The organism is Diplocloster modestus (assembly GCF_019042245.1).
In the GTDB taxonomy this organism is placed as follows: domain Bacteria; phylum Bacillota; class Clostridia; order Lachnospirales; family Lachnospiraceae; genus Diplocloster; species Diplocloster modestus.
On record NZ_JAHQCX010000011.1, the window covers coordinates 1 to 57,671 of the forward strand.

Annotated in this window: 54 protein-coding genes (1 of these 54 running past the window's edge); 40 read left to right on the top strand and 14 right to left on the bottom strand. The window is 48.0% G+C overall.

The annotated features are described in order from the left end of the window. Positions 1 to 814 precede the first annotated feature (814 nt). The 8 genes from modA (at position 815) to KTH90_RS15390 (ending at position 9,526) form a co-directional block, all read left to right on the top strand. Positions 815 to 1,699 (top strand): molybdate ABC transporter substrate-binding protein, encoded by an 885-nt coding sequence (gene modA, locus KTH90_RS15355; protein ID WP_158352246.1) that lies wholly within the window; start codon positions 815 to 817, stop codon positions 1,697 to 1,699. A gap of 137 nt (positions 1,700 to 1,836) precedes the next feature. Continuing rightward, a complete protein-coding gene (gene modB / locus KTH90_RS15360) occupies positions 1,837 to 2,523 on the top strand; it encodes a molybdate ABC transporter permease subunit (RefSeq protein WP_158352245.1) in 687 nt (228 codons plus the stop codon). Continuing rightward, on the top strand, positions 2,520 to 3,251 hold the full coding sequence (locus tag KTH90_RS15365; RefSeq protein ID WP_158352244.1) for a sulfate/molybdate ABC transporter ATP-binding protein: 732 nt from the start codon (positions 2,520 to 2,522) through the stop codon (positions 3,249 to 3,251). The genes modB and KTH90_RS15365 overlap by 4 nt, the downstream gene beginning before the upstream one ends. A gap of 17 nt (positions 3,252 to 3,268) precedes the next feature. After that, a complete protein-coding gene (locus KTH90_RS15370) occupies positions 3,269 to 4,108 on the top strand; it encodes an Mrp/NBP35 family ATP-binding protein (RefSeq protein WP_158346346.1) in 840 nt (279 codons plus the stop codon). A gap of 317 nt (positions 4,109 to 4,425) precedes the next feature. Further along, a complete protein-coding gene (locus KTH90_RS15375) occupies positions 4,426 to 5,127 on the top strand; it encodes a response regulator transcription factor (protein ID WP_158352243.1) in 702 nt (233 codons plus the stop codon). Beyond that, on the top strand, positions 5,120 to 6,148 hold the full coding sequence (locus KTH90_RS15380) for a sensor histidine kinase (RefSeq protein ID WP_238727017.1): 1,029 nt from the start codon (positions 5,120 to 5,122) through the stop codon (positions 6,146 to 6,148). The genes KTH90_RS15375 and KTH90_RS15380 overlap by 8 nt, the downstream gene beginning before the upstream one ends. Before the next feature lie 256 nt (positions 6,149 to 6,404). Beyond that, positions 6,405 to 7,079 carry an ABC transporter ATP-binding protein gene (locus tag KTH90_RS15385; RefSeq protein ID WP_158352241.1) on the top strand — a complete coding sequence of 225 codons (675 nt, stop codon included), beginning with the start codon at positions 6,405 to 6,407 and terminating at the stop codon, positions 7,077 to 7,079. Between the two features lie 2 nt (positions 7,080 to 7,081). Beyond that, entirely contained in the window at positions 7,082 to 9,526 is a 2,445-nt protein-coding gene (locus KTH90_RS15390) for an ABC transporter permease (RefSeq protein WP_158352240.1), read from the top strand. 682 nt (positions 9,527 to 10,208) lie between these two features. Here KTH90_RS15390 and KTH90_RS15395 read toward each other — a convergent pair. Next, positions 10,209 to 10,610 carry a hypothetical protein gene (locus tag KTH90_RS15395; RefSeq protein ID WP_158352239.1) on the bottom strand — a complete coding sequence of 134 codons (402 nt, stop codon included), beginning with the start codon at positions 10,608 to 10,610 and terminating at the stop codon, positions 10,209 to 10,211. Positions 10,611 to 10,772: 162 nt separating this feature from the next. Further along, positions 10,773 to 11,084 (bottom strand): ATP-binding protein, encoded by a 312-nt coding sequence (locus KTH90_RS15400; protein WP_158352238.1) that lies wholly within the window; start codon positions 11,082 to 11,084, stop codon positions 10,773 to 10,775. A 264-nt stretch (positions 11,085 to 11,348) separates the two neighbouring features. Here KTH90_RS15400 and ylxM point away from each other — a divergent pair, with 264 nt between their 5' ends. The 24 genes from ylxM to KTH90_RS15520 all read left to right on the top strand — a co-directional run bounded on the left by ylxM (position 11,349) and on the right by KTH90_RS15520 (position 38,137). Then, the gene (gene ylxM / locus KTH90_RS15405; RefSeq protein WP_158352237.1) at positions 11,349 to 11,693 is read left to right on the top strand and encodes a YlxM family DNA-binding protein; all 345 of its coding nucleotides are present in this window, start codon (positions 11,349 to 11,351) and stop codon (positions 11,691 to 11,693) included. 3 nt (positions 11,694 to 11,696) lie between these two features. Continuing rightward, the gene (gene ffh, locus KTH90_RS15410; RefSeq protein WP_158352236.1) at positions 11,697 to 13,046 is read left to right on the top strand and encodes a signal recognition particle protein; all 1,350 of its coding nucleotides are present in this window, start codon (positions 11,697 to 11,699) and stop codon (positions 13,044 to 13,046) included. Positions 13,047 to 13,081: 35 nt separating this feature from the next. Beyond that, positions 13,082 to 13,327 (top strand): 30S ribosomal protein S16, encoded by a 246-nt coding sequence (rpsP, locus tag KTH90_RS15415; protein ID WP_158346371.1) that lies wholly within the window; start codon positions 13,082 to 13,084, stop codon positions 13,325 to 13,327. Positions 13,328 to 13,355: 28 nt separating this feature from the next. Next, entirely contained in the window at positions 13,356 to 13,583 is a 228-nt protein-coding gene (locus KTH90_RS15420) for a KH domain-containing protein (RefSeq protein ID WP_158346373.1), read from the top strand. Between the two features lie 226 nt (positions 13,584 to 13,809). Continuing rightward, positions 13,810 to 14,316 (top strand): ribosome maturation factor RimM, encoded by a 507-nt coding sequence (gene rimM, locus KTH90_RS15425; protein ID WP_158352235.1) that lies wholly within the window; start codon positions 13,810 to 13,812, stop codon positions 14,314 to 14,316. A gap of 160 nt (positions 14,317 to 14,476) precedes the next feature. Further along, positions 14,477 to 15,253, top strand: a complete 777-nt coding sequence (gene trmD, locus KTH90_RS15430) for a tRNA (guanosine(37)-N1)-methyltransferase TrmD (protein ID WP_158352234.1) — start codon at positions 14,477 to 14,479, stop codon at positions 15,251 to 15,253. Positions 15,254 to 15,466: 213 nt separating this feature from the next. Continuing rightward, complete coding sequence (locus KTH90_RS15435) at positions 15,467 to 16,651, top strand: trans-sulfuration enzyme family protein (RefSeq protein WP_158352233.1); 1,185 nt, start codon at positions 15,467 to 15,469, stop codon at positions 16,649 to 16,651. Then, positions 16,648 to 17,502 carry a diaminopimelate epimerase gene (gene dapF, locus KTH90_RS15440; protein ID WP_238727018.1) on the top strand — a complete coding sequence of 285 codons (855 nt, stop codon included), beginning with the start codon at positions 16,648 to 16,650 and terminating at the stop codon, positions 17,500 to 17,502. The genes KTH90_RS15435 and dapF overlap by 4 nt, the downstream gene beginning before the upstream one ends. A 434-nt stretch (positions 17,503 to 17,936) precedes the next feature. Further along, positions 17,937 to 19,394, top strand: coding sequence for a UDP-N-acetylmuramoyl-L-alanyl-D-glutamate--2,6-diaminopimelate ligase (locus KTH90_RS15445; RefSeq protein WP_158352232.1), 1,458 nt, complete (start codon positions 17,937 to 17,939; stop codon positions 19,392 to 19,394). Positions 19,395 to 19,523: 129 nt separating this feature from the next. Continuing rightward, positions 19,524 to 19,871, top strand: coding sequence for a 50S ribosomal protein L19 (rplS, locus tag KTH90_RS15450; protein WP_158352231.1), 348 nt, complete (start codon positions 19,524 to 19,526; stop codon positions 19,869 to 19,871). 266 nt (positions 19,872 to 20,137) lie between these two features. Continuing rightward, positions 20,138 to 20,668 (top strand): signal peptidase I, encoded by a 531-nt coding sequence (gene lepB / locus KTH90_RS15455; protein ID WP_238727019.1) that lies wholly within the window; start codon positions 20,138 to 20,140, stop codon positions 20,666 to 20,668. Positions 20,669 to 20,694: 26 nt separating this feature from the next. Beyond that, positions 20,695 to 21,561, top strand: coding sequence for a ribosome biogenesis GTPase YlqF (gene ylqF / locus KTH90_RS15460; protein ID WP_158352229.1), 867 nt, complete (start codon positions 20,695 to 20,697; stop codon positions 21,559 to 21,561). A 58-nt stretch (positions 21,562 to 21,619) separates the two neighbouring features. Beyond that, positions 21,620 to 22,558, top strand: a complete 939-nt coding sequence (lepB, locus tag KTH90_RS25135; protein WP_330656039.1) for a signal peptidase I — start codon at positions 21,620 to 21,622, stop codon at positions 22,556 to 22,558. Between the two features lie 12 nt (positions 22,559 to 22,570). Beyond that, positions 22,571 to 23,227 (top strand): ribonuclease HII, encoded by a 657-nt coding sequence (locus tag KTH90_RS15470; protein WP_158352228.1) that lies wholly within the window; start codon positions 22,571 to 22,573, stop codon positions 23,225 to 23,227. Positions 23,228 to 23,346: 119 nt separating this feature from the next. Further along, positions 23,347 to 26,268 (top strand): insulinase family protein, encoded by a 2,922-nt coding sequence (locus KTH90_RS15475; protein WP_158352227.1) that lies wholly within the window; start codon positions 23,347 to 23,349, stop codon positions 26,266 to 26,268. A gap of 105 nt (positions 26,269 to 26,373) precedes the next feature. Next, complete coding sequence (locus KTH90_RS15480; RefSeq protein WP_158352226.1) at positions 26,374 to 27,468, top strand: DUF4349 domain-containing protein; 1,095 nt, start codon at positions 26,374 to 26,376, stop codon at positions 27,466 to 27,468. Beyond that, positions 27,446 to 28,357, top strand: a complete 912-nt coding sequence (gene era / locus KTH90_RS15485; protein WP_238727020.1) for a GTPase Era — start codon at positions 27,446 to 27,448, stop codon at positions 28,355 to 28,357. The genes KTH90_RS15480 and era overlap by 23 nt, the downstream gene beginning before the upstream one ends. 170 nt (positions 28,358 to 28,527) lie before the next feature. Beyond that, positions 28,528 to 28,779, top strand: coding sequence for a hypothetical protein (locus tag KTH90_RS15490; RefSeq protein WP_158352225.1), 252 nt, complete (start codon positions 28,528 to 28,530; stop codon positions 28,777 to 28,779). Continuing rightward, positions 28,718 to 29,398, top strand: a complete 681-nt coding sequence (recO, locus tag KTH90_RS15495; RefSeq protein WP_158352224.1) for a DNA repair protein RecO — start codon at positions 28,718 to 28,720, stop codon at positions 29,396 to 29,398. The genes KTH90_RS15490 and recO overlap by 62 nt, the downstream gene beginning before the upstream one ends. 523 nt (positions 29,399 to 29,921) lie before the next feature. Next, on the top strand, positions 29,922 to 30,536 hold the full coding sequence (locus KTH90_RS15500) for a hypothetical protein (RefSeq protein WP_158352223.1): 615 nt from the start codon (positions 29,922 to 29,924) through the stop codon (positions 30,534 to 30,536). A 17-nt stretch (positions 30,537 to 30,553) separates the two neighbouring features. Beyond that, complete coding sequence (locus KTH90_RS15505) at positions 30,554 to 31,942, top strand: glycine--tRNA ligase (RefSeq protein WP_158352222.1); 1,389 nt, start codon at positions 30,554 to 30,556, stop codon at positions 31,940 to 31,942. Between the two features lie 313 nt (positions 31,943 to 32,255). Next, positions 32,256 to 33,029: a transposase gene (locus tag KTH90_RS15510; protein ID WP_158352221.1), complete on the top strand. Its 774-nt coding sequence runs from the start codon at positions 32,256 to 32,258 to the stop codon at positions 33,027 to 33,029. 407 nt (positions 33,030 to 33,436) lie between these two features. Then, positions 33,437 to 36,058, top strand: a complete 2,622-nt coding sequence (gene ppdK / locus KTH90_RS15515; protein WP_158352220.1) for a pyruvate, phosphate dikinase — start codon at positions 33,437 to 33,439, stop codon at positions 36,056 to 36,058. Positions 36,059 to 36,202: 144 nt separating this feature from the next. Then, positions 36,203 to 38,137: a hypothetical protein gene (locus KTH90_RS15520; protein ID WP_238727021.1), complete on the top strand. Its 1,935-nt coding sequence runs from the start codon at positions 36,203 to 36,205 to the stop codon at positions 38,135 to 38,137. On the opposite strand, the gene KTH90_RS15525 is transcribed toward KTH90_RS15520, so the two are convergent. Beyond that, positions 38,091 to 39,689 (bottom strand): ABC1 kinase family protein, encoded by a 1,599-nt coding sequence (locus KTH90_RS15525; RefSeq protein ID WP_158352217.1) that lies wholly within the window; start codon positions 39,687 to 39,689, stop codon positions 38,091 to 38,093. The two genes, KTH90_RS15520 and KTH90_RS15525, sit on opposite strands and share 47 nt — an antisense overlap. Before the next feature lie 282 nt (positions 39,690 to 39,971). On the opposite strand from KTH90_RS15525, the gene KTH90_RS15530 reads away from it, so the two are divergent. Then, positions 39,972 to 40,733, top strand: a complete 762-nt coding sequence (locus tag KTH90_RS15530) for an EFR1 family ferrodoxin (protein WP_238727022.1) — start codon at positions 39,972 to 39,974, stop codon at positions 40,731 to 40,733. 50 nt (positions 40,734 to 40,783) lie between these two features. Here the strand turns inward: KTH90_RS15530 and KTH90_RS25140 are convergent, their stop codons facing one another. The 6 genes from KTH90_RS25140 to KTH90_RS15560 form a co-directional block, all read right to left on the bottom strand. Continuing rightward, positions 40,784 to 41,392, bottom strand: coding sequence for a DUF454 family protein (locus KTH90_RS25140; RefSeq protein WP_330656041.1), 609 nt, complete (start codon positions 41,390 to 41,392; stop codon positions 40,784 to 40,786). Then, a complete protein-coding gene (locus KTH90_RS15540) occupies positions 41,389 to 41,778 on the bottom strand; it encodes a nitrous oxide-stimulated promoter family protein (protein WP_238727023.1) in 390 nt (129 codons plus the stop codon). Before KTH90_RS15540 ends, KTH90_RS25140 begins: the two co-directional genes overlap by 4 nt. A 34-nt stretch (positions 41,779 to 41,812) precedes the next feature. Then, the gene (locus KTH90_RS15545) at positions 41,813 to 43,471 is read right to left on the bottom strand and encodes an amino acid ABC transporter ATP-binding/permease protein (protein ID WP_238727024.1); all 1,659 of its coding nucleotides are present in this window, start codon (positions 43,469 to 43,471) and stop codon (positions 41,813 to 41,815) included. Next, positions 43,455 to 45,203 (bottom strand): ABC transporter ATP-binding protein/permease, encoded by a 1,749-nt coding sequence (locus tag KTH90_RS15550; protein ID WP_334300917.1) that lies wholly within the window; start codon positions 45,201 to 45,203, stop codon positions 43,455 to 43,457. The genes KTH90_RS15545 and KTH90_RS15550 overlap by 17 nt, the downstream gene beginning before the upstream one ends. A gap of 442 nt (positions 45,204 to 45,645) precedes the next feature. Beyond that, on the bottom strand, positions 45,646 to 46,479 hold the full coding sequence (locus tag KTH90_RS15555) for a hypothetical protein (RefSeq protein WP_158352213.1): 834 nt from the start codon (positions 46,477 to 46,479) through the stop codon (positions 45,646 to 45,648). 195 nt (positions 46,480 to 46,674) lie between these two features. Further along, positions 46,675 to 47,115 carry a phasin family protein gene (locus KTH90_RS15560; RefSeq protein WP_238727026.1) on the bottom strand — a complete coding sequence of 147 codons (441 nt, stop codon included), beginning with the start codon at positions 47,113 to 47,115 and terminating at the stop codon, positions 46,675 to 46,677. A 776-nt stretch (positions 47,116 to 47,891) separates the two neighbouring features. Between KTH90_RS15560 and KTH90_RS15565 the strand changes: the two genes are divergently transcribed. The 3 genes from KTH90_RS15565 (at position 47,892) to KTH90_RS15575 (ending at position 50,945) form a co-directional block, all read left to right on the top strand. Next, a complete protein-coding gene (locus tag KTH90_RS15565; RefSeq protein WP_238727027.1) occupies positions 47,892 to 49,118 on the top strand; it encodes a hypothetical protein in 1,227 nt (408 codons plus the stop codon). 139 nt (positions 49,119 to 49,257) lie between these two features. After that, positions 49,258 to 50,136, top strand: a complete 879-nt coding sequence (locus tag KTH90_RS15570) for an NAD(P)-dependent oxidoreductase (RefSeq protein WP_158352211.1) — start codon at positions 49,258 to 49,260, stop codon at positions 50,134 to 50,136. Further along, positions 50,133 to 50,945 carry an MBL fold metallo-hydrolase gene (locus KTH90_RS15575; protein ID WP_158352210.1) on the top strand — a complete coding sequence of 271 codons (813 nt, stop codon included), beginning with the start codon at positions 50,133 to 50,135 and terminating at the stop codon, positions 50,943 to 50,945. The genes KTH90_RS15570 and KTH90_RS15575 overlap by 4 nt, the downstream gene beginning before the upstream one ends. Positions 50,946 to 51,007: 62 nt before the next feature. Here KTH90_RS15575 and KTH90_RS15580 read toward each other — a convergent pair whose 3' ends face one another. Continuing rightward, positions 51,008 to 51,154 (bottom strand): hypothetical protein, encoded by a 147-nt coding sequence (locus KTH90_RS15580; protein ID WP_238727028.1) that lies wholly within the window; start codon positions 51,152 to 51,154, stop codon positions 51,008 to 51,010. A 312-nt stretch (positions 51,155 to 51,466) separates the two neighbouring features. Here KTH90_RS15580 and KTH90_RS15585 point away from each other — a divergent pair, with 312 nt between their 5' ends. Together KTH90_RS15585 and KTH90_RS15590 are read left to right on the top strand one after the other, a co-directional pair. Further along, a complete protein-coding gene (locus KTH90_RS15585) occupies positions 51,467 to 51,829 on the top strand; it encodes a BlaI/MecI/CopY family transcriptional regulator (protein ID WP_158352209.1) in 363 nt (120 codons plus the stop codon). Between the two features lie 3 nt (positions 51,830 to 51,832). After that, complete coding sequence (locus KTH90_RS15590; protein ID WP_158352208.1) at positions 51,833 to 53,503, top strand: M56 family metallopeptidase; 1,671 nt, start codon at positions 51,833 to 51,835, stop codon at positions 53,501 to 53,503. A 128-nt stretch (positions 53,504 to 53,631) separates the two neighbouring features. On the opposite strand, the gene KTH90_RS15595 is transcribed toward KTH90_RS15590, so the two are convergent. The 4 genes from KTH90_RS15595 to KTH90_RS15610 form a co-directional block, all read right to left on the bottom strand. Then, entirely contained in the window at positions 53,632 to 54,498 is an 867-nt protein-coding gene (locus KTH90_RS15595) for a MerR family transcriptional regulator (protein ID WP_158352207.1), read from the bottom strand. Between the two features lie 446 nt (positions 54,499 to 54,944). Next, positions 54,945 to 55,283 carry a sigma-70 RNA polymerase sigma factor region 4 domain-containing protein gene (locus tag KTH90_RS15600; RefSeq protein WP_238727029.1) on the bottom strand — a complete coding sequence of 113 codons (339 nt, stop codon included), beginning with the start codon at positions 55,281 to 55,283 and terminating at the stop codon, positions 54,945 to 54,947. Positions 55,284 to 55,628: 345 nt separating this feature from the next. Next, complete coding sequence (locus tag KTH90_RS15605) at positions 55,629 to 55,991, bottom strand: carbohydrate kinase family protein (RefSeq protein ID WP_238727030.1); 363 nt, start codon at positions 55,989 to 55,991, stop codon at positions 55,629 to 55,631. Next, positions 55,922 to 56,314 (bottom strand): carbohydrate kinase family protein, encoded by a 393-nt coding sequence (locus tag KTH90_RS15610; protein WP_238727031.1) that lies wholly within the window; start codon positions 56,312 to 56,314, stop codon positions 55,922 to 55,924. Before KTH90_RS15610 ends, KTH90_RS15605 begins: the two co-directional genes overlap by 70 nt. 163 nt (positions 56,315 to 56,477) lie before the next feature. Here KTH90_RS15610 and KTH90_RS15615 point away from each other — a divergent pair, with 163 nt between their 5' ends. Next, the gene (locus KTH90_RS15615) at positions 56,478 to 57,509 is read left to right on the top strand and encodes a zinc-dependent alcohol dehydrogenase (protein WP_158352206.1); all 1,032 of its coding nucleotides are present in this window, start codon (positions 56,478 to 56,480) and stop codon (positions 57,507 to 57,509) included. Positions 57,510 to 57,615: 106 nt separating this feature from the next. After that, positions 57,616 to 57,671, top strand: the beginning of a protein-coding gene (locus KTH90_RS15620) for an ATP-binding protein (protein ID WP_158352205.1). The gene runs 1,156 nt beyond the window's last position; 56 of the gene's 1,212 nt are visible here — the first part of the coding sequence; it begins with the start codon at positions 57,616 to 57,618; its stop codon lies beyond the right edge, outside the window.

Sequence of the window (57,671 nt, forward strand, 5' to 3'; positions counted from 1 at the left end):
TCAGAGGCTCTTGCCCGTCGGACGTGAAGTCCGCCGTGCATCCTGAACCCGGCTTTCCGATTTCACTAAGCTGCTGCACAGCCGCCCTATGCTCTCCCAGGCAGACACCATAGGCCCCGGTGATTTGGTCCCCCGCTGCTTTTCGCCTGCCCAAACGAACCAACCGCCCTGCGGCCTCCACGCCCCCTTGCATAATTCATGCGGAGCGCCAGGTACACAAAGCTGTCTGTGCTGCTGCAGAAGGCAGCCCTATGTCTTTAGGTGGTATTTATCGCAAATGCAAATATTTCTAATAGGATATAGTAAAATGATATAGTAAAATATAGATAAAGTAAAATATAGATAAAGTATAGACAAAAGGCCTTCGCTCTTGGAACTTATCGTTGAACCAGGGTAGGAGCGGGCAGGGGCAGAGGCTGGGGACCGGGGCACAAAGAAACCGGAGGCAAATCGCTTGAGGCCGGGCCTTAGAATGGGTTACGCAGATGGTGGGAGAACCTCGCAGGGCTTGGAACACTGTCCGAGCCGTAGTTTGGCGATTCCAGGCCCTGCTAATAAGAGGTTCTCCCGCCATCGGAGTTACCCGTTCTTAGGTCCGGCCGAAGCGATTTGCCTCCGGTTTCTTTGTGCCCCGGTCCCCAGCCTCTGCCCCTGCCCGCTCCGGCCCTAAGTCAAATCCCCAATATCTGGAAAAATGTATTGATCTTTTTCACGGCATAGGATAAAATAAAAAGAGCGTTATTTTCAAGTGAGAATAACGGCGGCCGGTGAGGGTTGGCATTCGGCCGGATGAATGTGAAAAAGGAGGATAAAAATGAAGAAAAAGTGGTTGGGTTTGGTGATGGCGCTTGTACTTGTGGCGGCAGCGTCGGGTTGTGGTGAAGCGAAGGAAAGTGAGGCTGCAGACGCGGCGGGCGGGAAGACAGATGCAGTGGCGGAAGGCAGCGAGGTGCCGGCTGAGCCGGAAGCACCTGCGCAGACGGAGGCGCCGGCGGCTCAGGAAAAGGTGACGATAATGCTGGCGGCTGCGGCCAGTCTGGAAAACTGTATGGTGGATGAACTGATTCCTATGTTTGAGGCGGCAAATCCTAATATTACCGTGCAGGGCACTTATGACAGCTCGGGAAAATTACAGACACAGATCGAAGAGGGAGCTGATGTGGACGTATTCTTTTCCGCGGCTATGAAACAGATGAACGCGCTGGATGAAAAAGGGCTGATGAATAAAGAGTCCATCGTTCCTCTGTTGGAAAATAAAATTGTTATGATTATTCCAGCTGCATCAGAGGATACACCGGATAAATTCGAGGATATGCTGGATATGGAGTCTGTGGCGATTGGGGATCCGGACAGTGTACCGGCGGGCCAGTATGCCAAAGAGGCTTTTGAGTCCATGGGAATCTGGGACAAGATTAACGCGAAGGCCAGCCTGGGAACCAATGTGACCGAAGTCCTGAACTGGGTTGCGGAAGGCAGTGCCCAGGGTGGAGTGGTATATGCTACGGACGCGGCTTCCACCGATAAGGTAAAGGTAGTGGCGGAAGCGCCGGAGGGAAGCGTTTCACCGGTTATCTATCCGGTTGGAATAGTGGAAGCTTCCAAAAATAAAGATGCGGCTCAGAGTTTCGTGGAGTTTTTGCAGGGTGCGGATGCGATGAAAGTGTTCGAAAAATACGGTTTCTCTCAGCCGGTGAAATAAAAAAATAGCAGCGCTCGAAAAAAGCCTCGCTGGCTATTTTTCATGCATCGCACGTAAGCGGCTATAAAAACAGCCGCTAAGTGCTCATAGCGAAAAAAATAGCAGCGATTGCGCGGCTGCGGATTGGAAGGTAGAAAATGGACTGGTCACCAATATTGATATCCATTCGGACGGCGTGCGTATCTATCTTGTTAACGTTTTTTCTGGGATTGTTTGCCGCCTGGTGGGTGGCTCAGATGCGGTCGAATAAGTGGAAAATGATAATGGATGGGCTGTTTACTTTGCCGTTGGTGCTGCCTCCCACGGTACTGGGCTTTTTTCTACTGTACATATTTGGAGTGCAGAGGCCTGTGGGGAAGTTTCTACTGGATTTTTTCAGTGTGAAAGTGGTTTTTTCCTGGAGCGCTACGGTAATCGCTGCGGTGACGGCTTCCTTTCCCCTGATGTACCGGTCTGCCAGAGGAGCCCTGGAGCAGGTGGAGGATACTTATCTGCAGGCGGCCCGGACGCTGGGCTATTCGGAGTGGAAGGTATTCTGGAGGATCTGGATGCCGTTGGCACTTCCAGGCGTTGCCAGCGGAGCGGTGCTCGCATTTGCAAGAGGCCTGGGAGAATTCGGGGCCACGGCCATGATTGCGGGAAATATCGCAGGGAAGACCAGGACGCTGCCGCTTAAGATCTATTCCGAGGTGGCGGCGGGAAATATGAGCGGTGCCTATACCTATGTGATTATCGTGGTTGTGATCTCCTTTGTGGCAATATTGGCAATGAACTACTTTACCCTCCGGGGACAACGATATGCAAAGCGTGGTGGAAGAACATGAGTTTATCGGCAGCAGTGAAAAAGAAATTCAAAAATTTTTCCATGGATGTCACCCTGCACACGGATGGAGAACCATTGGGTGTGCTGGGCGCTTCCGGCTGCGGGAAAAGTATGACTTTAAAATGTATCGCCGGGATTGAACATCCGGACAGCGGAGTGATCGCCCTCAATAACCAGCTGCTGTATGATTCGGAGCAGAAGATCTGCATCTCCCCCCAGAAGCGCAGAATCGGTTATCTGTTTCAGAATTATGCCCTGTTTCCCCACATGACGGTAAAAAATAATATAGCTGCCGGCGTCAGGGGAACCAGGGAAGAGATCGCTGGCAGAGTGGCGGACATGATGAAGCTGCTGCATCTGGAAGGCCTGGAAGAGCGCTATCCGGCGCAGCTGTCCGGCGGGCAGCAGCAGCGGGTGGCGCTGGCCAGGATACTGGCCTATGATCCGGAGGTGCTGCTGTTGGATGAGCCGTTTTCCGCCCTGGATACGTATCTGCGGGAAAAACTGCTGGATCAGATCGATGAGCTGCTGGACATTTACCATGGGGAAGTGATCCTGGTCACTCACAATCCCCGGGAGATCTATAAGCTGTGCAGCCGGATCCTGGTGATGGGGAATGGCGGGGTGCTTATGGAGGGACCTGTTTCCGAAATTTCTGAAAGTTCTGCGCTGGGAGTGCTTGAAAAAGTATATGAGAACGCTTATACTGTTAAAAGCAATGAAAGTTAAGGAGATGAATGAACAGTATGGCAGAGAATCAAGAATGCAGCAGCAGCGCGAGCTGCTCCAGAGAAAGCTGTGAGGGGTGCCCCAGCAAACAGCAGCCTCAGAGTTTTCAGGTAGAACCGAATCCATTTACGGTTGTGAAGAAAGTAATCGGTGTTGTCAGCGGAAAAGGCGGTGTGGGCAAATCCCTCGTAACCGCATCCCTTGCCAACGCGATGCGTGAAAAAGGATATGAAGTCGGTATCCTGGACGCGGATATAACCGGCCCTTCCATTCCCAAAATGTATGGTCTGCACGGTCCTTTAAGCGCTACCGACGAGGGGATCTTCCCTGCGGAAGCGGAAAATGGAGTAAAGGTCATGTCTGTAAACCTGATCATGCCCAACGAGGAAGATCCGGTGATCTGGCGCGGCCCTATTATCGCCAATACGGTAAAACAGTTCTGGCAGGAGGTTATGTGGGGTGACCTGGATTTCCTGTTCGTGGACATGCCTCCCGGAACCGGCGATGTTCCGCTGACCGTTTTTCAATCATTGCCCGTAGACGGTATCGTGATCGTGACCAGTCCGCAGGATCTGGTACAGCTGATCGTGAAGAAAGCATATAATATGGCCAATGCCATGAACATTCCGGTGCTGGGTATCGTGGAGAATTACAGTTATCTGAAATGTCCGGACTGCGGCAAAGAGATACGGGTATTTGGTGAAAGCCATATCGATGAGGCGGCAAAAGAGCTGAATTTAAGCGTCTTGGGAAAAATGCCGATCGAGCCGGCCTTTGCTGAGTTATCCGATCAGGGAAAATTTGCCGAAGCCAAAAATGAGTATCTGTCTGCCGCCGCCTTTAAGCTGGAAGAATAGGAAAGGCAAACAGAATCACCATTGGGCAGGGAAGAATATAATGTAATCTAATAGGACTACAGCCGGAAAGAGGAGCTGCCGCATTTAACTGAAATATTCAGTGCGGCAGCTTTTTTGCTTTAAGCAGGGGTCTGTTCTGTGCAGCTTTGCTTCTATCATGTTTGTTCCATACAGTAAGCACATTGACAGAAGTCAGCCGCCGCATTAAACTAGTGAGTGTTGCCAGACACTACTTGAGGATAACGAGACTGAAAAATAATCTGCGATGACATGATAAGCAGTCAGGAGAGGAAAACAGGCCGGAAAGGGAACGAATCATGGAACAGATCTTAATTATAGAAGATGATGAAATGTTAAACGCGGGCCTCTGTTATAATCTGCAGGCGGCAGGATATACCCCGGCCCCGGCTTATGACCTGAAGACGGCCCGGGGCCTTTTGCATAGCCGTAAGTGGGATCTTATATTACTGGATGTAAACCTGCCGGATGGGGACGGCTATGCGTTTGCCGGGCAGATCCGCAGGGACAGCGATGTACCGGTTATATTTTTAACTGCGCAGGATTTGGATGAGGATATGGTAAGAGGATTTGAGGCCGGCGCGGATGATTATATTACGAAACCATTTAATATTAAAGTAGTACTCCAGAGAATCAGGGCGGTACTGAACCGCTGTGGTAAAGCTAAGTCATCGGGCGATCTGCTGTGCGGCAATCTGAGGATCAACCTGGCGGAAATGTCAGTACAAAAAGGAAATTCCCCTCTTGCGCTGACGCCGACGGAATATAAGCTTTTGAAAACCTTTCTCCAAAACCAGGGACAGGTACTGACCCGTGAAATCATATTGGAAAAATTGTGGGACAGTGAGGGAAACTTTGTAGACGAGCATACCCTGACGATCAACGTGAGCAGGCTCAGATCCAAAATATCTGATTCCCAATATACATACATAAAGACCGTATATGGGGTCGGTTATCAGTGGATTGGGGACAGGGAGCAGACCGGAGGTAAAAATGAATAGCCGGAAAAGTATCCGGGAGGTCCTTTTGGCCGCAGCGGCAGTTATCATCACTTTTGTCTATCTACTGGTCAGTATGTATCTGACGCGTGAGAATCCACAAAGAGCCATGATATGGGGACTAGCGGCAATATTTGCGCTGCTGCTGGCAGGGATTATAGGAGTGGGATATTATCTGTGCCGGCGCCGTATGGAGCGGATAACGGAGCAGATCTGTGACAGTATCGACCAGCTGATCGATGGTAAAAGAATAGAAGGAAGCAAGGACAGGGAAACCCTTACTTCCAAAATAACAATGAAGCTGGATAAACTTTCCGATGTCACCGCATCAGCAGTTGCCCAAAGCCTCAGCCAGAAGCAGGAGGTACAGCAGATGGTCTCGGATATATCCCACCAGCTGAAAACGCCTATCGCCAACATCCGGATGTACAGCGATACGATTGCCAACAATGAATTGCCAAAACAGCAGGAGCAGAAATTTCTGGAAGTTCTGAACGGACAGGTAAAAAAACTGGAATTTCTGGTAAACGCGCTGATCAAAATGTCCAGACTGGAAAGCCGGCTGATCCGTCTGCAAAAATCAGATACCCAGGTACCTGCCTTGCTGGAAGAAGTGACAGATTCCGTCATTCCCAGGGCGGATGGGAAAAATATCAGTATCCAGGTAAACTGCCCTGAAAATCTGGTACTCTCCTGTGATCCCAAATGGACTGCGGAAGCGCTGTTTAATATCCTGGAAAATGCAGTAAAGTACACCGGAGAAAACGGGCAGATCCTTATCCGGGCAGAGCAGCTTGAAATGTACAGCAAGATAGAGATAACGGATAATGGCATCGGCATCTCTCCTGAGAGGGTAAACGACATCTTTAAAAGATTCTACAGAGACAGCCAGGTAAAGCGGATCGAAGGCCTCGGTATCGGCCTTTACCTGTCCCGTCATATTATCAGCCAGCAGGGCGGCTATATCCGTGTACACTCAAGGCCAGGGCTTGGCTCCACGTTTTCCGTGTTTTTACCGAATTGAAGATGAAAAGGGCTGGTGTAACTGTCCGAAGAAGCAGAGGTCCTGGACAGCCGGAGCAAAATACGGCTGGCCGGGGCCTCCGCTTCTTTATTTAGTCGCGATGTCTGTGAAATCCGATATCGGATTTGCTTTCAAAGCTGGAGGATAGTTCGGTCGAGGAATGTTACAATATTGAGAGGATTCATTGGGAATTTGAGAGGGTTTTGAAACGTTCGGGTGTTATGATGGATTTATCAAAGGAAAGGGTGAGAAAAATATGAGCATTTTAGAGACGAAGGACTTGAAAAAATATTATGGGAGCGGCAGTCAGATGGTTAGGGCATTGGACGGAGTGTCTCTGGAGATAGAAAAGGGCAGTTTTACGGCAGTGGTCGGTACCTCGGGCAGCGGGAAATCTACGCTGCTGCATATGATCGGCGGGCTGGATACCCCTACTTCCGGCAGCGTTATGGTGGGCGGGAAGGAGCTTTCCAGGATAAGTGACGAGGAGCTGACGATCTTCCGGCGCCGTCAGATCGGGTTCGTGTTTCAGAATTATAATCTGGTGCCGATCCTGAATGTGTATGAAAATATTGTGCTGCCGATCGAGCTGGATGGCAGCAAGCCGGATCCGGAATATATCAAGGAGATTGTTCAGCTGATCGGGCTGAAGGACCGGCTGAACAGTATGCCAAACCAGCTGTCCGGGGGACAGCAGCAGAGAGTGGCCATCGCCCGGGCTCTGGCGACCAAACCGGCGATCCTGCTGGCGGATGAACCCACCGGTAATCTGGACAGCCGTACCAGTCAGGATGTGTTAAGCCTGCTGAAAACTACAGGGGAGAAGTTCCATCAGACCATGGTGATTATTACGCACAACGAAGAGATTGCCCAGATGGCGGATGAGACGATCCGTGTCGAGGATGGAAAAATCGCGGGAAGCAGGTGGTGAGCATGGGACTGGACATAAATAATAACAGGAATGTCATAAAAAATATAACGAAAAAGGATCTGCATAAAAACAGAAGCCTGAATCTGTTTACCTGTATGACGGTAGCCTTAAGCGTGGCGCTGGTACTGACCTTTTTACTGTATGGATTCGGAAGCGCAAAAGAAAAATTAAGAAGGTTGGAAGAGCGGCCCCAGGTTACTTATGAACAGATTACGCAGGAACAGCTGGAACAGATCAGAAAGCGTCCGGATATTCGGTGGGCCGGCGGCAGTTTGAGCGCCGGCAGCGCGAAGGTAGGAACGGCCCGGTTGGTAGTATTCTATCAGGACGCAGTGATGGCGGAAATAAATGATTTAAAATATAAAGGAGAACTGCCCGATGAGGGAATGGAACTGATGCTGCCCCAGGATTACCTGGATCGTCTTAATATGGAAGCGGCGGCAGGGGATACCGTATCTCTGGATCTGGGAGACGGACAGATCAGGGATTATGTTTTGAGCGGAATCAGCGAAGCTCCCTCCAAGGGCGGCGGTATCTATCGGATCGTGGCGTCTCAGGATGTGATAGGGATGCTGACCGGTCAGTCTTCAGAGAAAGTCGATGCGGCAGTGGATATGAAAAATGCGGCGGATATGTCTCTTGCCGAAGCCACGGAGAAGGCAGCGCGGATCGGGGCGGAATATGGGATTCAGGAAGATCAGATTCAGATGGCGGAATCCTTTTTTAACCAGGCATCGGTTTCCAGAATCGGTATCTTCACTATCGTAATGCTGGCTGCGGTTGCTGTTCTGATTCTTTTATCCGCGGGCATTGTCATAAAGAATATCTTCTATATTTCTGTAGCGGGAAAAGTGCGGGAATATGGCCAGTTGCGTACGATCGGAGCTACACAAAGACAGGTTCATCGTCTGGTTACCAGGGAAGGGATGGTTCTGGCAGCCAGGGGAATTCCTTTTGGCCTGGTGCTGGGGGGACTGATGGGATACATTCTGGTACCCAAGGGGTGGGAATGGAAGACAGCGCTGCTCTGCGGTATCGTGTGTGTGCTGTTCGGATTCGCAGGGGTCAGGCTGGCGGTCAGAAAACCGGCCCGGATCGCCGCGAAGACTTCACCGATCGAGGCTGCCCACTACACCGGTTATACCGATAGGAATACCGGGACTAAGAATCTGATGCGCAGCCTGAATCCCTCCCATCTGGGAGTTCTGAACCTGAAGCGCAGTAAAAAGAAAACAGCCATGACTATGTGTTCTCTGGTTCTGGCGGGGATTCTTCTGGGAACCATCTGCACCTTTGTCGTATCCTACAAGCCGGAACAGGTGGCGTTATCCCAGTTCCCCAATGGGGAATTACAGGTTAGCCTGACTGTGGATCAGGGATATGGAGCTGATACCAGCCAGAGCAGCCGGATGAAGAATATGGCGGAGCTTCAAAAAAGCGGTCTGATGACCGAGGTGAAAGAGCAGGTCCAAAAGATCGATGGCGTCATGCAGATCCGCCCATGGTATCTGGTAGAGATCAAGCAGGATATCTTTCAGGAAGAAAAAGAAGGTTCCATTAACGGTCTGGAAGAACAGGACTTCGAACTGCTCAAACAGATGAATTACGAAGGACCGCAGACTTACGAAGAGCTGAACGAACAGATGGGAGTGATCCTTGAAGTGGGAAGCAATAGCAGACTCAAAGAGCATCCGATTCATATAGGGGATACCTTCCACATGACCTACTGTGATCCGTCGGGGCAGGAAGTAGTTGTGGAAATGCCGGTTATCGCTACCTATAATCAGATCTTATGGCAGCAGGCGAACAAAGTGGATTATGGGGAGATCCCCCTGTCTATCATGGGCAGTATGCTGCTGATGCCTGTGTCCCGGCTGGAGCAGCTCACCGGTACCGACAGTACCTATGGGATAGAGATTGCCGCAGATCCCGCCAAAACACAGACCGTAGAAAAGACCCTAACAGAATTATATGCGGAAAGCGGTAACCTGAATGTCATGTCCAAACAGGAGAGTATGGACGCGTACAGGGAGACGATGGAGCCCATGAAGATCGTTCTCAATGTATTAGCTGCATTCCTTATCATATTCGGGATCATCAACCTGATCAATACAAAGCTTACGAACCTATACAGCCGCCGCCGGGAGATCGCCGTTCTCCAGTCGGTGGGTATGACAAAGCGGCAGGTCAGCAAGATGCTGAGCCGGGAGAGCACCGTGTATACCGCAGTGACCATCGCGTTTACCGTGATCGTCGGAAGCCTTATGGGGTATGGACTGCAGTATGCGATGGAAAATGCCCTTATGGTACCTATGGATTATATGTTTCCTGTGATACCGGTACTGCTGTATGTTGCTGCGCTGCTGGGGGTACAATTTACGCTGAGTGCTTATGGGACACGAATGCTGGCACGTCAGCCGCTGGTAGAGCGGATTAGGCAGGAATAGAGAGGAACTTTTTTTGGGGGACGGGGCGGCCTGACGCGATGGCGGTTTGGGCGGTTTCCGGGGATACTCCCGGGGGACAGAGGGGGCTTTTGTGTCTCCTTGGGAACGCTTAGGGCTTGCGCTGGCATACGCTAAGTGGAATCGGAATGCCGGGTTCAGGAACCGAGCCTATTCACCAGGAACACAGGATGTGTTCCCGGTTCAGAGGCTCTTGCCCGTCGGACGTGAAGTCCGCCGGGCATCCTGAACCCGGCATTCCGATTCCACTAAGCGTATGCACAGCCGCCCTATGCGCTCCCAAGGAGACACAAAAGCCCCCTCTGTCCCCCGGGAGTATCCCCGGAAACCGCCCAGACCGCCATCGCGTCAGGCCGCCCCTGCTTTATTGATGGGTAAGTTGCATGTTCAAAGGTGTTGATGAATTAGTTTTGTGTTTAAAGGTCTGGTTGGTATGATTTGGGTGTGGTGGGGATTGTTTTTAGTTCAGTAACGATTGTAAGTGATGCGGGCAGGCAGGAGCGGTAGTACAAAGAGCAGCGTCATGGCGGGTGTTTCGTTTGGTGATCTGCTTACTGGACATGCCTAGGCAGCGGAGAATGTTGTCCTGCTTTTGTTTCTTTTCTTTGCCGCTTAATAGCTGGGTTGCCAGTATGGCCGCACCGGTGATTTCTAAAATGAGCGCTCAATAAAAGAGGCAGACTAGCAGGGCATACATTTGAGACAGAGATTCTTTTTGTACCCATTTTCCAGTGAGGTAATCTGCAGTGGGATTTACTAGAGCAGTGCCGTATCTACCGTTTGTTGAGCGGATCGTGCTTCTGTCCAGGAGGGTTAGCTGGTCGCTGGAAGCAGCGGTTATGCTCCATAGCATAGGTCCTGATTTCTTCAACAGTTCCGTCTGCATCCCGAACTGCGCTTTCCCGGTAGAATCGGACCGGATCCCTGCCGTCATTGGCAATAGGACAATCAGACACAGGCCCAGAATAATAACAACTGCGCTGCCTGCGGCATAATGAATCATCCGGTTTACCTGGCCCTTTGCGGGCGGAACGCTTCGCCCGCGAATCTCTTTTCTGCTGTGCATCCTTTATATGCCTCCTTTTTCGAGGTATCTACATTATAAAAGTTGACGGAAGCAGAATGTATAAAAGTCTATAGATGTTATCTGACAGCTTTGTAAGATTCTAAAAACCCGGCGTGTTTTATCTGCCCGGTTTGTCAACTGCCTGGCGGTTCTATTTTCAGGTTAAGCATTTTTGGGGAAATAAAGGGTGACAGTCGTATATTGATTTGGCTCAGACGCTATCCCTATGCCGATGCCAAGTTTATCGCACATCTGTTTGCAAAGATACAAACCGATGCCGGTGGCATGGTTCCCTGCTCTGCCGTTGCTTCCCACAAATCCTTTATCAAATACGCGGCCTATCTCACTGGGCTTAATGCTGATACCTTTCAATTCCGTCTTCGTCAACTCGGCCTCGCTGCCGCCAAAAACCAGCGTTCCTGCCACCAGTTTGATCCGAACCCCTCTCAAGTAAAAAAATATGTTATTCTGCATGCCCTATCCGACCACAGCATTACAGAATTTTCCGCGTCCTTGCTCCTGCCGCCCGGCCCTTAGTTCCCTTTATGAAATTTTGTCAAGAAAAAATACTTGACACCCGCATAATCTTCCTGTATAGTAACAAAGGTGATAAGGTTGAACAAAAAGCGGTTCACCCATACTTATATGTGCTATAATACGCACATTTGGAGGAACGGTTGAACATAAAACGTTCACCCATACCTATATGTGCTATAATACGCACATTTGGAGGAAATAATGGAAAAATTCCTGGAGCAGGCATATTTGTATGATTTTTATGGCGAATTGCTGACAGAGCATCAAAAACAGATATATGGGGATTTTGTCCTGAATGATTTATCCCTGAGTGAGATTGCCGAAGAGCAGGGAATCAGCCGGCAGGGTGTACACGATCTGGTTCGGCGGTGTGATAAGATTTTAAAAGATTATGAAGATAAATTGCATCTGGTGGAAAAGTTTTTATTTGTCAAAAAACAGATTCTGGAGATGCAGCAGATAATGGAATCGATGGAAGCTTGTGAAGAGCCGGAAAAACTGGGCAGACTGCGGCAGATATCCGGCGAGATTCTGGAGGAATTATAATACATGGCATTTGAGAGCTTATCAGACAAACTACAGAATATATTCAAGAACCTGCGCAGCAAAGGCAGGCTGACCGAAGCGGATGTCAAGGCATCGCTAAAAGAGGTTAAGATGGCATTGCTGGAAGCCGATGTCAGCTTCAAAGTAGTCAAACAGTTCATGAAAGCCGTGCAGGAGCGCGCGGTGGGACAGGATGTGTTAAATGGACTGAACCCCGGACAGATGGTAATCAAGATCGTCAACGAAGAGATGGTCAATCTGATGGGAGCAGAGACCACGGAGATTGCGCTGCAGCCAGCCAGTGAGATCACAGTACTCATGATGATGGGGCTTCAGGGAGCCGGTAAGACGACTACCACAGCTAAGATCGCGGGAAAGTTAAAATCCAAGGGCCGTAAGCCGTTACTGGTGGCCTGCGATATCTATCGCCCTGCAGCGATACAGCAGCTGCAGATCAATGGTGACAAACAGGGCGTGGAAGTATTTTCCATGGGAGACAAGAACAAACCTGTCAATATTGCCAAAGCGGCAATTGAGCATGCCTCCAAAAACGGACACAACGTAGTGATCCTGGATACCGCAGGGCGCTTACATGTGGACGAAGACATGATGAACGAGCTGATCGAGATCAAAGAGAACGTTACGGTAAACCAGAGCCTTCTGGTAGTAGATGCCATGACTGGCCAGGATGCCGTGAATGTGGCGACCATGTTCGATGAGAAGATCGGGATTGACGGAGTTATTTTGACGAAGCTGGACGGCGACACCAGAGGCGGCGCGGCGCTTTCGATCCGGGCCGTAACCGGTAAGCCGATATTGTATATAGGTATGGGTGAGAAGCTCTCGGATCTGGAACAGTTCTATCCGGACCGTATGGCGTCCCGTATCCTGGGGATGGGCGATGTGCTCACGCTCATAGAAAAAGTCCAGAACGACATCGATGAAGACAAGGCAAGAGAGATGGAGCGCAAGCTGCGCAAGGCAGAGTTCGGATTTGACGACTATCTGGAGCAGATGCAGCAGATCAAGAAAATGGGCGGTCTCTCAGATCTGCTGGGCATGATTCCCGGTATGGGAGCCCAGATGAAGAACATCGATGAAGTAGTGGATGACAAGGCCATGTCCCGTGTGGAGGCCATGATTCTGTCCATGACGCCCCAGGAACGTACCAATCCAAGTGTTCTGAACCCGTCGCGGAAGAAACGGATCGCGGACGGTGCCGGAGTCAACATCAGCGAGGTAAACCGGCTGGTAAAGCAGTTTGAGCAGGGCAAGAAAATGATGAAGCAGCTTCCCGGTATGATGGGCGGCAAAATGGGTGGTAAAAGAGGCAAGTTACGGCTTCCCTTTTAACATATAGAGAAAACCTGAATAAGGAGGTGAAAGTAATGGCAGTAAAAATCAGATTAAAGAGAATGGGTGCTAAGAAAAAACCTTTCTATAGAATCATCGTTGCGGATTCCAGATCCCCCAGAGATGGTAAATTCATCGAAGAGATCGGAACCTATGATCCCAACCAGGATCCCAGTGTATTCAAGGTTGACGAAGAGCTGGCAAAGAAATGGCTGGCAAATGGCGCACAGCCCACAGAAGTAGTCGGCAAAATCTTCAAATTAGCAGGCATTGAAAAGTAATGAAAACTTGGCCTGGAGGTGAATAGCCATGAAAGAACTGGTGGAAGTAATCGCCAAAGCATTGGTAGATCATCCGGACGAAGTAGTCGTCACACAGACGGAGAACAACAAAGGGATTACGGTTGAGCTTCACGTGGCCAAGGAAGATATGGGTAAGGTCATCGGTAAGCAGGGCCGTATCGCCAAAGCGATCCGTTCCGTTGTCAAAGCGGCCGCATCCCGGGATGATCAGAATGTAATGGTTGAAATCGTTTAACCATACAAACCAGAACCAAAAGGGACAGTCCTCAGGTTCCATAAGATGTTTAAAAAAGCGGAACCATTCCGCTCTCTTATGAGACCTGCGGATAGTCCTTTCTTTTTTATTCCATATTAAAGGGTATATCGGAATTATATGAATGTGCATATCGGAAATGTATTATAGTGTATATCGGTAATATAATATACAAAACTTAAATGAATAAAGCAGGAGAATAAGTCATATGGAGCAGTATTTGCAGGTAGGAGTTATAGCCTCCACCCACGGGATCCGGGGAGAAGTCAAGGTATATCCCACCACGGATGACATTTCCCGTTTCAAAAAATTAAAAAAGATAATTCTGGATACAGGAAAAGAACAACGTTCTCTTGAGATTGAAGGAGTAAAATTTTTTAAGCAGTTTGTGATTCTCAAATTCAAGGGCATTGATCATATAAATGACATTGAAAAATATAAAGGAAAGCCCCTTCTGGTAGCCCGGGAGCAGGCCGTGAAACTGGCCAGGGATGAATACTTCGTAGCGGATCTGATCGGCCTTCTGGTCATTACGGATGAAGGAGAGGAGTTGGGCCCCCTGATTGACGTGCTGGAAACGGGAGCGAATGATGTCTATGTGATCGACACCGCAGACCACAAAGAGCTCCTGCTACCGGCGATCAAAGAATGCATCCTTGAAGTCGATATGGAGAGCAAAAAGATGCTGGTGCATCTCATGCCTGGTTTACGCTGAACAAATCAGCAATTCGGGACATGTCCAAATCAGTCTGGGACATGTCTATTCTGGAATGGACATGTCCCAAACCGGAATGGACATGTCCCAAACCGGAATGGACATGTCCCAAACCGGAATGGACATGTCCCTTTTCGGTATTTTAGCAGGAGGAAAACGAATGAATTTTCATATATTGACATTGTTTCCAGAGATGATCATGCAGGGAATCGGTACCAGCATCACGGGCCGGGCCATGGAGGCCGGCCTTATTTCGGTGGAAGCGGTGAACATCCGGGACTATTCGGATAACAAGCACTGTAAAGTGGATGACTACCCCTATGGGGGCGGCGCGGGTATGGTAATGTATGCCGAGCCTGTATACCAGGCTTATGAGGCGGTACGGGAAAAAATCGGGCAAAAGCCCAGGGTGATCTACATGACTCCTCAGGGCAAGGTGTTCCGGCAGGAAATGGCGGAAGAGCTTTTCAAGGAAGAGGACCTGATCTTCCTGTGCGGACATTATGAGGGAATCGATGAGCGGGTTTTAGAAGAGATCGTGACGGACAATGTGTCCATCGGGGACTATGTGCTGACCGGCGGAGAACTGCCTGCTATGGTCATGATCGACGCGATTTCACGGCTGGTGCCTGGAGTGCTGAATAACGATGCCTCCGCGGAAATCGAATCTTTTCACGATAATTTGCTGGAATACCCTCAATACAGCCGCCCGGAGGAGTGGCGGGGGAAAAAGGTGCCGGAGGTGCTGATGTCGGGGCATCATGCCAATATAGAGAAATGGCGCAGGGAACAGTCTCTGATCCGAACCATCCAGAGACGCCCGGATTTACTGGAAAATGCAAATCTGACCAAACAGGAGCGGATTTTCGTCGATAAATGGATAAGGGAACAGGAAACGGAAAATATTATGGATACCGAAGAAACGGCAGGAGACTGAGGGGCGTGCAGACAGACACCAGGTGAAATCCGTTGACAGCCTATTTTTAAAACCGTATAATGGAAGATGTCCGTAGCAGAGTATTCAGACCAGGGCATGGAAGATGTCCACAACAGAATATTCAAGCCTAAGGATCGGGTTTTAAAACTAAAGTCATAGTCAGTAGCAACGCACTGGCTCTAGAATCCTAAAAGAAAAACGAGGTATGGACTTATGAAAAATTTCAGCAATTACAACGATTACAGCCTGAAAAAAGATCTGGCCTTTGAATCCAAAGCAATCCATGGAGCTCTTGGCAATGATCCGATGACAGGCGCAGTCAGCTTTCCTATTTTTCAAACGGCAACCTTTCGGCATAAAGCACTGGGACAATCCACCGGCTATGATTACAGCCGACTTCAGAATCCGACCAGACAGGAGCTGGAGCGCACTATGGCGATCCTGGAAGAAGGGACGGAGGCCTTCGCTTTTTCCAGCGGGCAGGCAGCGAATATGGCGCTGTTTACCTGGCTGAATCCGGGGGACCATCTTATTCTTTCGGATGACATCTACGGCGGAACCTTCCGTATCGTGGATACCATATTCCATAAATACGGGGTGGATTATACGTATGTGGATATGTCTGAGCTGGATCAGGTGAAAGCGGCGATTACCGATAAGACAAAAATGTTTTTCATAGAGACTCCCACGAACCCCATGATGAAGGTGGCCGATATCCAGGTGTTATCCGATCTGGCAAAATCCATCGGCGCGATTACGGTCGTGGACAACACCTTCCTGACCCCTTATTTCCAGCGCCCGCTGACGCTGGGAGCCGACGTGGTGGTTCACAGCGCGACCAAATACATCGGCGGCCACAACGATACCATATCCGGCATCGCAGTCACCAACAACGAAGAGATCGCCGCCCACATGAAGATTCAGTTGAAATCCCATGGAAACGGTCTGGCTGCTCTTGATTCCTGGCTGCTGATCCGGGGGCTGAAGACCCTGCCGATCCGTATGGACAGACATAATGAGAATGCAAAAGTAGTAGCCGAGTGGCTGAGGACTCAGCCGAAAGTGAAGAAAGTCTACTATGTAGGCTTCCCGGATCATAAGGATTATGAAGTGACTTTAAAGCAGACCAGCGGGTTTGGCGGGATGATCTCCTTCGAGATGGATTCCTTTGAATCAGTGGAGCGTATTCTGGAGAGAGTCGACATGATAATGTTCGCGGAGAGCCTTGGCGGTACAGAGACGCTGATCACTTATCCCACCAGACAGACCCACGAGGACGTTCCGATGGACCGCAAGGAAGCGCTGGGAATCAATGATAAATTCCTGCGTATTTCCATAGGTCTGGAGAATGTAAACGATATAATCAGAGATTTAGATCAGGCGATGAACGGAAAATGAAAAAGATAAAATTCACAAAAATGCAGGCATACGGAAATGACTACGTCTATATCGATGCCATACATCAGGAACTAGCAAAATTGCCGGAGCTGGCCAGGTTTGTCAGCGACCGGCATTTTGCCGTCGGCTCGGACGGCATGGTGCTGATCTGCCCCTCCGCGGTATCCGATTTCCGCATGAGGATGTTCAACCCGGACGGAACAGAGGGGGAAATGTGCGGAAATGCCCTGCGCAGCGTGGCCAAATATGTCTATGATCATGGCTTCACGGATAAGACCCGGTTCCAGATCGAGACCTTCGGCGGGCTGCAGAATATAGAACTGCAGGTTGAAAATCGGAAGGCGGTGAACATTACCGCCGACATCGGACAGCCCGTGCTGGACACCAGAAAAATACCGGTAAATACTTCGGAACCAGAATTTATCAACCGGCCAGTCCGGATATTGGACCGTGAATTCCGGATTACCGCGGTGTCCTGGGGAAATCCCCACTGCGTCACCTTTGTGGACAAAACGCAGGATTTCGACGTGGAAACCTACGGAAAATCCATCGAGCACCATACGGAGCTGTTCCCGAACAAAACAAATGTCACCTTCGCGCAGGTGGTGAGCCGGGACTACATCAAGATCCGAGAATGGGAGAGGGGAACCGGCGAGACGATAGGCTGCGGAACCGGATGTTGTACTGCTCTGGTTGCCGCCTCTTTGCTGGGCCTGACCCATCGCGAAGCCACGGTGGAACAGATCGGCGGTCCGCTTCATGTAAAATGGGATTCCGAAACTGGGCACATGATCATGACCGGCACTTCCCATACGGTATTTGAATCCGAGATAGAAGTTCCATTTCTGTAAGCAAAAAAGAAGCGTTACAATAAAAATTAAATTTAGTATACCAGTATGTGAAATGCCAAGAAGCAATTATTAAAAAGCGAAATATTTAAAGGCATTTCGTAATAAATGTAACGCCAAGAAGCATACCGAAAAGAGTGAAATTCAAAAGGTAATTTGTAATAAGTGTTATGTCAAGAAGCATACCGAAAGAGTGAAATTTAATAGAATTACTGAAAGAGTGAAATGCCAAGTGGCATACAGGAAAAATGCAATATCGGAACAGCATTTAAGAATAGAGAATAGAAAGACTACGGGAAGAAAAGAATAAACGCAGAAAAGACAATAAATGCAGAAGAGACAATAAACACTGTAAAGACAATAAATGCAAAAAAAGACAAAAGAGCGATAGGATGAAAGTACTCCTAATCACATTTAAAACAGAGCGAGGAACCGGAATGAGACTCATACAATTATTAGAACATCTTAACTATACCTGCATACAGGGTGATTTGCAGTCAGACATCACAGATCTGATCTATGATTCCAGAAAGGTAAAAGCGGGCAGCTGCTTTTTGTGCATCAGCGGAACCGCGGTAGATGCCCACACCTTCATCCCCTCCGCCATAGAAAACGGGGCTGTGGCCATCATCGTAGAAAAACAGGTAAGCGCCCCTGATGGCATCACCGTCATACAGGTAGAAGATACCCGGTACGCTCTGGCTATGATGTCTGTGGCCTGGTTCGGCCATCCCGCCGGACGCATGACCACCATCGGGATCACAGGAACCAAAGGCAAAACCACCACGACCAACATGATCCGCCTCATTCTGGAAAAAGCCGGACATAAAGTGGGGACCATCGGTACGCTGGGAGCCTATATCGCGGGCACCCAGATCAAGACCAAAAACACAACGCCGGAATCCTTCGAATTGCAGTCGCTGTTTTGCCAGATGGCAGACGCCGGCTGTGCCTATGTAATTATGGAGGTATCCTCCCAGGGCTTAAAGCTCAACCGGGTAGCCGGTATCCAGTTTGACTATGGGATATACCTGAACCTCTCCGAAGACCACATCGCTCCCGGCGAACATGAGTCTTTTGAGGAATACCGCTTCTGTAAAAGCCTGTTATTTCAGACCTGTACCCACGGCCTGATCAACAGGGACGATCCCCACTGGCAGGAGATTCTGAAACATCATACCTGCACGGTAGAGACCTTCGGAATGACCAAAGAATCAGATCTGTATGCTACCGACCGGGAGCTGACCAAAGGCCCCGGCTTTCTGGGCAACGCCTTCCGGATCCATGGTCTGGCCGACGCCCGGATCGAGGTGAACATGCCCGGTAAATTCAGCACTTACAATGCCCTCGCCGCGATTCACGTATGCTGTAAACTGAATATTCCCATGTCCTGTATCCAGCAGGGCTTAAGAGAGGCATCCGTACGAGGCCGGGCCGAGGTTCTCCCCGGCCCCCGGGACTTCTCTATCATCATCGACTATGCGCACAACGCCCTCAGTATGGAAAATATCCTCACCACCCTGGCGGAATACAAACCGAACCGCATGATCTGCCTCTTCGGCGGCGGTGGCAACCGTGCCAGAAAACGCCGGTACGATATGGGTGAGATGTCAGCCAAATACGCTGACCTTACCGTGCTCACGACCGATAATCCCCGCTACGAGGAAGTAGCAGACATCAACAAAGATATCCAGAAAGGCCTGGCCAAATACAACGGTCCCTACCTGGAAATCGATGACCGCGCCGAGGCGATCCGTTACTGTATCGAACATGCAGAGCCCGACGACATGATCATCCTCATCGGAAAAGGCCACGAAGAATACCAGGACATCCGCGGCGTGAAATATCCGTTCTCAGAGCGCCAGATCGTTTTGGATTATTACGGGATAGGATAAGCAAGACATCAAAAAATCTCTTTACAGATTCCCGAAAATATGGTAAAGTTAATTGCTGTGAGAAGAAAGAGATGGTCCTCTGTTACCAAAGGGTATTAAGAACATCCGAATATCAAGGAGGTTCACAACATGAACGAAATTATTAAAGGTCTCGAAGCTGAGCAGGCGAAAGCAGAGCTTCCCGTATTTCACGTAGGCGATACCGTGAAAGTTTACGGTAAAATCAAAGAGGGTAATCGCGAAAGAATCCAGGTGTTCGAAGGAATCGTATTGAAGAGACAGAACGGAGGAATCCGGGAAACCTTTACGGTAAGAAAGAATTCCAACGGAATCGGCGTAGAAAAAACCTGGCCGCTGCATTCTCCAAACGTAGAAAAAGTGGAAGTTATCAGACGTGGTAAAGTAAGACGTGCGAAACTGAACTACTTAAGAGGCCGTGTTGGTAAGAGAGCGAAAGTAAAAGAGCTGGTAAAATAAGAAGCCGAAATGGGGACAAGTACTTACGTATATTGTCCCCTTTTTTGATTTCATAGGAAAGTGCTCCTATGAAATCAAAAACGCTCCGCGGGATCGCACTGCGGGATCGCACTGCGGCGGAAAGGAAGATGCCGCTTACGCTGCCGCCGCAGGCGGAGAGTTTCGCAAGCGAAACTCTATTTCATTCAATCATATAGATCGGAAGGCGGGAAATGCATATGGCCAGACGGGGCTTGACCTTTGTACAAAAGGAAAAGAAACTTAATATGAATCTTGTGAAAAAGATTCTGGAATGGATATTTGAAATCGCCGTGGTATTGTTTCTGGCGTTTGTACTCGTTTATTTCTTTGGAGAAAAAGTGGTGAATGTGGGGGAATCCATGTCTCCGACTCTGGAAAATGGAGACACGGTATTGGTGAATAAGTTAAACTATTCAATTACCGGACCCAGCCGGGGTGACGTGGTGGTATTCAAACCTCATGGAAATGAAAACACCCATTATTATATAAAAAGAGTGGTAGGCCTTCCCGGGGAAACTGTGGAAATAAAGGAAGGAAAGATTTATATAGACGGTGAGGTTCTGGAGGAAGAGCTTGAGACGGAACCGGTCCAGGAAGCGGGAGTGGCCGCATCTTTGGTGAAGCTTGGGGAGGATGAATATTTCGTGCTGGGCGATAACCGCAATAACAGTGAGGACAGCCGGTCTGCCGATGTGGGTGACGTGCTGAAGAAGCATATGCTGGGGAAAGCCTGGTTTGTCCTGTCGCCGAAAGAACGATTTGGCTATCTGAAATAAATAGTGTAGAATGAGAGGTATAGCAGATGAATGTGCAGTGGTATCCGGGGCATATGACGAAAGCCAAACGGATGATGCAGGAAAATATAAAATTGATAGATTTGATCATCGAGCTGCTGGATGCGCGGGTTCCCTTAAGCAGCCGAAACCCGGATATCGACGAGCTGGGAAAGAATAAAGCCCGGCTGATTCTCTTGAATAAAGCGGATCTGGCGGATGAACGTTGCAACGATGCCTGGATGGAATATTTTAAGGCGCGGGGCTGTTTTGTGGTAAAGGTGAACGCGAAAAGCGGGGCCGGTCTGAAACAGATCCAGCCGGTAGTGCAGGAGGCCTGCCGGGAAAAGATCGAGCGGGACCGCAGAAGAGGTATTTTAAACAGGCCGGTGCGCGCGATGGTGGTCGGCATTCCGAATGTGGGCAAATCCACGTTTATCAACAGCTTTGCGGGGAAAGCCTGCACGAAGACAGGAAATAAGCCGGGAGTGACGAAGGGAGCCCAGTGGATCAAGCTGAACAAACAGCTGGAACTATTGGATACACCCGGAATCCTGTGGCCGAAATTCGAAGACCAGCAGGTGGGAATGAAACTGGCCATGATCGGATCCATTAAGGATGAAATCCTGAACACGGAGGAGTTAGCTCTTTCCTTGATCCGTTTTCTGGTGCAATGGTATCCGGAATCACTGGAAAAAAGATACACGATGGCGGATGGGATCATAGCCGGCACAGATCCGGTAGCGGTGCTGGAGAGTGTGGCCAAAGTCCGGGGATGCATCGTAAAGGGAAGTCAGCTGGATATTACCAAGGCTGCCGGGATTTTGCTGGAGGATTATAGAAGCGGACGCCTGGGAAGAATTACCCTGGAATTTCCAGATATAGGAAATAAGTAATGTTAAAAAGGCAACAACACAGATGATTTTAGCCACTTATCAGTAAGAGGAGAAAAGGATGGCTCAGCAGGGAAGACATTTTAAACAAAAATCCGGAAAGCGCACCAGCAGAATACAAGAAGAGTCCGGCTTCCAGCAGCGCCGGGATGGGAGCGGTGTACCTTTACCGGCGGCGAAGCCGCCGTTAAAACCGAACCCAGAATCAATGTCAAAACCAAAGGCGGAAATAAACGAAGAAACAGAAGTGAACATAAAGGCGGAAATTGCCGGCACGCGGTCAGAGCGATCGAATCCATCCACATCCAGGGCAGGATCCACTTATATGCAGAATACCGTGGAACAGTCAGAAGAGAAATCAAAAGATAGAAAACGTACCTATAATAATGTCGATGAGGAATGGCTGGAGGCGGACTCCCCATCCAGGAGAAAACCCCATAAGAATAAAAAGAGTTCCAGGGGAAGAAGTGTGGTTAAGAGCCTCATCAGCTGGATTCTGTATCTGGCTGTCCTGGTGGGAATCGCGTTTCTTCTGGTTCACTTTGTCGGGCAGCGCACGGAAGTGATCGGCTCGTCGATGGAGCATACGCTATACGATGGAGATAATATCATCGTGGATAAGATATCCTACCGGTTCCACGAACCGGAGCGGTTTGACGTGATCGTGTTTCCCTATCAGCATGAGGAAGACACACACTATATCAAAAGGGTGATTGGTCTGCCCGGAGAGAGTGTCCGGATCGATGAAGAAGGAACTATTTTCATCAACGGGGAAGAGCTTCAGGAATCCTACGGCAGTGAAGTGATCAAGTCTCCGGGGCTGGCTGCGGAAGAGATTCTGCTGGGAACGGATGAGTATTTTGTCCTTGGTGACAACCGGAACGCCAGCGCGGACAGCAGGGATCCCCAGGTGGGAAATGTGAAAAGAGATACGATTGTCGGTAAGGCCTGGCTGAGAATCTGGCCACTGAATAAAATAGAATTTATCAGACACCAATAGAGGCGGTAGAAAATGAATAACGAAGAACGACAGAGAAAAAAAGAGGAAAAACTGGCAAAAGAAATGGCGCGGCTGGAAGAAATGTGCGTGTATGAAAAACAGTATGAGGACAGAGGCTATATCTGTGGAATCGATGAGGTGGGGCGCGGGCCTCTGGCGGGGCCGGTGGTGGCGGCAGCGGTGATTTTACCGAAAGACTGCCGGATTTTGTATGTGAATGACTCCAAAAAACTAAGTGAAAAGAAACGGGAACTTCTCTTTGACGAGATCATGGATCAGGCAGTAGCGGTGGAAGTGGGTTTTGCCAGCCATGAGAGGATCGATAAGATCAATATTTTACAGGCAACCTATGAGGCCATGCGCATGGCGGTAAAAAACCTGAAGGTTCGCCCGGATCTTCTGTTAAATGATGCGGTTACGATACCGGGAATTGACATTGAACAGGTTCCGATTATCAAAGGCGATGCGAAAAGCATATCCATAGCGGCGGCCAGCATTATAGCCAAGGTGACAAGGGACCGGCTGATGGTGGAGTATGACAAGCTGTTTCCTTACTATCATTTTAAAGAAAATAAGGGATACGGGACACAAGTACATAGGGACGCTCTGGAAAAAATCGGGCCCTGTGCCATACATAGAAAGACATTTATCAAAAATTTTGTGGCATAGCCAGAAAACAATATGGCTAAACTATACATTGTTGAGCGGCGAATGCCGCGAACCAGCCCGAAGGGCATGTGTTCGAAATGTCCGGATGGATAAAAAACAGCGTGAAGGGATGGAAATAAATGACAATTCAGGATGTAAAAGCCTATGAAATCTTAGATGACCGGGAGGTGAAGGATCTGAATTCCAGGGGCTTGCTGCTAAAGCATAAAAAAAGCGGAGCCAAGCTGCTGATTTTATCAAATGATGATGAAAACAAGGTATTCAGTATCGGATTCCGTACTCCCCCAGAAGACAGTACCGGCCTGCCCCATATTCTGGAGCATTCCGTCCTGTGCGGTTCCAAAAATTTTCCAGCCAAGGACCCGTTTGTGGAATTGGTGAAGGGATCACTGAATACATTTTTGAATGCCATGACCTACCCGGATAAGACCGTGTACCCGGTGGCCAGCTGTAATGACAAAGATTTTCAGAATCTGATGCATGTATACATGGATGCGGTGTTCTATCCCAATATTTATAAAAAAGAAGAGATATTCAGACAGGAAGGCTGGCACTATGAGCTGGAAAGCGCTGAAGGGCCGCTGAAGGTCAATGGGGTTGTCTATAATGAGATGAAAGGGGCGTTTTCCTCCCCGGAAGATGTTCTGGACCGGGAAGTGCTCCGTTCCCTGTTTCCGGATACCTCTTACGCCAATGAATCCGGAGGGGATCCGGAATTTATCCCGGATCTGACCTATGAACAGTTTTTGGATTTTCATAAAAAATATTATCATCCCACCAACAGCTTCCTGTATCTGTACGGCAACATGGATGTGGCAGAGAAGCTTTACTGGCTGGACCGTGAATATTTGAGCGCGTTTGACGAGGCTCCGGTGGACTCAGCGATCCGGTATCAGAAGCCGTTTGAAAAACCGGTGGAAGTCATCAGGGAATATTCGATCACGGAGGCGGAATCCACGAAGGACCAGACCTATCTTTCCTATAGCACGGTCGTGGACACCAGCCTGAATAAGGAGCTGTATCTGGCGTTTCAGGTGCTGGAGTACGCGTTGTTATCTGCTCCGGGAGCGCCGCTTAAGCAGGCATTGATTGATGCGGGCATCGGTAAGGATGTGATGGGTTCCTACGACGAAGGGGTGTACCAGCCAACCTTCAGCGTGATCTCGAAGAATGCCAACCCGGAGCAGAAGGAGGAGTTCCTTCGGACGATCCGGGATACCCTTTCAGGTATTGTGGAAAAAGGGATGGATAAGCAGGCGCTGCTGGCAGGAATCAATTATTACGAATTTCGTTTCCGGGAGGCAGACTTCGGCAATTATCCGAAGGGACTCATGTATGGGCTGCAGGCCTTTGACAGCTGGCTGTATGATGAGAATCAGCCGTTTATGCACCTGGAAGCACTGGACACGTTCCGGTTTCTGAAGGAGCAGGTAGGCAGAGGCTATTATGAACAGCTGATTCAGAAATATCTGATTGAAAATACCCATGCCTCCGTCGTAATGATCGTTCCCCGCCAGGGACTGACCGCGCAGATGGAACAAAAAACAGCCGATCAGCTGGAAAAATACAGGCAATCCCTGGATGATGCTCGATTACAGCAGATGGTAGAAGATACGGTCCATCTGGAAGAATATCAAAGTGAGGAGACACCTGCGGAGGATTTGGAGAAGATTCCCATGCTGCGCAGAGAAGATATCGGCAGGAAAGCTCAGCCATTGTGCAACGAGGAACAGACACTTTCCGGTACGCCGGTTTTGTATCATGAACTCTTTACCAATGGGATCGCCTATATAAATCTGGTATTTGACACCTGCCATGTGCCGGATGACCTGCTTCCTTATCTGGGACTGTTAAAATCCGTACTGGGGTATATGGATACGGAAAACTACAGCTATGCGGAACTGTTTAACGTGATTAACATCCATTCCGGCGGGATCTATACGGCACTGAACCCCTACGCGGATGTGAAGGATCCGGACCAATACAAAGGTACGCTGCAGGTGAAGGCCAAGGTACTGTATGAAAAGCTGGATTTTGCATTTACCATGATCCGGGAAATCCTGTTTGCCACGGATTTATCAGATGATAAACGACTGTATGAGATCATAGCACAGGTCAAATCCAGACTTCAGATGGGCTTGACCGGCAACGGACATTCAACGGCGGCCATCCGGGCCATGTCCTATTTCTCCCCGTCGGCTTATTTTAACGACTGTGTGGGAGGGATTGGCCTATACCGGCTGGTGGAGAGTATCGAAAGCGACTTTGACGCGCAAAAAGACGGCCTGAAAGAGAAATTGCGTCAGCTGATGCATATGATCTTCCGGCCTGAGAATCTGATGGTAGATTATACGGCGGAGAGAGAAGGCCTGCAGGGACTTGAAGGTGAGATCGGAAAGCTGAGCGCTTTATTATATCAGGACCCGGTGGAGAAATGCAGCCAGCAGTTCCAGGTAAACGCAAGGAATGAAGGCTTCAAGACTTCCGCGCAGGTGCAATATGTAGCCAGAGCCGGAAACTTCGTACGCAGAGGTTATGAATATACGGGAGCTTTGAAAATATTAAAAGTGATACTGAGCTATGACTATCTGTGGATCAATATCCGGGTAAAAGGCGGCGCGTACGGATGTATGAGCGGGTTTAACCGGGTGGGAGACGGATATCTGGTGTCTTACCGGGATCCGAACCTGGAGAAAACTAATGGGATCTTCGAGGGAACCGCGGAATTTGTGAAGAATTTTACGGTCAGTGACCGGGATATGACAAAATATATCATCGGTACCATCGGGGATTTGGACAGCCCCCTGACTCCCTCATCTAAGGGAAACCGTTCCATGACGGCGTACCTGAGCAATCTGACATACGAGGATATACAAAAGGAGCGGGAGCAGGTACTGACAGCGACGGAGGAGAGTATCCGGGATCTGGCCGGAATCATCGAAGCGGTCCTGGCCGACGGCGATATCTGTGTTCTTGGAAATGAAACACGGTTAGAAGAGCAAAAGGAGATGTTTGCAACTTTATGTAATCTGTTTTCCTGATTCGATCCGGTCATGTAGGAATGGAAACCCGGAGCTTGAAGCCAGGCTTCTGATGGAAGAGTGAAGTCGGAGCCTGACCGGCTCCCGATTAAAGGAGGATGCGGTATGAAAAAGCGATGTCTGGCAATTGTGGGTAGTGTAGCGTTAGGCCTGATGATGCTTGCAGGATGTGGTTCCAAGTCCAGTTCTTCAGTGCAAAATGAGTATGCCAATGCAAAGTCTTCCGCGGCTTACGATGCCGCAGCACCGGCCCAGGGAACCGGAGAGGCGGCGGAAATGCCGGCTGCCGGGCAGGAAGAGGGGCAGGCGCAGGAGGTATCTGAGAGCGCGGCCGAAAGCAGAAAACTGATCAAAACCGTATATCTGGATATGGAGACCCGCAATTTTGACGAAATGATCACCAATATTTCGAAAAAGGTTGAGGAACTGGGAGGATATCTGGAACATTCTCAGGTGCAGGGGAACGGTTACGGCCAGGAAAACGGCAGGCGTTATGCCAGTATGGTGGCACGCGTCCCGGTAGCTAAACTGAATGGTTTTGTAGAGCAGGTATCCGGGATGGGAAATGTCACGAATAAGCAGGAATCCATTGAGGATGTGACATTGTCATATGTGGATATCGAGAGCAGGATCAATGCGCTGAAAGTAGAGCAGCAGCGCCTGACGGAGCTGCTCGCCCAGGCGGAGAGTGTGGATGCGATCATCGCGCTGGAGAGCAGGCTGTCGGAAGTGCGCTACGAGCTGGAGTCTTATGAATCCCAGCTCCGTACATATGATAATCAAGTGGATTACAGTACCGTCACCATGAATATCCAGGAGGTAGAGCGGATCACCCAGACGAAGCAGGATACAGTGCTGGAGCGGATCAGCAGCGGTCTGTCGGATAATTTCTATGATCTGGGCCAGGGGCTTTTGAATTTCTTCATTTGGTTGGTGATATCGCTGCCCTATATATTACTTTTAGCAGTGATCGGACTGATCGTTTGGTTTGTACTGCATATTTCAACCCGCAGGCATAGAAAGAAAATGGAAGCCCGCAGGGAGAACATGCAGCATCAGCGGCCAATGGCTCCACAGGGTCAGGCACGGGGAGGAAGGCAGCCCGAGCCGCAGAAACAAGAACCTGACTTCACACCGGAAGCGGTAATTCCAAATAAAACAGATAAAGAGAAGGAAAATGATGGAGAATCAAAATTATAAATCTGGATTTGTAACGCTGGTCGGCCGGCCCAATGTAGGAAAATCAACATTAATGAATCGGTTGATCGGTCAGAAGATCGCGATCACGTCCAAGAAGCCCCAGACCACCAGGAACAGAATACAGACGGTATATACCAGTGAAAAGGGACAAATCGTGTTCGTAGACACACCGGGCATTCACAAAGCTAAGAACAAACTGGGCGAATACATGGTCCGGGTAGCGGAGCGGACCTTTGACGAAGTGGACGTGATCCTCTGGCTGGTAGAACCCACCACATTTATCGGAGCAGGGGAACAGCATATCGCCCGCCAGCTGGCTGGCGCGCGAGTGCCGGTAATTCTGGTGATCAATAAGACCGACTCGGTAAAAAAAGAAGAGATATTAAAAGCCATAGACGCGTACCGGAAAATTCTGGATTTTGCGGAAATCGTTCCAGCCAGCGCATTAAAAGGAGATAACACGGATACAATCATTGATGTGATCTACCAATATCTGCCCTATGGCCCCCAGTTCTTTGACGAAGATACCATCACGGATCAGCCCATGCGCCAGATCGTGGCAGAGCTGATCCGGGAAAAAGCTCTCAACAGCCTGGACGAGGAGATTCCCCATGGAATCGCTGTGTCCATAGAAAAGATGAAGGACCGGGGCAGGAATCTGGTAGATATCGAGGCGACCATTATCTGCGAGCGGGATTCCCACAAGGGGATCATTATCGGTAAAAGCGGCGTCATGTTAAAAAAGATTGGGAGTGCGGCCCGTTATGAGATAGAGCAGATGCTGGAAAAGAAAGTAAATCTGCAGCTCTGGGTAAAGGTCAAAAAAGACTGGCGGGACAGCGATTTCCTGATCAAAAATTTCGGCTATGATAAATCTGAAAATAAATAGAGTTTCGCTTAAAAAACCCTCCGCGTGCTAAGGCCGTGCAAGTGACATATTACAAAGATTGTCAAGGGTATTTTTAAAAAAATAACTGGTAGTTTTATTCAGTATATCCTGACGCAATTCGGAGAATCTAAAAGTATACAGGAACTTACTATACAAAAGGGGGATTCGATATGCGTTGCGAGGAAGGCTGGAATCGATTCAAAAATACCGGAAGCATTTATGATTATCTGCGGTATAAAGCTATAAAGCTCCCGCAGGAGACGGTAAACACGGCCATGACGAATACGGCCACGGCAAATACAGCTATGTCAAATACGGCAGCTGTAAATACGGCGGGAAGCCGGGCAGGTGACGGCAGTTATGAGACAGCCAATAACTATGACAGGTATGGTACTGTCAGCGTTCCCTATGGGGGAGTTTGATAAACGTCTAGTAATACTTACAAAGGAAAGAGGAAAGATTACTGCATTTGCGAGAGGCGCCAGGAGACAGAACAGCGTCCTGCTGGCAGCGACCAATCCTTTTTCTTTTGGCATGTTTACATTTTTTGAAGGAAGAAATGCATATACTTTAACACAGGCGCAGATCAGCAATTATTTTACCGAACTCTCCCAGGATCTGGAGGGAGCCTGCTATGGGTTCTATTTTATGGAATTCGCGGATTATTATACACGGGAAAACAACGATGAGGTGCAGATGTTAAAACTGCTTTATCAGTCCCTTCGGGCTCTCCTTAACGAACATATTCCAAACAGGCTTGTCCGGTACATATTTGAAATCAAAGCCATGGTCGTGAACGGAGAGTTCCCCGGAATCCGCGAGGATCTAGCCCTAAGTGAGGCAGCCAGATACACGGCTCAGTTTATCCAGGCCTCCCCGGTAGAAAAGCTATATACGTTCACCGTATCAGACCAGGTATTGAACGAACTGGCCAAAATGATGAAGCGTTACCTGTCCCTTTATATAGACCGGACGTTCAAATCCCTCAAAATCCTGGAACAGTGCACAGATTACAATCCTCCCCAGAATCCTGTTTCTTAGGATACGGGAAAGGTCAGGAGTAAGAACTATGGTAGGCTGAAACAGTTCATGAAACCCGGCCAGTTATAACGCAGGGAGGAGATGGAAGCGGCGGGAGCTTGGGGGAGCGGCGGCAAATCCCGTGGGGCCAAATCGCTTGAGGCCGGGTCTTAGAACGAGTTACGCAGAAGAGGACGAAACCTCACAGGACCCGAGGCACTGTTTGAGCCTCTTTCCGGCGAGTTTGCCCCGGGTCCTGCTAATCAGAGGTTTCATCCTCTTCGGAGTTACTCATTCTTAGACCCGGTCGAAGCGATTTGGCCCACGAGATTTGCCGCCGCTCCCCCTAGTCCCCGCCGCTTCCATCTCCTCCCGTCCCTCCGTCCCCGTCCCACAGCACCAGATGGGAATAATTATTTGTTGAAATTAAAGGGGATAGAGGGTATAATAGACGGGAGTTATCGCTGCGCGGCCCGCCGCGGGCGAAGGGTTTCGTAAAAGAAGCTCTATTTTTAAAGAAAGCGGATTACTAGGAGGAATGGACATGAGAAAATGGTGTTTGGCACTGGCCATCCTGATGACCTGTGTTTTTACTGCCGGATGCTCTGCAAAATTATCGGACCTTAATGAAGATACTGTTTACATACAGAAGAAGGGTCAGATCACCGGAGTGATTGTGGAGGATTTTACAAAACAATACTACGACGCAGAGGAACTGCAGAATATGCTGAACCAGGAGATAATCGATTATAATACGGAAAGCGGCGAAGAGTGTGTGACCCTGCAAAGTTACGAGGTCAAGGATGGAATCGTGAGGGTTCTAATCGATTATGCTGACGCAGACTGCTATGGAAAATTTAACGGAGTGGACTTCTTTGCGGGCCTGTATCCTGGCATCGAAGAATTTGAGCTGCCGGATACGATGATAAACGTGAAGGACAACAGCAGCGTGTCCATGGCGGAAGTACAGAGTGAAGCGGAGGAAAAAGGATACCATGCGGCTGTCGTATCGGAAAAGACCGATGTAAAAGTGACATCCAGAATACTCTATACCAGTGAAAATATGGAACTGATTGATAAAACCACGGCGAGAGTTGTAGTTGACGGGACGGATGAGGATAAAGATACAAAAGATTTAGCTTTTATTATTTATAAATAAGAGGAGATAGTGCAGAAATGGAAAAGACAATGGAAAAAATCGTAGCCCTGGCAAAAGCGAGAGGATTTGTATATCCGGGATCGGAGATCTATGGAGGCCTGGCGAACACCTGGGATTATGGTAATCTGGGCGTGGAGTTAAAGAATAATGTGAAAAAGGCCTGGTGGCAGAAATTCATCCAGGAAAATCCTTATAATGTGGGTGTGGACTGTGCGATTCTGATGAATCCCCAGACCTGGGTGGCATCCGGACATCTGGGAGGCTTTTCTGATCCGCTGATGGACTGCAAAGAGTGCCATGAACGTTTCCGCGCGGATAAGATAATAGAGGATTACAACCAGGCGAATGGCATTGAGATCGAGGGCGCTGTGGACGCCTGGTCCCAGACACAGATGAAGGAATACATCGAGGAGCACAACATCGTCTGCCCCAGCTGCGGAAAGCATAATTTTACGGATATCCGTCAGTTCAACCTGATGTTCAAGACTTTCCAGGGGGTTACCGAGGATGCCAAGAATACGGTTTACCTGCGTCCGGAGACTGCACAGGGTATATTTGTAAACTTCAAGAATGTACAGAGGACTTCACGCAAGAAGATCCCGTTTGGTATCGGCCAGATCGGAAAATCCTTCCGTAATGAGATTACACCCGGAAACTTTACCTTCCGGACCAGGGAATTTGAACAGATGGAGCTGGAATTTTTCTGTGAACCGGATACGGATCTGGAGTGGTTCGTTTATTGGAAACAGTTCTGTATCGACTGGCTGAAAGCCCTTGGTATGAAGGAAGAAGAGATGCGGGTTCGGGATCACGACAAAGAAGAGTTGTCCTTCTACAGCAAAGCGACCACCGATATTGAGTTCTTATTCCCCTTCGGATGGGGCGAACTGTGGGGAGTCGCGGACCGTACCGACTACGATTTAACCCAGCATCAGAATACCTCCGGCGAAGATATGTCTTACTTCGACGATGAAAAGAAAGCAAAATATGTGCCCTATGTCATCGAGCCTTCCCTGGGAGCGGACCGTGTGGTCCTGGCTTTCCTGTGCGGAGCCTACGATGAAGAGGAGCTGGAAGGCGGAGATAAGCGTACCGTCCTGCATTTCCACCCGGCTTTGGCTCCCGTCAAGATCGGCGTGCTCCCCCTGTCCAAGAAGCTGGGAGAGGGTGCGGAAAAGATTTACCAGGAATTGAGCAAATACTATAACTGCGAATACGATGACCGTGGGAATATCGGTAAGCGCTACCGCCGTCAGGATGAGATCGGAACTCCGTTCTGCATTACCTACGATTTCGACTCCGAGACCGATGGCGCAGTAACGGTCCGTGACCGCGACACCATGGCTCAGGAACGTATCCGAATCGAAGACCTGAAACAATACTTTGAGGAAAAGCTCAGATTCTAAACAAAAGGGGACATGTCCATTCCAGTTTGGGACATGTCCATTTCGGTCTGGGACATGTCCAAACCGTCTTGTTTAAATCGTCCGCCGATATCGAACTTTCTGTCGATTGTACTATGTTACGGTATATTTATGAAGCTGTGATTGTGAACCAGCGAGCGGAAGGCGGTTTGGGATATGCCCGTTAACGGTATATTTCATATTATAATGAAATCTGTAATTGATTCATCCATTCTTTAACCAGCAGATAATACTTATATTTCTCCCGGCAGATTTGCAGAGCGGCATATTTTTACGCTCTGTCTTATAAAAGGAGATGATACGTATGGCTCGAACCGCACGGCCTGTCAGTAGAACAGGAATTTATCATGTGATGATGCGGGGAGTTAATAAGGAAGCGGTCTTTTCAGAAGATTCTGACAAAAAAGTATTAAGGCAGTTATTTTATGCCAAAGAAAGTAAGCTGGAAGTAGTGATCTACAGCTACTGTATTATGAATAATCATTTCCATATGCTGATACAATGCCCAATGGAAAATCTCTCGGAATTTTTCCATCTTGCAGTCGGTGCTTATGCCGTTTATTACAATAAAACAAAAGGCAGATCCGGTCATGTTTTTGATAACCGGTACAAAAGCGAGTGCGTCGAAGAGGAAAGCTATTTCTGGAATTGTCTGCGTTATATCCATAATAATCCCTGCAAAGCCGGTTTGGCTGAAATTCCACATCAATATTTCTATAGCAGCTTTCAAGAATATTTGAATCAAAAGTCTTATATTATACATCCCAAAGCGATACGATTATACAGACAGCATTTTTTATCTGAGAAAGAATTCAGTGAGTTCCATCAATCTAATAGTTTGGATCGTTTTTTAGATACGCAAGAGGATATGCTCCGGCAGCAGACGGAGATAGGACATATTTTATTGCGGAATGTGACGGAGGAAGAAAAAATACCTGCCGGTGAAAATATCTGGATGAACAGCAAGGTAAAAAGAGTTTTTTGCGAAAGATTGATTGAAGTATTAGGAATCTCGAAAGACAAAGCAAATGCATTGATGAAAAGGATTATATTTGATGAAATATGTTAAGAATCAGAAAGAATAATTAAATTCTAGAAATATCTGAAATTCAAGGTTTATGTTACTAAGTCTAATTGCCGGGAATTACTGTATTCTAAAGTTAGGATGAATGAAATAGGACCCGAATGATACAAAAGTACCAAATGGACATGTCCCAGACTGGAATGGACATGTCCCAGACTGGAATGGACATGTCCCAGACTGGAATGGACATGTCCCAAACCGAAATGGACATGTCCCCAATTGATACAAATGTCCTGCAAAAAATGCAGGGCTGTCCGAAAAAAGTTATTGAATTCTGAAATTATTATGTTACAATGAATATGTGCGCTTATTGGACAGGTGCATAATACTGCCAATATAGAACTTTTTTCAGTTCTATACAAATATACAATATTTTAGGAGGAATTAAGAAAATGGCAAAATGGGTTTATTTATTCAAAGAAGGTAATGCCGACATGAGAAACCTTCTTGGTGGAAAAGGTGCCAACTTAGCTGAGATGACAAATCTCGGTCTGCCGATTCCGCAGGGTTTCACTGTAACGACAGAAGCTTGTACGGAATACTATAACAGCGGCAAGAAGATTACAGACGAGATTCAGAATCAGATCTTTGAGTCACTTGCATGGCTGGAAGAGCATCAGGGTAAGAAATTCGGTGACACGGAAGATCCGTTATTGGTTTCTGTACGTTCCGGTGCGCGTGCATCCATGCCGGGTATGATGGATACGATCCTGAACCTGGGCTTAAATGATGTGGCAGTAGAAGGCTTCGCTAAGAAAACAGGCAATGCCAGATTTGCATACGACTCTTACAGAAGATTTATTCAGATGTTCTCCGACGTTGTTATGGAGATTCCCAAGTCTCATTTCGAGAGAATCTTAGATCAGGAAAAAGAGAAGAAAGGTGCGAAATTCGATACCGATCTGACCGCTGATGATCTGAAAGAAATCATTAATCTGTTCAAGAATATCTACAAAGATGCCATGGGAGAGGAATTCCCTCAGGATCCCAAGGTACAGTTGATGGAAGCTGTAAAAGCTGTGTTCCGTTCCTGGGACAACCCTCGTGCCATTGTATACAGAAGAATGAATGACATCCCTGGTGACTGGGGAACCGCTGTCAACGTACAGTGCATGGTATTCGGTAACATGGGTAATACCTCCGGTACCGGTGTTGCATTTACCCGTAACCCTTCCACCGGAGCCAGAGGTATCTATGGTGAATACCTGATCAACGCTCAGGGTGAGGACGTGGTTGCCGGTGTTCGTACACCTCAGCCGATTACCAAGCTGGAGCAGGATATGCCTGAGTGCTATGAGCAGTTCATGGCGATCGCCAACAAACTGGAAGACCACTACAGAGATATGCAGGACATGGAATTTACCATCCAGGAAGGGAAATTATACTTCCTGCAGACCCGTAACGGTAAGAGAACCGCTCCGGCTGCTATTCAGATCGCCTGCGACCTGGTAGACGAAGGTAAAATCACTCCGGAAGAAGCAGTTATCAGAATTGAAGCAAAATCCCTGGATCAGTTGCTGCATCCGACTTTTGATAAAGATGCGTTAAAAGCTGGAAAAGTAATTGGCTCCGCTCTGCCGGCATCCCCTGGCGCAGCAGCAGGTAAAGTATACTTCACAGCTGATGAAGCAAAAGCTGCTCATGAGAAAGGGGAAAGAGTTGTCCTGGTTCGTCTGGAGACCTCTCCGGAAGATATCGAGGGTATGCACGCAGCAGAAGGTATCCTGACCGTTCGCGGCGGTATGACCTCCCATGCAGCTGTTGTTGCCCGTGGTATGGGAACCGCTTGTGTATCCGGATGCGGCGAGATCAGCATCAATGAAGAAGCCAAAGTATTTGAATTAGGCGGAGAGACCATCCATGAGGGAGATTATATTTCCTTAGACGGTTCTACCGGAAATATCTACTTAGGCGATATCAAGACGGTAGAAGCTTCCGTAGGCGGAAACTTTGCCAGAATAATGGAGTGGGCTGACCAGTTCAGAACACTGAAAGTTCGTACCAACGCAGATACTCCTGCAGATACACTGAATGCTGTAAAATTAGGTGCGGAAGGTATCGGCCTTTGCCGTACCGAGCATATGTTCTTTGAGCCGGAAAGAATTCCGAAGATCCGTAAGATGATCCTTTCCGACAGCGTAGAAGCCAGAGAAGAAGCTCTGAATGAGCTGATTCCTTTCCAGAAAAGCGACTTCAAGGCTATGTATGAAGCACTGGAAGGACGGCCGATGACCGTTCGTTACCTGGATCCCCCGCTTCATGAGTTCGTTCCCACCTCTGCCGAGGATATCGCAGCTCTGGCAGCAGACATGGGCCTGACTCCTGAGCAGGTTAAGGCAAAATGCGACGAACTGCATGAGTTCAACCCGATGATGGGCCACAGAGGCTGCCGTCTGGCTGTTACTTATCCGGAAATCGCTAAGATGCAGACCAGAGCCGTAATGGAAGCAGCCATTGAAGTGAAGGCAGAAAAAGGTTATGATATCGTTCCTGAAATCATGATCCCTCTGGTAGGCGAGAAGAAAGAGTTAAAATTCGTCAAAGACGTTGTTGTAGAGACAGCAGAAGCTGTTAAGAAGGAAAAAGGCTCTGATATCGAGTACCACATCGGTACCATGATCGAGATCCCCAGAGCTGCTCTGTTAGCAGATGAGATCGCTGAGGAAGCAGAATTCTTCTCCTTCGGAACCAATGACTTAACCCAGATGACCTTCGGTTTCTCCCGTGATGACGCCGGCAAGTTCCTGGATGCTTATTACAAGGCTAAAATCTATGAATCCGATCCTTTCGCAAGACTGGATCAGTCAGGTGTTGGCAAGCTTGTGAAGATGGCAGCTGAAAAAGGACGCGCAACCCGTCCGGAACTGAAGCTGGGAATCTGCGGCGAGCACGGCGGAGATCCTTCTTCCGTAGAGTTCTGCCATAAGATTGGCCTGAACTATGTATCCTGCTCACCTTTCCGTGTACCGATCGCAAGGCTGGCAGCGGCTCAGGCAGCACTGAACAATAAATAAAAATAAGAGTTAGAGATAGGGGTTCCGGCTGTCAGGCCGGGCCCCTTTTTAAAGTTTAGCTGCTAATTTGACAGTTCCCGTGGCAGACAGAAGCCGGATTCATGATTCCAATTATAAATTACAGGAAGATAAGAGCATATCAAAATGAAATACGAGTACATAAATTCAGCCAAATACAACTTAGCCACTATAAAAAAAGCATTTGAAAATGAGAGCCGGAACGATTTTTTCCGGATTTGTAAAATTTTAAAATTTACCATTCATCCATATCCGGGACCGCAGAAAAATAAGAAAAAAATAGAGGAACTGGATCGTTGGCTTAAGGAAAGATTGACAGATGACGAAATCAGGATCTGGAACCGGTTTCTGCAGGAATCCGGCTATATCAATCTGTTATACAAAGATTTATACTCAGATGAAGAATATGAGGAGGCGAATGCGCTAGATGGGACAAGGGAGCTTTCCGCCTACCTGATGTTTGTTGAATATTATCTCAGTTCCCTTTTGAATTCGGAGATGGGACGAAACGATCTGAATGATCAGCTTGGAATTCAGAGCGATTTAGGGGCGATACCGGATGTCAATGAACGACTGCTCTATTACGGAGAGCTGTTCGATAATGTCTGTATTGAAATCAAAAATGCGTTAGAATATATCGCAGTCTACAAAAACCACAACCAGATCTGTGATAAAATCGACTCGAAAGATATCATCAAGGCAAAAGGGCATTTGCTATCGGTCATGAAAAAAAATATAATAGATCAGATCGTAGAAAGCTGGCAATTTGGCGATCCTCATTTCACCATGGATCAGGATGTGTTCCAATGTGAAAATGATACTTGGGGCAGGATAATCCGGACTTATTGGGAGATGAGAGAACGCAGCACTTATATAACAAGCATGCTGGCAGATGAGCAATATCCGGTCAACTCGGAAAACGAAGAGCGGCATGAATTTGACAGGACGAATTTTATATTACAGAGGCAATTATACGCGGATTTATCCGACTGCCGTTGTGAGATCGTAGGAAAAGAGGGAGAGAATAGAACCGTAAAAATACAGGATTTGATCAAGGCCTATGCCCGCTTAAAAACCATATGCAAAAATCATTTAAAAACCAGAAAGATAGAAAATTTAAACGGGGATATGCGGCAAGTCTGTGTACAGATAAAAAAGAGAGAGCTCATGCAGGAATTTGCGGAGTTGGAGTTGGATGACCTGGACTGTGTGTTGCGGTTATTGACCTATGGAAAAGCAAAAGATCTGATGGATGCGCCGCTTATTGCCGGTGGGAAATATTATTATATGGTTCCCAGTCTGGTTGCCGAGCTGCAGATATCGGAAGTAATATTATCTATTGCAAATGGATTCCGTTTCCGGGGAAAAGCGTTGGAACACCATCTGTTCCGTTTGCTGAAAGAAGAAAATATCACATGCGGCAGAATAAAAAGACATGAGAGTTCGGATACATACGAATGTGACAGTGTATTTGTTCTGGAAAATTGTCTGTTCATAGTGGAAGCGAAAGCATGGGGGTTTCCGGCAAATATCACACAGTATTATAATATGAATAAGAAAATGATAGAGGCTGGCAGACAGATTAACCGGTTGTATGAATACATCCGGCTTCATTTAACGGATGTATTGTGTGAGCTGGGATTGGGAGAAGATTATAACATTAGTCATATCTATAGAATCATTCTGAGCAATTTTCAAAGAGCGGATGAGCAGGAATTAGAAAACATATTTTTATGTGATTTCAATTGTTTCCGGGGCATTCTTAAGGGGATACCAAGTGGTGTCCTGATAAAAGAGCTCAGGAATGAAAAACTTTTAAAGGTAGCAATCGAACCAAACAGAAACTCTAAAATAACGGCAGAAGCGTTGGTCAATTATTTACAACAGAATGAATTGTTGGGGTTGACTCAAAATATATTATACGAAAAAGAATACTGCGAGCCGCTCCATAACCTGCGTATAAAGAAAAAATATCTGGAACGTAAGCTGCCGTTGGCTATGGTATGGCCGCAGCCTATTTCTTCGGCCGGATCAGAATGCGGAAGAGCAGGTACAAGATAAGACATGCGGACAGCCCGAAGCCGATCCAGGACAGCCACGGAATGCCCAGAGGGGCAGGCCGTAAATTGGTCATACACAAAATACAAGCCCCCAGTATCAGCGCGGCCACAAGAATACTAAGCGTCAGATAGCCTGTGGAATTGTGGAAGATCCTTTGCATTTCCAGGGAATCAGTGAGCTCCAGATTGATTTTCGTCTGCCCGTTTTTAGTGATATTCAACAGATCGGACAGCTGGGCGGGAATCTCCAGGGATTTTCCCATGGACAGATAGAGCTGCCTTGCATTGCGCCCCAGTTCTTTTTTCAGATCCAGATCCTGAAAGAGAAGGGAGGTCATATGCGTTGAGAGGATCTGGAACATATTCACATCCGGGGAACAGGCGCAGAGCAGTCCTTCCATGGTAATGATACTGCGGCCCAGCAGTGTAATATCCGAGGGCATCCCGATCCTGTGGGCCTTCACCAGGTCCAGCAGGCTCTCGATCAACCGGCCCAGATCCATACTGCCCAGATCCATGGTCAGATACCGGCTGACGATGTCGTCGATATCCGTATAAAGCCTGGTGTGATTGATCCGCTCTTTCGGCTCACCCAGACTTAGCAGTACATTTTTCAGTTCGTAGATGTCATTTTTTAAAACAGCCAGAATTGCCCGTTTAAACAGCTGTTTATGATTTTCAGAAAGCTGTCCCATCATTCCCAGATCCAGCCATGCGATCTGACCGCCGTCCACACGCAGATTGCCCGGATGAGGGTCAGCGTGAAAGAAACCGTCTTCTAAAATCTGTTTACAATAATTTTCTGCGGTTTTTTCACCAATCTCCCGCATATCATATCCCAGCCTGGAAAGGTCCGGTATCTGGTCGATCTGTACGCCGTCGATATAGCTCATGACCAGCAGGTGCGGGGTCGTCAGCTCATGATTCACCAAAGGACAGGTCACATAGACGATTTCCTTTTGGTTCTCCCGAAACCGGTCACAGTTCGCGGCCTCCTTGAGAAAGTCCATCTCTTCCTGGGAGGTTTTCCAAAGTTCATCAATCACCATCCGAAAATCGATCAGATCTCCGGTTCCGATCGTAAATTTCAGCAAAGTGACGGCTTTTCGCATCAGGGCGATATCATTTGCCATAATTTCCCGGATGTGCGGGCGCTGGACTTTCACCACCACCCGCTCCCCCGATTTTAATGTGGCAGGGTGCACCTGCGCGATGGAGGCGGAACCAAGCGGCTTCGGATCGATGGCGGAAAATACCTCCGGTACCGGGCGGCCGAGTTCTGTTTCCATGATCTCCCGGATGGTCTCGTAGGGCAGTGGACGGACCTCTGTGCGAAGTCTGGTCAGCTCCCGGCAATAGGCTTCCGGAAGGATGTCAGAGCGCATAGACATAATCTGGCCCAGCTTCACATAGGTGGGGCCCAGATCTTCCAGGATCTCCCGCAGCTTTACAGGCTGTAATCCGCGGGTGATATGATGTTTTTTTAAAACCCCCAGGATTTCCGTCAGACGGTTTCCGGAAGGCCGCTCGTGTAATACTGCAGAATCCGACATAGGCAAACTTTTCTCCATACTTCATATCTTTAGCTTAGTATAACACACTCTTGAGAAAAGTCTGTCCGTTCTGCGCAGATTTATAAAAATTTAAGATATCTACGGTTTGAATATAGCTTATAAATAATATAGGAGGACTGGGAATCATATCCAGATAGGGAATCGTATCCTTGACGGTAAATACCGGAAAGTCTATAATAGAGAAAATCTGTTGCAGGTGGAACAGTATCTGACACGGGTAGAGGAATCATTGGAAGAGCTTGTATATAAGGAGGTAGGAAAATGCTTGGAGTGTATTTCAGCGGGACGGGTAATACCAGATATTGTATGGAGAAATTTATGGAATTGGCGGATCACGATGCAGAGATATTGCCACTGGAAGATTTACATACGGTAGAAAAAATAAAAAGCCAGGACACGGTCGTTTTGGGATATCCGATCTACTACAGTAATCTCCCGATGATTGTACGGAAGTTTATCATCCAAAACAGGAGTATCTGGAAGAATAAGAAGATATTCCTAATAGCTACTATGGGAATGTTCAGCGGTGACGGCGCAGGTCTGGCCGCCCGGCTCCTTAAAAAATACGGGGCAGAAGTCGTCGGAGGAATTCACCTGCAGATGCCAGACTGCATCAGTGATGTGCGGGCATTAAAAAAGCCGTTGGAAAAGAACCAGCTGATCATAAAGCGGGCGGAAGGGAAGATAGCAAAAGCAGCAGAAAAAATGAAAAATGGCAGGCCGTCCAGAGAAGGCCTTGGTTTCTTTTCGCATCTGGCCGGCCTGTTTGGACAAAGGCTTTATTTCTATAACAAAACAGTAAAAGGGGTCAACCTGCTGAAGATCCGTTCGGAAAGATGTGTTGGGTGCGGGAAATGTGAGGAATTGTGTCCGATGAAAAATATTACGGTGGTAGAGGGAAAGGCAGTGCCGGGCGGTAACTGCTCCATGTGTTACCGCTGTGTTAATCACTGTCCGAACCAGGCGCTCACAATATTGGGAGACGATATCATCGAGCAAAGTATTATTGAAAATTATATCTGATCCATTTTATGCGGGTTGGCGGTTATCAGGAAGTGATACAACAGCCGGGACTAAGAAGCGGCCTCCCACACCTGTTCCACCTGGTAGCCGGCACGCTGCACCAATTGGATCAGTACATCATTTTCAACTGGTTCCTTGAGATAGACCGTGGCCAGATTTTCGTGAAAATCAACAGCTGCCTTGAAACTTCCGGCGCTGTCAAATGCACATTCCAGCCGTCTTGCGCAGCTTTCGCACCGCATTCCCGAGACACGCAGCTTCTTGCAGATCAATGGCACGGCTTCCTCAGAATCTGCTTTTTTCGTTTTAATGGCAAAGAGAAAAATAAAAATATGCATGATCCATACGCAGGCTAAAATAATACGTCCCACAAGCACCCGGCTCATCATCAGAAATCCAAACGCCATGGTCAGTGTCACTATCGTCATAATACGGATTTTGGCCTTTACGGTCATACCCTGGCCCCGGACAAAGCTCTCCAGATTGTTCTTATATAGTTTGGTCCCGATGAACCAGCGGTGGAGCCTTGGAGAGCTTTTGGCAAAGCAGACCGCCGCTAAGAGCAGAAACGGGAAAGCGGGCAGCAGCGGCAGCGCCGCTCCCAGGGCCCCCAGACCTAGTCCGATACATCCCAAAGTGATATAGAAAATTTTCTTCATAGCTGTCTCTCCAATCTTTTTTTCTCTTTTTTGGTTTCCAGGACATGACGGACTGCCGTAAAAGGGTGATGAAAGATCATTCTGGGGCCGGAAAAACGCATAACCTGCCGGATCTGTTCCTGCATCTTCGGCTGATAGCAGTGAACTTTGCAGTTGGAGCAGAAGGTTTTGGATTCCATAAAAGGACAGCGCGCGCTGCGTTCTAACGCATAGGCATTCAGTGCGGCGCAATCGGCGCAGAGAGCATCTTTTGATCCGTGATTTTTACGGCAGTAAAGGCGGATCATTTCCGATACCATACGCTGTTCCCGCTCTCTTTTGTCTTTATAATCTTGGGTCACGGTATCATCAGCGTCCTGTCTCATACTATTTTTAATATTGCGCATAGCTCATTCTCCCGTTTTCTATCATGATTACGCATCAGCTCATCCTCCCGTTTTCCACAGAATATACGGTATCCACGATCCGCATGGTGGAGCGGCGGTGGGATACCAGGACGATGGTTTTACCGGAACGCTCCTCCCCCAGCGACTTCAGAATCACCGCTTCACTTAAGCTGTCCAGATTACTGGTGGGTTCATCCAGCAGCAGAAACGGGGCGTCATGAAGGAAGGCCCGGGCCAGTCCGATCCGCTGGCGTTCCCCTCCGGAAAGGCTGTCACCCAGTTCTCCGACAGGGGTGTCATATCCTTTTGGGAGATTTTGGATAAACTCGTGCACGGAGGCTTTCCGGCAGGCTTCCTCCAGCTCCTGCTGGGTAGCGTCCGGTTTGGCTATCCGCAGGTTGTTGGCGATACTGTCGTGAAACAGATGGGTTTCCTGGGTCACGAAGCTCTCCAGATCCCTCAGGTTCGGTGTGTTGATGCGGTCAATATCGCGTCCGGACAGTTTTACTTTACCATTACCAGCATTCCAGAACCGCATGAACAGTTTTAAAAGTGTGGATTTGCCGCTTCCGCTTTTACCGGTAATGCCGATGACCGAATGTTCGGGTATTTTTAGCGAGACGTCTGATAGAATGGTTTCGTCCCCATAAGAAAAGGATACGTGTTCGGCTGAGGCGCCGGAAAATGTGATCTCCGGTTCTTTGGCTACTTCTTCAACCGCCGGAGTCTCCTCAAGGATATCCAGTACCCGGTCACCGGCGGCAAATGTATTCTGTAAGGTACTGCCCAGATTGGCCAGAGCGGTCACCGGGCCAAAGGAGCTCATCAGAGCGATCACCGGGATCAGCACACCGTCAAAACCGGTCTGTCCCTTCTGATGCAGCATGGCAGAGAGGAAGAGCATAGCCATATCGAATAGCAGGATTACCGTATTCGTGCACCCCGTATTCCGGCCGGCGATGCGTTTCATTCGCGCTTCATCACCGGAGAGCTGGTCAGTTTTGCGGTTGATCTCATCCAGACGGCGGTCTCCCATAGCATACTGGATCGTTTCCAGAAGCCCTCGCAGACTGTCCAGCACGAAGCTGCTCAGTTCACCGGAGCGGGTGCGGAACCGGATTCCGTCATCCCGGCTGACCTTTGAGATAAGCACCGGGATTACTGCGCCTACCGTGATATAGGCGGCGGCCGCCAGGCAGCCCAGAACCCAATGATAGCTGCCGATATAGATGCACATTACAACGGACATCAAAACGGCGATGACGATCGGGGAGATCGTATGTGCATAAAACACTTCTAACAGTTCGATGTCCGAGGTGATCACCGATATCAGGTTCCCCTTGTCACGCCCTTCGAGCTTCGCGGGACACAGACGCCTCAGTGCCTGAAATACCTTATCCCGGATCAACGCCAGCAGTTTAAAGGCAATAAAGTGATTGCAGGACTGCTCTCCATAACGCAGGAACCCACGAAGAACGGCGAAAATACCGGCACAGACAAAAGCCATACTCATAGTAAACGGAATATGGAATCGAAGCAGGTCCAAAACCGCGTATCCGCCCAAAATCGTGATAAAGGCAGCGCAAAGATGTCCTGCAAGCCCCATCAGGACTGCCAGCAGCATAAATCCCGCCAGCGGCTTAACCAGTCCCATCAGTCGTCTGCAGATCATGAGATTACTCCGCTTTTTCATTTTCAACCTCCTGGTTTCCATAGTTTTCCAGTGCCTGCTGTGTCTCCCATAGCTTTGCGTATACCCCTCCGGCTTCCAGCAGTTCCTCATGGCTTCCATGTTCCGCCACATTTCCGGCATTCAGTACGTAGATCGTATCAGCCCCCACCACATTTGCCAGACGGTGGGAGATCAGCAGGACCGTTTTAGTGCCGGCCAGAGTATGGATCTGGTCCATAATATGGTTTTCGCTCTCCACATCGATATTGGAAGTGGCCTCGTCAAATATATAGACGGGACTGTCATGGAGCAGCGCTCTGGCCAGTGCCAGCCGCTGGCATTGCCCTCCGGACAGGTTCGCTCCTTTTTCCATGAGCGGTGTATCCAGCCCCTGTTCTTCCCGAAGGAAATCCGCCAGCTTCATTTGTCCGAGGACCCGCCATAATTCCTCATCCGACGCGTCCGGGTTTCCCATCCGCAGGTTTTCCCGCACAGTTCCCTTAAACAGATAGCTGTTGTGACTGATATACGTGACATTTTTCATCAGACTTTCTTCCGCAATATCCCGCAATTCCACACCGCCCAGAGTAACGGAACCGGAATATTTTTTGTTTCTGCCCATCAGGATTGAAGCGGCCGTAGACTTTCCGCAGCCGCTTTCTCCCACCAGGGCGGAAAAACTTCCCTGGGGGAAATGGAAATCTGCCCCGTGCAGAATTTCCCGTTCTTCCTCGTAGGAGTAGCTTAAATCCGAACATACGATGTCATAGCGGTTACGGATAACAGCTGTTCCCCGTTCCGGCTCCGGCAGATCCAGCAGATGGAAGATCTTATCACTGGCAGCCATTCCGTTCATGGCGATGTGGAAGAAACTTCCCAGCTGCCGCATGGGGATAAAGAAATCTGCGGATAACAGTATAATGGTAAGGCAGCCGGCCAGAGATACGTTTCCTGCCCCGTATTGGGTGACTGCCATAATCATTCCCAGCGCAGCGCCTCCATAGGCAATCAGGTCCATAATCGTGATGGAATTGAGCTGCATGGTGAGGACCTTCATGGTGATTTTACGGAAATGTTCCGCTTCCCGGTTCATTTCATTGCTTTTGTATTCATCTGCCTGATAGATTTTCAATGTGGTCAGCCCCTGCAGATTTTCCAGGAATGTGTCCCCGAGGGTGGTGTACTGGCCCCAATATTTTGCCAGCAGCTTTTTCGCGAAGGTTTGGACAGCCGCGATGGATACCGGAATCAGAGGGACACAGATTAATAGTACGAGGGCAGCCGGAAGATTCACAAAGCTCAGCACGAAAAACAGGGTGAGCGGGGCCAGCATACTGTAGAAGAACTGCGGCAGATAAGAGCCAAAATAAGTCTCCAGCTGATCCACACCCTCCACAGAGACCTGCACGACCTCGGAGGTGCTGACCTGTTCCCGGTAAGAGGCGCCTAACCGGAGCAGTTTACGATAGATCAGTTCCCGGAGCGTTTTTTTAACGGCCCTGGAAGACAGATATCCCATCCTGGCGGCAGCGGCAGTGCAGGCAAATCGTATCAGAACAGCGGCGGTAATAATAACAGCGACCAGCATAAACGACTGTGGTATTACCGTATTCAGGTACAGACCCTGAAGTAGATTCGTGATGGAGAAGATCATTACAACGTTGGCCAGCAGGCTAAACCACTGTACCAGAACATTTCCGGTTATGTATTTCTGGCTGTCATCGACGATTCCAATCAGCCGTTTGTTAATCATCATATTGGTTCCCTCTCTTTAAGCTGAATTTCCATAAAATGGTTAGATAGTGCTAACCATGGGACTTAAAAAATACGCCGTGCGGGCGTTTTTTATCCGATATGAATTTTACCACATTTTTATGAAATGTGATTTGTAAATTTGTTGCATTATAGCTACAAACTCCGGAGAAAATTTAATAATCCACATCTATTTATTACTTAATATCTGTGCCGATGAGCAAGTTGCATATATGCTACAAAAAATATTGTAATATAATCATATAATAATTTTTATATTATTACTATACGATAAAGCGCAGAATCAGTGTCCTGCGTGCAGCGCTCAATCAAATACAGGATGAGCCGACGGATTTAAAGCAGATAGAGACCCGCAAGTGATTCTCAATTAAAGAGATCTGCAGGAGAAACACCGATAGAGATCCGCAAGTGATTGCAGAAGCTTAAAATAAAATTGTAAATATAGCCACGCTTTCCGGCATGTGTACCGGACCGATGGAGATAGACATTTTCAAGCAGACACTACCATGCAGGACCCGTCCCACATCGTTGCCAATATTGACGAAATGCAGTACTTCAGCCGGAATATGCCAAAAATCACCGTTTCGCTCCGCATCACAATAGTGCTCCCCGTCAAAGTATTTTAAATTACCGATTTTTGCCGATTTTTTCAGCCCATCAGCGGCAGAGGAATGCGTAACCGGGAGTGCTTTCAGCCGGATCACCCCCATATTTTTTTGTACCGTCAGGCCGCAGGGGTGTTCAAACCCCTCGTTAGCCATAGAGATATTATCATGATTCTTCACATGTTCCCGGTAAAGAATAAATGGCAGGGAATAGCAGCCATCCCGCAGGCTGTGGCACAATACGGCGCCGTCAAAACTCTTACGGTTTCTGAGAACATGCTTGACCCGGTAGCGTTCTTCCGTCCCCCGGATGACTTCGAAGATCTCATCCGAACAGTACAAGGATAGGACCCTGGCATCAGCCTGGGCAGCCTGGGGGGCCACGCCCTCATAGATCAGGTGGTTCATGGCGATATCCATCCGCTCCGCGTATTTTTTAGCAGCAGCCGATCCAGCCGGGGTCAATGTGGGATGTCTTACGTCACTGCGGTCCAGCAAGCCTTCTTTTTCCAAAGCGATCATGGCCCGGCTGACCGCGTATTTCTCCTCCACCAGCGTCTTAGACAGATTGGTAACCGTGCAGTTCTCCTGAGACATTTCCAGGAAACAGGTCAATATTCTCAACTTTAATATTTCAATTTGATTTGGCATAATCTTACCTCTAAAAGATATAAAACCGCGAAAACGACGGCTCCGGAACGGCACGGAACATCCGCAATACGCATCAGTACACCAGAAACGCCCTGCACCCGGCCGGACATTCTAAGACCGGTGGTGCAGGGTGTTTCTGGCGTATTCATTCCTTATCCGCAGTATACTGAAAAACCAGCATAGCGCACTGGAAAACTAAGCATCAGCACTTACATCATCAGAGTTTTCGTTATAATCAGCATCATTATGGTCGGATTCACTGCCGGATGTCTCATCCGCGGTATCCCCCGCACTCTCATCCTGCACGTCTGCCGCAGCCTGAGCCGCCCGTTTTTCCGCTTCTTCCTTTTCCAAAGCCGCCAGTTTCTCCTTGAGCACGTCCCGTTCTTCCTTCGGCATGTGGTCCACTGCAGACATAACATCCTTATATTCCTTGATAATATTCACAGTCACATGATCATTCATTTTTTCCTTAGCGGAGCGCTTCAATTCCTCATTCAACACGCGCCCCTGTTCTACGGTGATCTCACCTTTTTTCACCAGCGTATCCACCAGATCCTTGGCAGCATCTGCGGTTGTGGCGATGGCTCCTACTCCTGCCAAAAATACTTTCTTCAATCCTTCACTGATATCCATCTACATTCATTCCTTTCGTGAAATGTCGTGTCCATGTATCTATTCCTAAGTATAACACACTATCCCAAAAAGTCCTCCATTTCCGTCCACTTTTATAAAAATTTAATAAACTTACTTGGCTTTGCGGCAATAATTGGGATTTATATCGTAAGGGCCGGGAAGCCCTCTGGGGGCGGGATGGAATTCTCCTGTTTTGGGAGGCGGGGCGGGCGCCTGTCCTTTGGCGGACGGAGGGCTGCAAGCTGGCTGCTGCTAAGTGAAATCCGGCCCCCAAAACAGGAGAATTCCATCCCGCCCCCAGAGGGCTTCCCTGCTTTGGTGATACGACGGCAATACCATACACCTTTCTAGAACTCTAGAACTTGGAAAGAGACAAGAGTTAAAGCAGGGAAAAGAGGGACGGGGCGTGGCCTTCGGAATCGGGCGGCATATCTCGCGGGACCAAATCACTTGAGGCCGGGCCTTAGAACGGGTTACGCAGAAGGAAGGAGAACCTCGCAGGGCCTGGAACACTGTCCGAGCCGTACTTTGGCGAGTTTGTTCCGGGCCCTGCTAATAAGAGGTTCTCCTGCCTCCTGCGTTACCCGTTCTTAGGTCCGGCCGAAGTGATTTGGTCCCGCGAGATATGCCGCCCGATTCCGAAGGCCACGCCCCGTCCCTCTCTTCCCGGACCTTAACCGAGTGAATTTCCGATTGTAAACAAAACCATTTTTAGGTATAATAATTAAAGTGTGGGATGGAGTGTCCAAAATAATTACGATTAGGAGATGAGTTGTGTGACAAAGCTGAAGGAGCTTTTTCGTAAAATAGATTACGAATTCTATCTGTTTGCTTTTCTTATGTTGGATCTGGTGGCCAGATGTCCGCTGGAAGTGAATCCCTGGATGACACCGAATTACATTTTGAATTTTGATCAGGGGTTTAGCACCCGGCTGCTGGTTGGGTCGGTGGTAAAATTCTTTTTTCCCGATTTTGTGACGGGAAGACAGCTGTTTCAGTTCGTGTTCGTTGCGCTGACACTGCTGAATCTGCTGGTGGCCGTTTTATGCGGCAGGGTACTACGGCTGTACCGGAACGAGACCCGGGGCGTGGTTTATGTCTTGATGGCTTACCTGGCTTCTCCGGCGGCGCTTACTTATCTGGTTACGCAGGAGAATATGGGGAGGCTTGAGATCTATCTGCTGATCCTGACACTGGTGCAGATCGTGGTTCTGCTGCGGGTCAAGAACGTCTATGTAAAATATGCGCTGGTTCTTCTGCTGTCCGGAGCCTGCTGTATGATTCATCAGATCTATATCTTTATGTTTTTCCCTCTTGTGTTTGTATGCGGCGTCTACAATGTGTTTGAGGCCAAAAACAAGAAGAAGGAAATTATCGTGGGCGGGCTGGTATTTGTGCTGATTGGGGGATTTTTCCTCTACCTGCAGCTGTTTTCGTCGATTAACCTGAACAGTATCAGTGCGGTGAAAGCCTATATTGAAACCAGAACCGACTATGCGTATCTGGATGACAATATTTATTATGAATATTTTGCACATCTGCAGGAGCACTGGACTAATTTCTGGATCAGGGATCTGACTTATAATCTGCGGCATACGGTTGTGACCCTTATTTTCCTGCTGCCGCTGTTCGGTTTTTTGGTGTCTGTCTGGAAAAAAGCATACCGCTGCTGTAAGGAAAAAAGGATCAAATGGATGTTCACGCTGATGCAGCTGTCGAATCTGGCTATGCTGCCGGTTTGGCTGATCATGGTGGACTGGGAACGGTATATCGCGGTTCATATCATTCTGGAGTTCGGTATGATTCTGATTCTGCTGTATAAGAGGAATTCTTATATGATAACTGCCGTGAAGCAGACAGCGGCCGGCGTGGAGAAGCATATGTTTATCTACTTGCTGTTCCTGTTGTTTTTATTTACACTGGATAAGCTGGATGCCAGATGCTATCAGCCTTACCTTGTTGATTATCTGGCTAATATCGTGAAAATGTTTTTACCGGGCTGATGTAAGGCGCGGATTACAGCCCGCTTTGTCTGCAAAAGACGAAGCGGGTATATTTCATTCCATAGGAGTACCGGCGGGGTGTTTTAAGCGGAATCTAATGTAATTTCATTTTATAAATGCTGATAAAGGAGGAGTCGAAATGAAGAAAATAGCATTCATTGGTCTGGGTATCATGGGAAAATCCATGGCAAGGAACCTGATGAAAAATGGTTTTGAATTACATATTTATGCCCGGAGCAAAGGAAAGGTTGAGGATGTCATTGCGGAAGGGATGCAGTATCATGATTCCATCGCCCATTGTGTAAAAGACTGCAGCGCGGTGATTACGATTGTGGGCTATCCAAGCGATGTGGAGGAGGTCTATTTCGGGGATGGGGGAATCCTGGATTCTGCGGCGTCTGGTACTTATCTGATCGATATGACGACTTCCAGCCCGAAGCTTGCCAAAAGGATCGCGATGGCGGCGGAGAAACGAGGCATGCATTCCCTGGACGCGCCGGTAACAGGAGGAGACGTGGGTGCGGAAAATGGTACCTTATCGATACTGGTTGGTGGTGAAAAAACCGATTATGAAGCCTGTCTTCCGATATTCCAGGCGATGGGAAGCAATATAAATTATGAGGGGGAAGCCGGATTCGGGCAGCATACGAAGATGGCGAACCAGATTATGATCGCCGGGACGATATCTGGTGTCAGCGAGGCGCTTAGCTATGCCCGGGCGAAGGGATTGGATATACAGACACTGCTGCGCTCCGTGGCTACCGGTGCGGCCGGCAGCCGGCAGCTGGATCTGATGGGCCTTAAGATGGTAAATGAGGACTATGCGCCGGGCTTTTATATCAAACACTTTATCAAAGATATGAAGCTGGCGGATGAGGAGGCGGAGGACAGCGCTCTGCATCTGGAAGTATTGAAACAAGCACTGTCTAATTATCAGGAGCTGGAGACAGAAGGGTTCGCAGATCTGGGGACACAGGCACTGATCCGGCACTATGAAGGAGAGAGAGGAAAAGAATGAAGCTGGTGATGTTGGGAACCGGGCATGCGGCAGTGACTGAAATCTATAATACCTGTTTTGTGATCACCGAGGACCGTTACACGCCGAGCCAGCATTTCCTGGTGGACTGCGGCGGCGGGAATGGGATACTGACCCAGTGCAGGCATGGGGGCATTGATATAAGACAGATACACGATATCTTTATCACCCATGAACATGCCGACCATGTGCTGGGGGTGATATGGATGATCCGGATGATCGGGACGATGATAGAAAAGGATAAATATAAAGGGGATTTGCGGATCTACAGCCACAGCGGCCTGGTACCGGCCATCCGGACCATGGCGGAGCTGACGGTATCAGCAGGTATCTGCCGGAATATAGGCGGAAGGATAAAACTGATCCCGTTAGAATCCGGTGATCAGCATCAAATTCTGGGCTGCCCCGTGACTTTTTTTGATATTGAGTCCACCAAGGCGAAACAATTCGGATTCACGATGGAATTACCGGATGGGCAGAAACTGTCCTGTGCCGGTGATGAGCCTTACAATGAGAAAAATTACGAATATGTGAAAGAAAGCGGCTGGCTGATGCATGAGGCCTTCTGTCTCTACAGCGAGGCAGACAAATATAAGCCCTATGAGAAACATCACAGTACGGTCAGGGAAGCCTGCGAAGTGGCAGAGCGGCTCAAGATCCCCAATCTGATTCTGTACCATACGGAAGAAGATCACGGCGCAGAGCGCAAAGACTGCTATAGCGCGGAAGGAAAGCAGTATTATAAAGGAAACCTGTATGTTCCTGATGATTTAGAGGTAATAGAGCTGTAGAAGAGGACTCCTTTTTGATGGAACCGTTATCGGCGATAGACGGTTGGATTAAAAAGGAGTTTTTACATTTGGTAGGTTACGATCGTCCAGAGCTGGTTCTGCTTCATCATAAAACAGTTTACTTTTTTGCGATGTTGATAGCAGAAGAGAAAAAGGCGCTGAATAACCGGATACTCCAGCAGATAACTATATTTGTGATGAATAACCATAGTTTGATCCTCCTGATTTAATATGTATACCATTTCTGGTACCCCAATGTATGCCCTTCGGGCGGGGTGCAGCACAGCTGTGCCATAAGGTATATTAATATATATGCTTGTACCAGAAAATTATTCCGGTTTCCTGTGTGATAGGATAATTTATAAATAAACTGCTATGGATTTTTCCATATTTATAAAAAAACAATTGACAAAACGGTCTATAAGATATAGACTAAATATGGACGATAACTTGTAGACCAATTGTCCGCAGACACATGAACAGTAGATAATCAATGGATAATGAATAGGGAGGAAGCAGGAATGAGATGTTATCGTATGACGGACAGTGAGCTGAAATTCGCGGAGCTTGTCTGGAAGGAAGAACCGGTGGCTTCCGGAGACCTGGTAAAATTGTGCGGCCAAAGCTTTGATTGGAAAAAATCTACAACCTATACGGTATTAAAGAAATTATGTGAGCAAAAAATCCTGAAGAATGAACAGGCGGTAGTCACCTCGTTGATCAAAGAGGAACAATACCATCAGCTCCAGGGGCAGGAATTTATCAATGAAAATTATGGGGGATCCCTGCCGAGGTTCCTGGCCGCGTTTATGAATCAGAAGAAATTATCGCGGAAACAAGTTGAAGAAATCCGGAAAATGATTGATGAATATGAGGAGGAATAGAAGATGGAAGGGGCATTTCTTTCGATTTTTCATATGAGTCTTGTTTCCAGCTATATTATAGCGGTGGTTTTCATCATCCGCCTGCTGTTGAAAAGGTCCCCGAAGCTGTTTTCCTATCTTTTGTGGGGAATCGTGTTTATACGGCTGATCTGTCCTCTGTCTTTTGAGAGTGTCATAAGTCTGATTCCCGCACGGGTCAATGAGATGCGGTTTGAACAATTGATACCGCAGGAAACCGGGGCTTTTGTACAGGATCCCCAGGTACATGCGGAATCAAAGGAAAATATTTACAATCCGATCTATGACGCTGTGGCGGATCAAAGCCCGCACCTTTCGGTCAACGCAATACTGGCGGTCCTGTGGATAGGTACAGCCGCAGGGCTGGTGCTGTATAATCTTCTTTCGTTTAGAAGACTTCGCCGCAAGCTGACAGATGCGGAGCCGATCGGCTGCAATATCTACATATCCGGGCACATACGCACACCCTTCGTGATCGGGCTGTTCCGGCCGGCGATCTATCTGCCTGGCGGGCTTACGAGCGAAGAGGAGGAATATATCATCCGGCATGAGCAGGTTCATATAAGCAGGAGAGACTATCTGGTAAAGGCTGCCGCATTTTTTATCACCTGTGTCCATTGGTTTAATCCGCTGGTATGGATTGCTTTTATCCTGATGAACCGGGATATGGAAATGGCATGTGATGAACGTGTCCTGCGTGAGATGGGAAATGATATTAAAAAAGATTATTCCAGTTCCCTGCTGTCCATGGCTATTCACGAAAATGGGGTTTTGAGCGCTCCGCTGGCTTTTGGGGAAAACGCAGTAAAGAGCCGGGTTAAAAATGTGCTTCGCTATAAGAAGCCGGCGCTGGGGCTGCTTCTCTTTGTAGCATTGATCTGTGCAGCCTCCGCCTGCGGCCTGCTGACAGATCCGAAGGGAAATACAAACGCAAAGGAACCCCCGGTTACACAGCCGCCATCTTTGAATCAGCGGTCAGACACTTCGATACCGAAAACTCCTGAGGCATTGGCCGAATCATGGGCCAAAGCTTTTACCGACAGAGACGGGGAGCGGATCTCGCAGCTGCTGTCAGACCAAAAGCAGTTTGAAGAGCTGGGGGGCGAGATACTGGATGATGGAAGTTATTTTTTCGGTTGGTCCAGCCCATGGCCGTGGGAAGACGACTATCAGATTGTGATGGGTACAGAGAATTCCATGGTAATTTATTATAATGCGAATGTTTCGGATCCCCATATCACTGTCTGGAGAAATGATATAACGTATGAGGAAAGTGACGGAGGATATCTGGTGTCAGATGTCCGGTTTACCGAATATGATAGAATCAGCTCTGCAGCAGAATTTGATGCGGTTTATTTCAGGCAGGGAGAATATGTGATTCCGGATTATAAGGCAAAAGGACTTTCCGGGCCGTTACAGGAACATTATGATACGAATATGAATGCCGATTATTATACCCCGCTGACGGAACCGGATTACGCCGCGCAGTGGCAGTTAAATCTGACGGACGGCACAACGGATATTGTAAGTGAGGGCGATGGGGAAGCGGCAGTGAGCTATCACTGGACAGATGGAGCCGTTATGATACAGATGTACCAGCCTGAACGGCAGGGGGAGGATGGAATCTGGATTGTACGGAGTGCGGGAAAAGAGTAATGGTAGAAGCTTCGGAAATATAAGACACTGGGATATTCCGTAATCGGGATTCCCAGTGTGCTTTTTTATAGGAAAGTGCTTCTGTTAAATAAATAACGCCCCGCAGGGATCGCACTGCGGCGGTGTTATTATTTATGAAAATAATACTGTAAAGCCTTAACGATATAATCGGCAGCACCTTCCCCATATTTGGTGTCCGTGACCGCTTTAGAAATATCATTTCGGTAGCTTTGTATGATGATATCCCAGTAACCGTCCCCGACGTTGGAGGTCAGCAGAGATTCCTGGGTGAAGGTTACGATTTCATGTACGATATTCTGAATTTCTTCGGAAGCAACATCCTTATCCATGTCGGAAGTTAGGGAAGCGTACAACTCCTGATTCTTCTGTAACAGTTCTTCTTTCATTTCTCCAAGAGCCTGCTGCTGTTCCATGATTTCAGAGAAATGTTCCATATTGTACTTCATGGCCTCTGTGTATTTCTCAACACTGCCATACTGTTTTATGGCGAGCTGGGCTATATTAGATTCATCATCCTTCGCTTTCTGGATAAACAGATTAAAATTATCGATACTTCCCCAATGCTTGATGATTTCTTCCGTATTACTGTTTTTGAACCACTCCAGTGCCTCGATATATCCTGACAGGTCAAATTCTTTGAAACTCATACATTTTTCTCCTTTCTCCAACCGACTGAGGAGTTCAACGAGTCTGTCGATTCGATTGCGTTTTAATAAGAGCAGTTCCTTTTGCTTTTTAAAAGACTTAATTCTGTCAAATTCGGGTTTACGAAGAATTTCTTTGATTTCCTTCAGTTTGAACCCGAGCTCCTTGAAAAACAGAATCTGCTGCAGCTCCTGCAAGGCCTCGTCATTATATAAACGATACCCCGATGGAGTTAACGCGCTGGGCTTCAGCAGATTGATTTCGTCATAGTATTGCAAAGTACGTGTGCTTATACCTGTTAATTCTGATACCTGACTTGTAGTTAACATGCTTTCCTCCCTGCAACCTGATAATCTCTTATGCAACTAGGAAAACAAATCAGAAATTGCCGGCTTATGTACTTCATTTGTTTCCCTTTAGAAAAGAATACATTATCACGTAACGTGTAAGTCAATTGTTTTTAATGATAATCTTTAAAATATGTTCCGAAAGCCGCTTGCTTTATGCTGCATTCTTACTAATTATTTTCCCGATAAGTAATATGAGCAAAAAATAAATTGCACATACTATAATTCCTGCAACACAACTCCTTAACGCCAATACATACCAAAGATTTTTTAATCTTTCAATTTGATAAGTGGCTATCTCTCCACGTTCGAGAACAGCAAGCCCTAATAGAGCAATTGGATAACATGCGCCCAAAATAAAAGAGATAACTGCCCCAAAACAGTCAGCGCTTTTTGATAAAACCTTACTTTTTTTAATGGATTAGTTTTTAGTTCAGCATTTGTAGTTGTTTTCCTCTAAAAAAAGTGACTCTTGTCCAATTTTCTGTTTTGCCAATTATCGCTCCAATTTCAGCAAAAGATAAGTTGCTAATCAACCTTAAATACATTACTTCACGTACAGGCTCATTGATATCATATATCATCAGTAATATTTCTTTTTGTTCCCATTGAACATTTATTTCTTTTTTATCCTCTATTTCTAGGATATCATCCTCCATGGATAAACTTTCTTGATGTTTTCTTAAATATATCAACCAAACATTGCTCAATAAAAACAAAAATACTTTTCTTGAATACATCTCATATATTTCTTCAATCAATTGCACTTTTAATCTCCTTTCTACTCGTTAGTACCAAATTCTTCTATATTGTTACAATCATATTTATAAAAGTGAAATAATCATGGAGCGATGTTATATAATCGCCTCATGTACAATTTATGTTTAGATCTTAAATGTTAATATGATTAATATTTATCCTCTCGCCAAATTCCGATTTATTACTTTGCCATAAAACGTCGATGATTTCTCCCGGGTATAACTTTTATAATTGATACAGATAATCGCACTTCGCAAATAGTATTTTTTATGGCTATGAGCACTTAGTGCCTGTATTTCAGGTGCTTACGTGCGATGCATGAAAAATAGTCAGCGAGGAATTTTCGAGCGCTACTATTTTTTAGCTTCCGATTGCCTCTTCATTTTTTCATACCGCCCATACACCTGTGTAATATTGCGAACCCCGACGGCCGCACCAAATTCCTCAATGGCAGCAGAAGCCGCCGCATTAGCGAATCGCGCACATTCCACCGGGGGCATACCTTCCGATAGTCCATAGAGAAATCCGGCCGTAAACGTATCCCCGGCTCCGGTAGTATCCACACAAACTGCCTCGGAATAAGCAGGAACCAATGTCCTTGTCTCTTTGCTTTTTAACAGACAGCCTTTCCTGCCAAGTTTGATCACTACAGTCTTGACACCGCATTCCAGGAACGCATCCGCCACATCATCCGGATCCGTCTGTTGGGTGACCATCTGAGCCTCCTCCAGATTCGGAAAAATGTAATCCCGGTATCCAGACCCGGTTCTACAAGGATATAATCCGTATTCATTCCATAATACCGGCAGTGATCCAGAATGCTCCGGCCTGCCATGTCGTTTCCAATTTTACTGACCAGCCGGACCGATTTGCCGAGCTTAGCTAACACAGTGGCCTCGTTCAGCGCGTCACCGCCCGTATTCATAGTGATCCGGTCCGCAGGAACTGATCCCGCTGTAAGAAGTGAGGTATCTACCGGACCCGCCGGTATATCCAGAATAGCCGCGCCGAATATGATAATTTCAGGCCTGTCTACCATGATCTATCCTCCAATAATCCACAAAAAGTATCTTCTGTTGCTGAACTGTTTATCCTTAAGAACAGTTTACTTTGGATGGCTGTTCCCGTCAATGTCAACCTCCTATCTGGTAAAGGAAGCCAGTGGATGCTATAATGACAATAAAACAATAAAGGAGATTCCTATGAAAACAGCATATGTAAAAGCACCATTTCAGTTTAAATTCGAGGATGTTCCGGTTCCAAAGTGTGGGAGCAATGAGGCATTGATCAAGGTGATGGCCTGCGGAGTCTGCGGCTCCGATATGAATGCGGCCAGAATCGAGGCGGAGGATTGGCAGAGCTTTGGCCATGAGATCACCGGCGTGGTCCTGGAAGCAGGAGAAAATGTGGACAATGTAAAGGTGGGAGACAGCGTGCTGGTGGAAAGCGGTTCCTACTGCGGGACCTGTGCCCAGTGCAGAAATGGCCGGCCGGATCTGTGTGCGTCCGGGACAGGCTTGTTTCAATGGAAGATCTGTGGTTTTGCGGAATATATGACGCTGGATAAGCAGTGTTTGATTCCCTTTAATCCGGAAAAGATCGGCTACGCGCAGGGAACGGTGATCGAACCCATGGGAGTGGCCCTGGATCTGTTCTATACGGCAGATATCAAGTTTCAGGATGACGTCGCGGTAGTGGGCCTGGGTCCGATCGGCCTGATGGCATTGCGCCTGGCAAAGGCCGCAGGGGCCAGAAACGTATACGGGGTTGTCCGCAATCGGAAGAATACAGCCAGAATTCAGCTGGCTAAAGAATTCGGGGCAACGGATATTATTTATACGGATGAGACTCCGCTGGAGGAATATCCGTTCCCAGCCGGTGGAGTGGACAAGATCATGGTGACTGCGCCTCCGAGCATCATCGCGTCCACGTTCCGGGCAGCCAATCTGGGAGCCGTGATCGCCTATATCGGGATTGATTATGGGGAGAGGGGGATCATAAGTTTTGACGCCAATTATTTTCACTATAAAAAGCTCCAGCTTCGGGCTTCCTATGCGGTTCCGGCCTTATATTTCCCGCGCTGTGTGGAGTTGATCGAGGCGGGAGTGATCGATGTGGATAAACTGGTGACCAGCACATTCCCGCTGGAAGATCTGGAGAGAGCGATGTGCACGCTGCGGGATGATAGAGAGAAAGAGATTAAGATGGTGATGGTTCGTCCGGAGCTGCTGTAGGGAAGGAATAGAGGAAGTACTTCGTAAGTTTTGCGGTTATATCCTTAAAAACTATTGATATTTTAAGAAAAATGCGATAAGCTATTATAGATGGGAGGTGTCTTTTATGATTAACAGACCAATTTACGTTGATAAGATAATGGCATATGTGAATACGCCGTT

What these genes read in the sequence shown, in the direction of transcription:
- KTH90_RS15530 (WP_238727022.1), top strand. Translation starts at nt 39,972, where the DNA reads ATGCTTGGAGTGTATTTCAGCGGGACGGGTAATACCAGATATTGTATG.
- KTH90_RS15595 (WP_158352207.1), bottom strand. Translation starts at nt 54,498, where the DNA reads ATGTTAACTACAAGTCAGGTATCAGAATTAACAGGTATAAGCACACGT.
- dapF (WP_238727018.1), top strand. Translation starts at nt 16,648, where the DNA reads ATGAAAAAGATAAAATTCACAAAAATGCAGGCATACGGAAATGACTAC.
- KTH90_RS15490 (WP_158352225.1), top strand. Translation starts at nt 28,528, where the DNA reads ATGCGTTGCGAGGAAGGCTGGAATCGATTCAAAAATACCGGAAGCATT.
- KTH90_RS15475 (WP_158352227.1), top strand. Translation starts at nt 23,347, where the DNA reads ATGACAATTCAGGATGTAAAAGCCTATGAAATCTTAGATGACCGGGAG.
- KTH90_RS15480 (WP_158352226.1), top strand. Translation starts at nt 26,374, where the DNA reads ATGAAAAAGCGATGTCTGGCAATTGTGGGTAGTGTAGCGTTAGGCCTG.
- KTH90_RS15505 (WP_158352222.1), top strand. Translation starts at nt 30,554, where the DNA reads ATGGAAAAGACAATGGAAAAAATCGTAGCCCTGGCAAAAGCGAGAGGA.
- KTH90_RS15570 (WP_158352211.1), top strand. Translation starts at nt 49,258, where the DNA reads ATGAAGAAAATAGCATTCATTGGTCTGGGTATCATGGGAAAATCCATG.
- rimM (WP_158352235.1), top strand. Translation starts at nt 13,810, where the DNA reads ATGGAGCAGTATTTGCAGGTAGGAGTTATAGCCTCCACCCACGGGATC.
- rpsP (WP_158346371.1), top strand. Translation starts at nt 13,082, where the DNA reads ATGGCAGTAAAAATCAGATTAAAGAGAATGGGTGCTAAGAAAAAACCT.
- era (WP_238727020.1), top strand. Translation starts at nt 27,446, where the DNA reads ATGATGGAGAATCAAAATTATAAATCTGGATTTGTAACGCTGGTCGGC.
- KTH90_RS15510 (WP_158352221.1), top strand. Translation starts at nt 32,256, where the DNA reads ATGATACGTATGGCTCGAACCGCACGGCCTGTCAGTAGAACAGGAATT.
- modB (WP_158352245.1), top strand. Translation starts at nt 1,837, where the DNA reads ATGGACTGGTCACCAATATTGATATCCATTCGGACGGCGTGCGTATCT.
- ylxM (WP_158352237.1), top strand. Translation starts at nt 11,349, where the DNA reads ATGGAAAAATTCCTGGAGCAGGCATATTTGTATGATTTTTATGGCGAA.
- trmD (WP_158352234.1), top strand. Translation starts at nt 14,477, where the DNA reads ATGAATTTTCATATATTGACATTGTTTCCAGAGATGATCATGCAGGGA.
- KTH90_RS15525 (WP_158352217.1), bottom strand. Translation starts at nt 39,689, where the DNA reads ATGTCGGATTCTGCAGTATTACACGAGCGGCCTTCCGGAAACCGTCTG.
- KTH90_RS15605 (WP_238727030.1), bottom strand. Translation starts at nt 55,991, where the DNA reads ATGGTCACCCAACAGACGGATCCGGATGATGTGGCGGATGCGTTCCTG.
- KTH90_RS25140 (WP_330656041.1), bottom strand. Translation starts at nt 41,392, where the DNA reads ATGAAGAAAATTTTCTATATCACTTTGGGATGTATCGGACTAGGTCTG.
- KTH90_RS15540 (WP_238727023.1), bottom strand. Translation starts at nt 41,778, where the DNA reads ATGCGCAATATTAAAAATAGTATGAGACAGGACGCTGATGATACCGTG.
- KTH90_RS15375 (WP_158352243.1), top strand. Translation starts at nt 4,426, where the DNA reads ATGGAACAGATCTTAATTATAGAAGATGATGAAATGTTAAACGCGGGC.
- KTH90_RS15585 (WP_158352209.1), top strand. Translation starts at nt 51,467, where the DNA reads ATGAGATGTTATCGTATGACGGACAGTGAGCTGAAATTCGCGGAGCTT.
- KTH90_RS15545 (WP_238727024.1), bottom strand. Translation starts at nt 43,471, where the DNA reads ATGAAAAAGCGGAGTAATCTCATGATCTGCAGACGACTGATGGGACTG.
- KTH90_RS15380 (WP_238727017.1), top strand. Translation starts at nt 5,120, where the DNA reads ATGAATAGCCGGAAAAGTATCCGGGAGGTCCTTTTGGCCGCAGCGGCA.
- lepB (WP_238727019.1), top strand. Translation starts at nt 20,138, where the DNA reads ATGAATCTTGTGAAAAAGATTCTGGAATGGATATTTGAAATCGCCGTG.
- ppdK (WP_158352220.1), top strand. Translation starts at nt 33,437, where the DNA reads ATGGCAAAATGGGTTTATTTATTCAAAGAAGGTAATGCCGACATGAGA.
- rplS (WP_158352231.1), top strand. Translation starts at nt 19,524, where the DNA reads ATGAACGAAATTATTAAAGGTCTCGAAGCTGAGCAGGCGAAAGCAGAG.
- KTH90_RS15615 (WP_158352206.1), top strand. Translation starts at nt 56,478, where the DNA reads ATGAAAACAGCATATGTAAAAGCACCATTTCAGTTTAAATTCGAGGAT.
- lepB (WP_330656039.1), top strand. Translation starts at nt 21,620, where the DNA reads ATGGCTCAGCAGGGAAGACATTTTAAACAAAAATCCGGAAAGCGCACC.
- KTH90_RS15470 (WP_158352228.1), top strand. Translation starts at nt 22,571, where the DNA reads ATGAATAACGAAGAACGACAGAGAAAAAAAGAGGAAAAACTGGCAAAA.
- KTH90_RS15555 (WP_158352213.1), bottom strand. Translation starts at nt 46,479, where the DNA reads ATGCCAAATCAAATTGAAATATTAAAGTTGAGAATATTGACCTGTTTC.
- KTH90_RS15575 (WP_158352210.1), top strand. Translation starts at nt 50,133, where the DNA reads ATGAAGCTGGTGATGTTGGGAACCGGGCATGCGGCAGTGACTGAAATC.
- ylqF (WP_158352229.1), top strand. Translation starts at nt 20,695, where the DNA reads ATGAATGTGCAGTGGTATCCGGGGCATATGACGAAAGCCAAACGGATG.
- recO (WP_158352224.1), top strand. Translation starts at nt 28,718, where the DNA reads ATGAGACAGCCAATAACTATGACAGGTATGGTACTGTCAGCGTTCCCT.
- KTH90_RS15420 (WP_158346373.1), top strand. Translation starts at nt 13,356, where the DNA reads ATGAAAGAACTGGTGGAAGTAATCGCCAAAGCATTGGTAGATCATCCG.
- KTH90_RS15500 (WP_158352223.1), top strand. Translation starts at nt 29,922, where the DNA reads ATGAGAAAATGGTGTTTGGCACTGGCCATCCTGATGACCTGTGTTTTT.
- ffh (WP_158352236.1), top strand. Translation starts at nt 11,697, where the DNA reads ATGGCATTTGAGAGCTTATCAGACAAACTACAGAATATATTCAAGAAC.
- KTH90_RS15520 (WP_238727021.1), top strand. Translation starts at nt 36,203, where the DNA reads ATGAAATACGAGTACATAAATTCAGCCAAATACAACTTAGCCACTATA.
- KTH90_RS15580 (WP_238727028.1), bottom strand. Translation starts at nt 51,154, where the DNA reads ATGGTTATTCATCACAAATATAGTTATCTGCTGGAGTATCCGGTTATT.
- KTH90_RS15590 (WP_158352208.1), top strand. Translation starts at nt 51,833, where the DNA reads ATGGAAGGGGCATTTCTTTCGATTTTTCATATGAGTCTTGTTTCCAGC.
- KTH90_RS15550 (WP_334300917.1), bottom strand. Translation starts at nt 45,203, where the DNA reads ATGATTAACAAACGGCTGATTGGAATCGTCGATGACAGCCAGAAATAC.
- KTH90_RS15365 (WP_158352244.1), top strand. Translation starts at nt 2,520, where the DNA reads ATGAGTTTATCGGCAGCAGTGAAAAAGAAATTCAAAAATTTTTCCATG.
- KTH90_RS15370 (WP_158346346.1), top strand. Translation starts at nt 3,269, where the DNA reads ATGGCAGAGAATCAAGAATGCAGCAGCAGCGCGAGCTGCTCCAGAGAA.
- KTH90_RS15390 (WP_158352240.1), top strand. Translation starts at nt 7,082, where the DNA reads ATGGGACTGGACATAAATAATAACAGGAATGTCATAAAAAATATAACG.
- modA (WP_158352246.1), top strand. Translation starts at nt 815, where the DNA reads ATGAAGAAAAAGTGGTTGGGTTTGGTGATGGCGCTTGTACTTGTGGCG.
- KTH90_RS15610 (WP_238727031.1), bottom strand. Translation starts at nt 56,314, where the DNA reads ATGGTAGACAGGCCTGAAATTATCATATTCGGCGCGGCTATTCTGGAT.
- KTH90_RS15400 (WP_158352238.1), bottom strand. Translation starts at nt 11,084, where the DNA reads ATGCAGAATAACATATTTTTTTACTTGAGAGGGGTTCGGATCAAACTG.
- KTH90_RS15395 (WP_158352239.1), bottom strand. Translation starts at nt 10,610, where the DNA reads ATGCACAGCAGAAAAGAGATTCGCGGGCGAAGCGTTCCGCCCGCAAAG.
- KTH90_RS15435 (WP_158352233.1), top strand. Translation starts at nt 15,467, where the DNA reads ATGAAAAATTTCAGCAATTACAACGATTACAGCCTGAAAAAAGATCTG.
- KTH90_RS15560 (WP_238727026.1), bottom strand. Translation starts at nt 47,115, where the DNA reads ATGGATATCAGTGAAGGATTGAAGAAAGTATTTTTGGCAGGAGTAGGA.
- KTH90_RS15385 (WP_158352241.1), top strand. Translation starts at nt 6,405, where the DNA reads ATGAGCATTTTAGAGACGAAGGACTTGAAAAAATATTATGGGAGCGGC.
- KTH90_RS15445 (WP_158352232.1), top strand. Translation starts at nt 17,937, where the DNA reads ATGAGACTCATACAATTATTAGAACATCTTAACTATACCTGCATACAG.